This is a genomic window from Lysobacter sp. BMK333-48F3 (genome assembly GCF_019733395.1).
In the GTDB taxonomy this organism is placed as follows: Bacteria; Pseudomonadota; Gammaproteobacteria; order Xanthomonadales; family Xanthomonadaceae; genus Lysobacter.
In genome coordinates, this window is sequence record NZ_JAIHOO010000001.1 from 3619215 (window position 1) to 3673209 (window position 53995).

Consider the following 53995-nt stretch of genomic DNA (forward strand, 5'->3'; position numbering starts at 1 on the left):
CGACCACAAGGGAGCGGATATGGACAAGGCGATGCGGTGGGGACGATCGACGGTGCTGGCGTTGGGTTTGTTGTGCGCCGCGGCGGCGCAGGCCGGCGACAGCCAGGTGCAGCGCGACGGCTATAGCCTGCAGGCGCAGCAGCAAGGGCAGGGACCGGTGACGGTGGTGTTCGAATCCGGTTTCGGCCAGGGCGCGGGCGTGTGGAAGCAGACCATCGCCGAACTCGGCGCCGACTGCAGCTGCATCGCCTATGCCCGCGCCGCCCGGCCGCAAAGCATCGAGCAACACCTGCAGGACTTGCAGGCGGTGATCGACACGCTGGCGCCGCAGCGCAAGCTGATACTGGTCGGGCACTCCTACGGCGGCCTGCTCGCCAGCGAGTTCGCCCGCCGCCATCCGCAGCGCCTGCTCGGCGTGGTGCTGGTCGACCCGGCCACGATGAGCCAGCGCCATGCGTTCAAGCAGGCCGCCCCGGAGCGGGTGGCGGCCGACGATCGCGCCTTGCTCGGCATGCTGCCGCCGCCGATGGCCGCCGACTACCGCCTGCTGGTCGAACAGCTCGACCGCGCCGATGCGGCGGTGCCGCGCGCGCCGGCCGACGTGCCGGTGGCGTTGATGACCTCGACCCAGGTCGCCGCCGAGCCCTTGGTGCTGGAGGAAACCGCGCAGGGCAAGGCGATCTGGAAGCGCCAGCACGCCGAGTTGTTCGCCGGTTTCTCCCGCGGCAGCCATCGCTACTACGCCACCGGCCACAACATCCACCGCGAAGATCCCAAGGCGGTGGCCGAGGCGGTGCGTTCGGTCGCGGCGCTGGCCGCGGCGCCCTGAGCCTCAGCGCCGGGTCGCCAGCACGCCGTCGAGGGCCAGTTCGGCCTTGAAGCCGGCCTTGTCCAGGCGCTTGGCGACTTCGCGCGGCACGTCGCGGCCGCTGGTGAGCTTGTTCGGGCTGCCGGTGTAGTGGAACAGCCGGCCGCCGCGGCGCAGCACGCGCGCCAGTTGCTCGTAGAAGGCCTGCGAATACAGTTCGCCGGCGATGCCGAAACGCGGCGGGTCGTGCAGCAAGGCGTCGACCGAAGCGTCGCCGATTCCGGCGATCGCCTGCGATACGTCGCCGTGGCTCAGTTGCAGGCGACCGCCGCTGGCCGGCGCGTCGGGGTCCGGCGACCAGGGATTGAGCGTACGCAGCCACAGCACGCTTTCGTTCTTTTCGAACGACCGGATCCGCGCCGCGCCCGCGTCCAGGCAGCAGGCGGCGAAATAGCCCAGGCCGCCGCAGGTGTCGAGCACGCTCTTGCCGCGCGGTTCGATCAGCGCGACCTTGCGCCGCGCGTCGTCGAGCGGCGAGGTCTTGGCGGTCGGCAGCATCTTGATGCCGTCGATCTCGAAGGTCGGCGCGCCCCATGGCGTGGGCACCAGCTTGATCAGCGAGCCGGCGTAGCGCGAGACCGCGGCGAAGTCCGCGCCGTCCCAGTAGTAGATGGTGCGGTCCTTGAGTTTGGCCGGGTAGGGATAGGCCTGCCCCTGCCAATGCCAGGCGTCGGCGTGCAGCGCCGCGCTGCCGCTGGAGCGGTCCAGGTCCAGCGAGCCGCTCCATTCGCCGTGGCCGGCGGCGCGCGCGGCGAGCAGTCGGTCGGCCAGCGGCGCGGTCAGCAGGGGGCCTGAGTAATGCGGCACGGCGGGTGTTCCTGGTCGGGCGAATGCGGCGCCCAGGATAAGGCGCGCGCCCGGTTTTCTCGACCGGCGCGGCGGGCCGCGCGTCGCGGACCGGTCATGCCGATGCGGGCGGACACTGGGGATAGCCCGGATGCGGCCGGGGCAGCGGGTGGGGGTATAAAGAACGGCCACCGCACAGGGAGCCGCGCCATGACCGCGAAGCCGTCCCGCTCTCCGGTACCTTCCCCGGTCCGTTCCGTCGCCGGCAAACGGCCGGCGAAACCGGTCGCCAAGCAAGCCGCAGGCAAGAAAACCGCAGGCAAGCAGGCGGCGGCGACGCAAGCCGCGGTGAAGTCAGTCGAGGCCCGCAAGAGCGCGGCCAAGCAGCCCGCGACCAGGAAGGCCGCAACCAAGCAGGCCGCGGCCAAGCAGGCCGTCGCCAAGAAGCGTTCGAGCGCCAAGGCAGCTGCCGGGAAGGCCGCGATCGGAACGCTTGCGAAGCCGGCCCGAGCGAATTCCGCCGCCGGCAAGGCGCCGGTGCTGCTGTCGGGCGGCAATCCGCAGATCGCCAAGGGCGAGGGCGATGCGCCGGTGCAGGCCTATATCGCCGCGATGCCGGGCTGGAAGCGCGCGGTCGGACAGCGCCTGGATGCCTTGATCGTCGAAGCGGTGCCGAACGCGCACAAGGCGGTCAAGTGGAACTCGCCGTTTTACGGCATCCGCGGCGAGGGTTGGTTCCTGAGCTTTCATTGCTTCGACCGTTACATCAAGCTGGCGTTTTTCCGCGGCACCTCGCTGCGGCCGATGCCGCCGGAGCCGTCGAAGACCGCGCATACGCGCTATCTGCACGTGTACGAAAACCAGCCGTTCGACCAGGCGCAGTTCCTGGCCTGGGCCGAACAGGCCAGCCGTTTGCCCGGGGAACGGATGTAGCGTTGCGGCGATAGCCCACTTTTTGGAGGCGACCAGGCATGAAGAGCAAGCACGGCGGTACCGGCGGCGCGGACGACCAGGCGGCGTCGGCGAAGATCGACGAGCACATCGCGGGACTGCCCGACTGGCGCGGCAAGACCCTGGCCCAGGCGCGCAAGCTGATCCTGCAGGCCGAGCCGGGGATCGTCGAAGAGTGGAAGTGGGGCGTGCCGGTGTGGTCGAGCGGCGGCATCGTATGCACCGGCGAGGTCTACAAGAGCGCGGTCAAGCTGACCTTCGCCAAGGGCGCCGCGCTGGACGACCCGAGCGGCCTGTTCAATTCCAGCCTCGACGGCAATACCCGCCGGGCGATCGACTTCCGCGAGGGCGTGGCGATCGACGGCAAGGCCTTGCAGGCGCTGATCCGCGCCGGCGCGGCGCACAACGCCTCGGCCAAGGCCGGCGCGGCGGTTAAGAAGGCGGTCAAGAAGGCGGCGACCCAGTCGGCCGCGCCGGTGGGCGCGGCCGCGAACGCTGCCAAGAAGGCGATCAAGAAGACGGTCAAGAAGGCAGCCGAGAAACCGACCAAGAAACCGGCCAAGAAAGCGGTCAAAAAAGCGGTCAAAAAAGCGGTCAAAAAAGCGGACAAGAAGACGGCCGCGGCCCCGGCCGCCGGCAAGGCGCCCGCCAAGGTGGTCGGGAAGACGGCGGCCAAGAAGGTCGCCAAGAAGCCGGCCGGCAAGGCCTGAACGCCCGTCCCGGCGCGCCGCAGCGCGGCCGCCGGGACGCGCTGCGGTTTTGCCGAATCCGGCCGCCGGCGCCCATACCATCGGCCCAGGACAGGTCCCCGGCGCTGCGCTAGGCTGCGCCTTTTCCACCGGGGACCGCACCACCATGAAGCTTTCACGTTTGAGCCTGGGCCTGGCGCTCGCCGCCGCATTGGCCGTCCCCTCCGTCCAGGCCGCCGGGGCCGGCGCCCAGGGTCAGCCGCGACTGGGAAGCTTCGGCGTCGATCTGAGCGCGCGCGATACCCAGGTCAAGCCGGGCGACGACTTCAACCGCTACGTCAACGGCCACTGGCTGGACAGCTATCAGCTCAAGGACTACGAGACCTCCTACGGCTCGTTCAACGCGCTGCGCGACCAGTCCGAGGCGCAGGTGCACGCGATCATCGAAGAACTGCGCCAGCGCCAGGACCTGGCCCCCGGCAGCGACGCGCGCAAGCTGCGCGATTACTACGCCAGCTACATGGACCGCGCCGCGCGCGACGCCGCCGGCATCCGTCCGCTGCAGCCGGTGCTGGACAAGATCGCCAAGATCGATTCGCAGTCGGCGCTGATCGCCGCGTTCGGCCGCGCCGACCTCGACGGCAGCGCCGCGCCGGTGCGCCTGGGCGTGGACCTCGACCGCAAGGACCCGGACCAGTACCTGGTCGGCCTGCGCGTCGGCGGCCTCGGCCTGCCGGACCGCGACTACTACCTCAACCAGGACGCGCGCTTCGTCGGCATCCGCACCGCTTATCTGGCCCACATCGAACGCATGCTCGGCTTCGCCGGGGCGAGCGACGCCAAGGCGCGCGCGCAGGCGGTGCTGGCGCTGGAGACCGAACTGGCCAAGCCGCAATGGGAACGCGCCAAGCTGCGCGACCGCGACAAGACCTACAACGTCTCCAGCTTCGCCGAGCTCGGCAAGCAGTACACCGGCTACGACTGGGCGGCGCAGCTGAAGGCGCAGGGCATGCCGGCGATCGACCGGGTCAACGTGGCCACCCCGAGCGCGGTGCAGCCGGTGCTGGACGTGATCGGCAAGACCCCGCTGCCGGTGTGGCGCGACTACCTGACCTTCCACGCGGTGCGCAATAACGCCGGCCTGCTGAGCCGCGAGATCGACGACGCCGCGTTCGCCTTCAACGGCACCGTGCTGAGCGGCCAGAAAGCGCAGCGCGACGACTGGAAGCGCGCGGTGGCCGCGGTCACCGGCATGGACGGCCTCGGCGATGCGATGGGCAAGCTCTACGTCGAGCGCAATTTCTCGCCGCAGGCCAAGGCGGCGATGCAGGCGCTGGTCGAGAACCTGCGCAAAGCCCTGCGCAGCAACATCGAGAAGATCGACTGGATGGGCGATGCGACCAAGGCCGAAGCCTATCGCAAGCTGTCGACCTTCCGGCCCAAGGTCGGCTATCCGGACAAGTGGCGCGATTACTCCAGCGTCGCCATCGTGCCGAACGACCTGATGGCCAACGTGATGCAGCTGCGCGCCTACGGCCGCAACGACCAGGTGCGCCGGATCGGCACCCGTCCGGACCGCGACGAGTGGTTCATGACCCCGCAGACGGTCAACGCCTACTACAACTCGACCTTCAACGAGATCGTGTTCCCGGCCGGCATCCTGCAGGCGCCGTTCTTCGACCTCAACGCCGATCCGGCGGTGAACTACGGCGGCATCGGCGCGGTGATCGGCCACGAGATGGGCCACGGCTTCGACGACCAGGGCAGCAAGTCCGACTTCGCCGGCATCCAGCGCAACTGGTGGACCGACGCCGACCGCGCCGGTTTCGAGCAGCGCACCAAGGCGCTGGGCGCCCAGTACGACGCCTACTGCCCGCTGCCGGGCCAGTGCGTCAACGGCGCCCTGACCATGGGCGAGAACATCGGCGACCTGGGCGGCATCTCGATGGCCTACACCGCCTATCAGCTGAGCCTGGGCGGCAAGCCGGCGCCGGTGATCGACGGCCTCAGCGGCGATCAGCGCTTCTTCCTGTCCTGGGGCCAGATCTGGAAGGGCAAGTACCGCGACGAGGCGCTGCTGAACCAGATCAAGACCAACCCGCATTCGCCGTCGCAGTACCGCGCCAACGGTCCGCTGCGCAACTTCGACCCGTGGTACCGCGCGTTCGAGGTCAAGCCGGGCGATGCGATGTACCTGGCGCCGGAACAGCGCGTGCGGATCTGGTGATGCGTCGGGGACGACGGGGTCGAGCGAGGCTCGACTCGGTCGATCCCTGCGATGTTCGCGGACATGGTTTACCTGGGCCTGTTCGTGGCGGCCTTCGTCGCCGCCACCTTGCTGCCGGCGCAATCGGAAGGAGTGTTGGCCGGCCTGGTCGTCGCCGGCCACACGCCGCTATGGCTGGTGCTGACGGCCAGCGTCGGCAACGTGCTCGGCTCGCTGCTCAACTGGTGGTTGGGCCGCGAGGCGATGCGTTTCAGCGATCGGCGCTGGTTTCCGGTCAAGCCGGCGGCGCTGGCCCGTGCCCACGCCTGGTACGGCCGCTACGGTCGCTGGAGCCTGTTGCTGAGCTGGATGCCGGTGATCGGCGACCCGCTGACCCTCGCCGCCGGGATGATGCGCGAACCGCTGCGCGTGTTCCTGCCGCTGGTCGCCGTGGCCAAGATCGCGCGGTATGCGCTGGTCGCCGCCGTGGCGGCGCGGTACGTCTAGAGCGCAGTACGCAGCGGACGAACGCGTCAGGGACGGAGGGGGTTAAGCGCGCTTAACCCCCTCCGTCCCTGTGCGGTTACATTCCCGGAATCGGCAAACACTCCATCACTTCGACCCCGTCGCCGGGAAAGATGGTGAAGTGCGGATGGTTCTCGAACAGCTTGGCCGCGGCCGCGTGCGACTCGGCCTGGACCACGGTGTAGCCGGCCAGCGCGTTGCGGATGTCGGCGATGCCGTCCTTGGAGATGCGCTTGGTTTTGCCGAGCGGGCCGCCGTGGTCGACGATGATGTCGGCATGGGTCTGTACCCATTGCTCCCAGGCCTGCATGCCGGCCTGGTCGCGCTCGGCGCGGGTCTGCGGGTCGAGTTTCTGCCAGGCGTCCATCGAGCCGGGCGTGCCGGTGAAGATGGCGACGAACTTCTTCATGGGGAATTCCTTGAGGATGAGGCGGGCGCGGCCCGCGGGGGAGGAGCGACTCAGCGGTCGCCTTCTTTCTTCATGCCCTTGAGCAAGGCGACGATGGCCATGCCGTGGCCCTGGCCGAGCTCGAAGTCCTGTTTCAGCCAGGCCAGCACCTGGCCGGCCTTGACCCCGGGCCGCAGGCCCTTGGCGTCGCTATAGCCCTTCTTCGCCGCCAGGGCGCGGAAGTCGGCCGGGCTCTTGCCGGTCTTGGTCTGGATGTTGTCGAGATAGGCCTGGAAGGACATGGATGACTCCTGATCGAAAGGGCCGGCGGGGCCGGAAGGGCGCTGTCATCTCAGGCGACGAACGGGCGGGGCCCGGATCGACACGGTTCCGAAAAAAAATCGCTCCGGAGCGGGGTGCTAAAATGCCGGCCTTTCGGACCCTGCCAGAGCGAGCGCCACGATGACCGCCCCAGCCTTCTATCCGATCGGTACGCCCGGCCGCCCCTGGGGCGCGGAGGAGGTCGCGCAATGGCGCGCGCGCCAGGTCCGCCATCGCAGCTACGCCGACGATGTGCTGAGCGTGATCGAAGGCCTGCGCGAGCGCTTCGAGGTGGTCGAATACGGCCGCCTGGACTACGCCCCCGACGCCTACCCGCTGTTCGCGGTCAAGAGCCGCGACTGGGACGCAAGCCTGCCGGTGGCGCTGGTGACCGGCGGCGTGCACGGCTACGAGACCAGCGGCGTGCACGGCGCGCTGCGGTTCCTCGACCGGCATGCCGCCGATTACGCCGGCCGCGCCAACCTGTTGGTCGCGCCCTGCATCAGCCCCTGGGCCTACGAACGCATCCACCGCTGGAACGTCGATGCGATCGATCCCAACCGCTCGTTCCGCGAGAACAGCCCGGCGCAGGAATCGGCGGCGCTGTTGCGCCTGGTCGCGCCGGTGCGGGCGCAGGTGCTGCTGCACATCGACCTGCACGAGACCACCGACAGCGACGAATCCGAGTTCCGTCCGGCGCTGTCCGCGCGCGACGGCAAGCCGTTCGAACCCGGCGAGATCCCCGACGGCTTCTATCTGGTCGGCGACACCGACAATCCGCAGCCGGAGTTCCAGCAGGCGGTGATCGCCGCGGTCGAGCAGGTGACCCATATCGCGCCGCCGGACGCCCAGGGCGAGATCATCGGCTCGCCGGTGGTCGCGCACGGCGTGATCAACTACCCGGTCAAGCAACTCGGCCTGTGCGCCGGCATCACCGACGCGCACTACACCACCACTACCGAGGTCTATCCCGACAGCCCGCGCGCCACGCCGGAACAGTGCAACGCCGCGCAGGCGGCGGCGGTGTGCGCGGCGATCGACTTCGCCCTGGCGCGGCAGTGATGCCGGTGCGCTGGGGCCGCTGCGCCTTGGCGCTGGCCCTGGCCGTCTCGGCGCTGGGCTGCGCCCATCGCACGACGACCGACGCGTCTTCGCCCGAGGCCGCGGCCGTGGGCCGGCCAGTGCAGGGCGATGTCGCGTTCTATCTCGAGGCCGAATCGGGCCGGGCCGACGCATTGAAGCTGGCGATGCTCCACCCGGTCGACGGCGCGCCGGTCGAAGTGAGCCTGCAGCCGCAGCCGGTGGTCGCGCGCGGCGAGGTCGCCACGGTGGCGATGGCGATCGAGGACAACGGGTTCGCCGCGCTGGATCTGCGGCTCGACCCGACCGGCGCGCAGCATCTGCGCCAGGTCACCGCCGACAATGTCGGCAAGCGCATGGCCGTGGTCGCCGCCGGCCGCGTGCTGACCGTCGCCACGGTGATGGGCGAGATCGGCGACGGCAAGGTCCGCGTCGCCGGCCTGAACTTCGTCGATGCGCAGACGGTGTACCGCCGGCTCACCGAGGCGGCGCCGGCGCGCTGAGCCTCGAGCCGGCACGCAGGCGGCCCGCGTTCAACGTCCCATGACCACTCGCAGGCCGCGTACCTCGCTGTCATCCGGCCGACGCGGCGCGTCGCCGGCGCGGGTCACGCGCAGGCGCACGCGCACCCGGCCGTCGCGCACCGCGTAGGCGGGGAGGGGCACGGCGTAGGTGCCCGCGTCGCGCCCGGGGCCGATGCCGTGCGGCGAAATCACCCCCAGCGGCCGTCCGGACTCGGTGCTCAGTTCGATCTCATGGCCCGAGCCGAGGCGGCCGACCTGCACCTCCAGGAACACCGATTCGCCGATGTCGCGCGGGCGCGGCAGGGTCAGAGTGGCGACGTCTCCCGGCGCCGCACAGCCGCCTTGCCCGACCAGCAAGAGCAAGACCAAGGCTGCGCCGGCACGGGACACGTCCGGCTCCGCTCAGTCGCCCGGGACGATCGACAAGGCCTTCACCGCGACCGGCTCGGCGCGCTGCGAGGTCGAGGTCACCAGGCGGATGTTCAGTTGCGCGCTGTCTCCTTCGAGCTGGGTGAAGGCGCGCAGCGTCTTGGGCAGCGGCACGGCGAAGGTCGAGGCATGCGACATGCCGGCCATGGTCGGGCCGAAGAAGGCGATGGTGCCGGCGTAGTACGGGCTGTCGGCATCGACCTGCTGCACGTCCGCCGGGGCGTTGACCAGCACATCGAATTCGCGCGCCGCGCTGTCCGGGCGGTCCAGGCTGATCTCGGCGAACAAGGCAGCCGGCCGCGCCTGCTCCAGATGGCGCCGGACCAGCGCGGCCGGCACCGTCGCGGTCGAAACCCCGGCCTGCACGCTGCCCCTGATCGGCGCTGCCGGCGCCGAGGCCGTCGACCGGACGCTGGCTAGGGACTGCTCGGCGCTGCCGTAGCCCGGGCCGTAGTCGTAGTCGAACACGGCCGTGCTGACGTAGTCGCCGGCCTTGCGCGGGCCGACGTAGTTGCCGTCGCCGTCGACGTAGAACAGGAACGGCTCCTGCAGGAACGGTTGCAGATCGTCGCCGGTCGGCAGGATCGGCCCGCCGGCGGCGAGTTGCCGGCGCGTCCACACGTCCCACAAGCGGTCCATGTTGGAGTGGTGGAGGTAGAAGATCGGGTCCACCGGCGACAGGAAATTGGTCATGTTGCCGTAGGGGCCCGGGTCGACCGCGGCGACGCCGCCGATGCAGTTGTGCACCTTGTTGTGCGGGTAGTGCTCCAGGGTCGAGAACTGGGTCGCGCCGTCCGGCATGACCAGGTGCGATTCGGTCTTGGTGCTGGTGAAGCTGCGGCTGATCACCGGATCGTAGTAGACCGTCGGGCTGAGCCCGGAGTTGATCACGAACGGCGAGACGTCGTACGAGGTCTTGGCGTCGAGGTGGGGATTGGCGCGCGACAGATAGCGCGCGCCGCAGGTGATGGCGAAGGCCATGTTGCCGGAAATGCCGTATTTCTGCTCCGCGTCGTAACCGGTGACGCCGGCCCACATCGTGTCGAAGGAGGTGTAGCCGCGCCCGGCCAACTGCTTGAGCTGGGCCGACGACAGCGAGTTCCAGTACTTCCGCATCGCCTGCTCGCAGAAGTCGGTGAACTTCTTCAGATTGCCGGTGTAGGGCGCATAGGCGCCGTCGGTGGGGCTGAGCACGCCGTCGAACATGCCGGCGGGGATTTCCCGGTGCCGGGTCCAGTCCCAGAACGGCATGGCGAAGTTCGGGTCGCCGCTGTACTTGCGGATGGTGCGCTCGAAATAGCCGACATAGCCGCGGTGCCAGACATAGAACCACCAGTTGCCGTGCGGGCAGTCGAGGAAGTGGACGAACGCGTTGCGGAACCAGTTGTGCGGGTGATCGGCCGGAAGCTTGAGCATCGCTTCGACGCCGCGGGCGTAGCTGGCCAGCATCTTCTGACCTTCGGCGGTGTTGACGTCGACGCGGCGATAGCGGGCGCTCGCCGGCGGCGCGCCGAGATCGCTGGACGACGCCAGCGCGGAACCGAACGGCAACATCGTTCCGCCCAGCGCGGTCGCGGCGGTGGTCAGAAAATCGCGGCGTGAATAGCGCATCCTGCTGTTCTCCCGGGTCGATGGAATGTCCGGCCCGCGATGCCGGCCCCGCAGCGGGCGCCGCGAGCATCGGCCGCTTTCGCGAGCAGCGTTCTCAGCGGATAACGCGGGCACCCGCCGGCGACGGACAAGAAACAGCGGCCGCGATCGCAACTGTCGGCGCAGTCACAGATGCGGCGCGATGCAATGCATCGAATCGGCGGTGAGGAAAGGAGAAGGTCGAGCGGTTTCGCGTCGTGCAGCCGGCCGTCGGCGATCGCGATGGCGCCGGTTTCGTCGTCTTGCAAGGAACGAACCGACGCGACGGCTCGATCGGAACTCGCCTGGGCGCAGCAGCGGATTGCCGTCGGCGACCGCGCCTTGCCGCCTGCGATCAGTAGAACGCGACGCCCGGCCGCAGCAGCAGTTGGAACACCGCCAGCAAGGCCGCCACGGCCAGCGCCAGGCGCAGGGTCGAAGCCGGCGGAACCGCATCGCCGCGGGCCTGCGCATCGGCGACGCGCCAGGCGCCGGCCTGGATCCAGACCAGGCCGAACAGCGCCACCCAGGCCGGCAGCAAGGCGACCTCGATCCATTCGCGCGGCACCCGGAAGGGCAGGGTCAGGAGGGTGCCGAGCAGGGCCGGCAGGGTCGCGCACAGGAATACGAAGCGGGTGCGCGCACCCGGCCCGGCGATGCGCTCGGGCGCGTCGGCCAGCGCCAGCAGCGGACCCAGCAAGGACAGCGCGGCCACCGGAATCGCCGCCAAGGCCAGCGCGGCGGCGACCAGCCGGGTCGCAGGGCTCCATTGCAGATAGCCCATCGCCATGCCGAGATCGCTGCCGGCGCTGAGCGCGCCGATCGCGACCTGCGGCAAGGCCATCAGCCAGCCGCAATACGCCATCCAGATCAGGAACAGGCGCAGGTGGGTCCCACCGCGCGCATGCCGCAGGCGCCAGGCGCAGAAGCAGGCGACGATCGCGGTGGCGACCGCGCCGCCGCCCTGGAACAGCGCGGCCAGCGGGTGCTCGCCCTGCCAGGCGTGGTTGTTGTGGAACAGGGTCGGGCGCAGCCCGGGCGTCAGCGCCTTGGGCAGGACCAGGAACAACTCCTGGATGAAGAAGGTCAGGTTGAAGGCCAGGGTGTAGAGCAGGGCCGAGTTCAGGCTCAGCCGCCAGTTCCAGGGCAACGCCGCCGCCGAGCGGGCGGCGCCGCGCGAACGCAGTGCCCCGGCCAGGGCCAACAGGGCCGGTCCGACCACCAACACGCCGCCGGCCATTGCGGCGATCGCAGATCCGAGCATGCGCCAACGTCCCTTGCCGCGTCATCGCGTCGGCGCACTATAGCGGGGTCCGCGTAGCGGCGATTTGGCCGTCGCAAAATAATCGCGACCGAATGTCGATTCGGGCGCGGCCGGTTCGTCGTGGTTGCAAGCGCGCGGTTCAGCGCCGGAACCGTTCCGGCGCCCGCGCCCGCCACGAGGAGTCGGCAGATGCGTTTTCTATCCATGATCCGGATCGACGAGACCCTGAACCAGGCGCCCAGCGAGCGTCTGCTGAACGATATGCAGCAGTTGATGGAGGAAATGACCCGCAACGGCACCCTGATCGCCACCGCCGGCCTGACCCCCAGCGCCGACGGCGTGCGCCTGCGTCTGCGCGGCGGCAGGATCACCGCGACCGACGGCCCGTTCACCGAAGCCAAGGAAGTGATCGGCGGCTACGCCCTGTTCGAGGCGGCGTCGAAGCAGGAGGCGATTGCGATCGGCCGCCGCTTTCTGGAAGTGCACGGCGACGGCTGGGACATCGAATGCGAGGTGCGCGCGCTGCAGGACGAGGGCGCGGGCTGCGGGCAGGCGCTGTGCGCGGAGTGAGCGAACGCCGCTCGCCGCCGCCTGCGCCCGCGGCGACGGCGAGCGCGGCGTCGCCGGTTCAGGGGTGATAGGCGGGGTTGGGCGGCTCGGCCGGGACCAGGGCGACCACGGCGGCGGTAGTCGGCGTACTCCAGCCGGCCAGGCCGCTGACCCAGGCATTGCCGGCGATCTGGGTCCAGATCTGCTGGCCCGCGTCCCAGGCATAGTGCACGTGAGCGCGGACGGTAATCGCGGGCAGGCCCGGTACCGCGACGTTCGACCACTGCACCGTCAGGGTGTACTGGTAGCCGGCGGCGGCCCAGCCCTGCTGCGGAACCGCAGCGAAGATCGGGTTGGGGTCGTAAGGAGGTGGATTGTTCAGCAGCGCGATCGCTGCGTCCCTTTTGCGCATTGGGGGCGGCACGTAGGCCATGGGGTTCTCCGGTAACGGCGGCAGTGGCGGTTGGCCGCATGGCCCCGCCATCCGGAGGAACGAACGCAAGCGCGCGCAGTGAAACGGCGGCGCTTGCGCGCAGCGTCGGCCTTCAGCGATTCACCGCCGGTCCGTTGACCCCCGCGTAGCCGTTCGCGCAACCGCTGGTGCAGGTGGTCGCGAGCATGTTGTAGACGATCCGGCCGGCGTTGGACTTGGAGCGGAAATGCCCCACGCCCTGGCTGGTGTCGCCGCCGCCGGCGTTGTACGGGCTGCCGTCGCTCCAGTCCCAATCGTAGGCGTAGGCGCTGTTGCCGACGCCGATATCGACCTGGGCCTTGACGTTGCCGCCGGCGTTGAACAACGCGCCGCCGCTGCAGCCGGCGGCGTAGCTGGTGGTGAAGCAGTGGACCTGATCGTACAGGCCGGCGGTGATGGTGTAGAAGGCGATCGAAGCGTAGGTCTGCGGCATCGCCCGCAGGCTGTTGCTGCCGTCGCCGGTCCAGCGGTTGTAGCCGTAATAGGGCACGCCGCTGCTGGGGTAGAGGCCGAAGGTGTAGTAGTCGTACGGGTAGACGTAGGCCTCGGCGTTGCAGGTCGGCGCGTATGGCGACTGGTAGCCGGTGCTCAGGCAGGTGCGCAGCCCGCGCAGGCCGCCGGCGATGTTGACGAAGCGGCGCACGCTGGCCTGATAGCCGTAGTACTTCAGCATCGCCAGGCTCATCGACGAGCCCAGCGAGTGCGAGACGATGTCGACCTGGCTGCGGCCGGTGTAGGCCTTCACCTTGTCGATGAAGGTCTTGAGGATCTGGTACTTGGCCGGCTCGTGGTAGTTGTATTGCGGCGCGCCGCGCTCCTCGGCGTCGAGGTAGCTGACGCCGAACAGCTCGCAGTCGTTGTAGCCGCGCGCCTTGAGCTCGTCGTAGACCGAATGCGCCGGCGTTGCGTAGCCCGACACCGCCGAAGGCGGCATGTCGAAGCTCAGCGCGCTGTCGCCGTTGCCGTGCACGAACACCACCGGGGTGCGGGTGGCGATGCAGTCGCCGCCGCCGAATCCGCCGCTGCCGACGCCGGGCGCGAAGCCGCCGGCGTATTGGCTGGCCGTGCCCTGGCAGGTGTAGCCGTTGTGGCTGCCGCAATCCAGGGCCGCGGCGGCCGGCGATACCGACAGGCCGAGCAGGGCCAAGGCGAGGGCGGCCGCGCTCAGCGGCGCCGGGATGAGGTTGGCGAAGCGCCAGCGGCGCGAACTGGCCGATGCAGGCGCGGATGCAGGCGTGGATGCGGTGCGGAACATGAGCCCTCCCCAGGGTGGTCGGTACGACGACGGAACCGCGGATCCGGCGATGGTGGCCCCGCGCTTCGCCGCGGCGGTATTGCACTTATGGGCGATGCGACGGGGTTCGGCGCCGGTCGTCGCAGCGGCGCATGGTCGCGACTGTGACCCAGCCGGCAATTCGGCCTGGCCGGCTCGCATAAGGTGCGCACGGTGCGCCGCCGTCCCGGCGCCTGCGACGGCCCCGTCGCAGGGGTCGGTGCGCGGCGTCGCCGAGATCGCCGCGCGCCGCGCCTGCCGGCCGCACTTCCCCCAGCCACGAGAGTCCACATGCGCATCAAACGATCACCAGCCCGCCTGGCGGGCGCCTTGTTCGCCGCTGTGCTGTTGCCCGCATCCGTCGCTCAGGCCGCCAACCAGTATTGCGACAACGACCGCGACCCGGGGCAGTACCCCGATTGCGGCAACGTCGCGGGAGCCGGCTTCTACTACCGCAGCGGCCAGCCCGGCGACTACCACGGCGACGACCGCCTCTCGACCACCCAGTCCAGCAGCTACGGCTGGGTGTTCCTGGGATCGGTCGCCGCCGGCCATCACTACGCTTATCTGGCCAATTACGCCTTCACCGACCCGCGCGCCGAGTACCAGGCCTGGGACCTGGGCAACGGCTTCTACTCCATCGGCTACGTCAACCAGAACACCGCGCCCAGCGGCTGGAACTACGTCGGCTACGGCACCAGCGGCGCGTTGTACGTGCGCCGCAGCAGCGGCAGCGGCGCCACCGGCGCCGACGCCGTGCAGCGTCAGTACCCAGGCCTGAGCGCCAAGGCGGTGTCGCCGCTGACCCCGGCGCTGGCCGGCTTGTGCCCGAGCCTGAGCCTACGCGATCCGGCCCTGGCCGAATTGCAGAACACGATGCTCGACGCCGCGCGCCGCTACCGCGATGCCGCCGGCTCGTTCGCGATCGCGTTCAAGAACAACGGCCAGCGCGAGCGGATCGATTTCGAAGTCTCGCCGGCGCGGCGCAGCAGCTTCGTGCGCATCGCCGCGGCGAACGGACGGGTCAGCGAACACTATGCCGACGCGCAGTCGCAAACGACGCTGTGGCCGGGGCAGTCGGCGTATCGCTCGAGTCGGCGCGCGGTCGCGCCGGACGCGCAAACGACGGCTGTCGCCCATGCCTATCGCAACAGCGCCTGCCAGGCGGTGTACGCGCAGCAGCCCGACGCCAGCGGCGCGACCGGCACCGCCGATGTGCTGGCGCCGGCCAACTACGCTTTCTGGCTGTCGGATACGGACAGCCGCATCCTCGGCCGGCCGCAGTTGCTGGGCCGCGAGACCGTGCTGGTCGAAGGCCGTCACGACGAGGCGATGGCGCGCAAGCTCGGCGCGCGACGCTACCGCATGTGGGTCGACGCGGCGACCGGGATCCTGCTCAAGCTCGAAGGCCGCAACGCACGCGGCGGCCGCGCCTACCTGATCGAAGTCGATCGCCTGCGCCTGGACAGCGGCCTGTCGCCGCGGGCCCGAACGGCCGTGCCGAAGGGCTGGACCGAGCTGGCCGCGCAGCCCTGAGGCCTCGCGCCCCGGCGCGGCATCGCCGCCGCGCCGGGTCGCGAGGTTCAGTACACCCGCGTGATGGCGCCGGCGCCGGCCGTGCGGGAGGTCAGGGGCGCGCGTTCGTTCGCGCTATGCCCGCGACCCGGCGAAAGGGACCGGGCCACCGGTCGCTGTCGCCACATCGCCCGATCCGCCTTGCGCGATGTGCGGCCGCAGGAGTACTAGTGAGCCTGGGACTGCCGCGACAGGAGAGGGTTATGGACTACGCGATACGGGCGATTCTGATCGCCGGTTTGTGCTGCACGGGAGCGGCTTGGGCGAGCGAAAAGCCGGCGGCTCAGCAGGCGCCCGCGCCCGCCTACGACGCCGAACTGGCCCAACGCCTGGGCGCCGACGAGCGCGGCATGCGCCGCTACGTGCTGGTGATCCTCAAGACCGGGCCGAAACGCGTAGCCGATGGCGAGGAACGCAAGGCCATGTTCGCCGGCCACTTCGCCAATATCGAGCGCCTGGCCAAGGCCGGCAAGCTGGCTTTGGCGGGGCCCTTCGCCGAAGACCCGGACGGCTGGCGCGGGCTGTTCCTGCTCGCGGTGGACGATATCGAAGAGGCGCGCCGATTGACCGCGACCGATCCGGTCATCGAGCGCGGCGAAATGATCGCCGAGTACCATCGCTGGTACGGTTCGGCGGCGGCGATGGCGATTCCCGAACTGCACGACCGCTTGCTGCCGAAGCGGCCGTGAACCGCGCCGCAGCGGATGGAGCCGGTGGGCCCGGCTTGGACCGCGGCAGGCGCTCTGCTACCGTGCCCGGCCAGGATGGCAGCGCCGACGGCGCCGCCGCGCAACTTCATCCAAGGCAGGAATCCGCATGCATGCTTTCCGTCGTCGTATCGCCCTCGGCCTCGGCCTGATCCTCGCCGCCCACGGCGCCGTCGCCACCGAAATCGCGCCCGAAGCGATGCGACTGGAAGCCGGATTGATCGCGGCCTTGCGCCACGACGCCAAGACCGGCGAGCGCGCCGCGCCGTCCGGTCCGGCGATCCAGGCCTATATCCACGCCGGTTACCTCACCGCCAAGCCGACCGTGCGCGCCGACTACACCGACTACCGGTTGCTGAACAAGCCGGCGACCCTGCTCGGGCTGCCGCTGGTGGCGATCGAAGAGGAATACATGACCCAGTACCTGGGCTGCTGCGTCAGCGAAGGCGCCGGCGCGACGGTACGGATCACCGGAGATATCGAGCCGCTGGTCGAGTTCGCCAAGCGCAATGCCTGCCGCCTCGAACGCGACTACGACGCGCGCGCCGAGTTCAAGAACTACGGCATCGCCGCCAACCTGCCGGCCGGCCGCTACGCCAACCTGAGCTGCCGGGTGCGCGACGCGGATCGGGCGGAGCGCTGAGTTTCGGGGGATTCGCGACTAGGGCGGAGTGGCCCAAGCCGCTTCTGCATAGGCGGCGACAGCGGCGAGACGGTTGTTCCGTCCCGCCGCACGCAGTGCGATGCCGCCGCCGGCCTCAGAACCCTTGCAGCCGATTCAGCGGAATGCGCTGGATATGGTCGTGTTCCGGGCCCGGCCGGCTCTTGTATTCGTCGGCGGCGCTCTCGTAGGTCACCCAGACTTCGCCGTCGATGATGTTCAGGCCTTCGGCGTAATCGTCGATGTCGCCGACCTTGCGCGCCTGTTCGGGCGCGGCCAGGTCGAAACGCTGCGGGTCGGTGCCGTAGGCCTGGAACAACAGGTCGCTGTCCTGCTTGGTGCCGTACGAGGTGGTGAACAACAGCCCGCGATCGGTGACCGCCACGCCCTGGGTGAAATCCGGAATTTCGACTTTTTCGCTGGGATTGACGAAAGCGCCCTTGGGGTCGATGTCGAAGCGGGTCAGGTAGCCCTGATCGGGGAAGCTATCGTTCTGCGGGGTCGAGAACTGGCCGACGTAGGCCTGGCCGTCCTTGACCGCGATATAGCTGGCGTTCTGGCCTTCCGGCATGCGGTTGATCCAGGCCGGTTGCACCGCGGCGCCGTCGCCGGCGCGATCGATGTCTTCGCGGCGGTAGACGTAGACCGCTTCGGTGTCGGCCAGGTACACGTACTTGCCGTCGGTGGCGACGCCGCCGCCCTTGTCGGGCGAGATCGCGCACATATTCTCGGCGCTGCCGCCGACCAGGCGCACGTTCTTGACCTCTTCGCGGCCCTGGCTGTTCTTGTCCTGGATCGACAGCAGCACGCCGTCGTTGTTCGGGTCCTTGTCCTGGTTGACCTCGGATTTGTAGTAGCTGGTGAGGATCTGCCCGCGGCCGGCGTCGTAGCCCTGGCCTTGCGGGATGTAGCCGTCCTTCAGATGAACCAGCTGCGGGCCGTTCTGCGCGGCGGCGCGGGATTCGGGCAGGGAGATCGGGGCCAGTGCGGCGCCGGCGATGGGGGGAACGTGCATGGTCGGTCCTCCTCGTGGGATGCGCGGACTCTGCGGCTTGCGCGCGGTCTGCGACAGCTGGGGGAAACCCGATCATGCGCGCCCTCGGGCCTGGTGTTTCGTGACCGCGGTCGACGGTGCGGATGCGCCTGCGCGACGGCGGTTTTCCGCAGCGGAAAACTGCGCGAGTCCGAACGCAAATGCCCCGGCGCCGACGCGACGAAGCCCGCCGGAGCGGGCTTCGTGCGTACGCGACCTGCTGTCGGGGTTATTTGTCGCGTTCGCGATCGTCTCGGTCGCTGCGGGTTTCGGCGCGCGCCTTGGCCGCGGTCGATTGTTCGGCGCCGAAGCGCTTGCGCGCATCGGCCTCGGCCTCGCCCTGGGTACGCGCGCGGATCGAGGTGTCCTGGCCGAACTCGGATTGGGTTTGGCCGGTGGTGCTGGCCCGGCTGTCCACGCGCGCGTCGACCTTGGCATCGATTTTGGTATCGACTTCGGTGCGCGGAGTGTCGTCGCTGTCTTGGTCCTGGCGCGCGTCGTTGCGCGCGCGCGCCGCGGTGGACTGCTCGGCGCCGAATTCGGTGCGGGTATCGCGATCGGCGCTGCGCAGTTCCTGTGCGCGCTGACTGGTGTCGCGGCCGAAGCGGCCCGGATCGGCGGTCGGCAACTGCATCGGCCGGCTGGGCATGTGCTGGCTGGGGATGTGACCGCCCGTCGGCGGACCGCCGCCACCGCCGCCGCGGCCTTGGGCGAAGGCGGTCGGCACGGCGAGGCTGGCGGCGATCGCGAGGATGAGCAGAGTCTGGTGACGCATGGGATCCTCCTGAACGAACCGTCGCGGGGGCGACGGTCCGAACCTAGACCCTGCGGTCTGCATCGCTACTGAACCCGTCGGATTCAGCGAAGTCGCGATACGGTTAAGCACCGCGTGCGTCGCCGCATCCGGCGGCGCCGCTCAGCGCGCGGCGCTGGTCTTGTCGACCGCCAGCGGCCGCACGTGCTGCAACAGGCTGGTCAGGGTCTTGCCGGGTTCTTCCCAGGGCATCATGTGCGAGGAGTTCTCGAACCAAACGCCTTGCTTGAACGGGGCTTTGACCTGGGCCAGCCACTGCTCCGCCGGTTCGGCCGGGGTGGTGTAGTCGTGGCGGCCGAGGAAGAACACCACCGGGATCGGGAACTCGCGCACCGGCTTGTAATCCACCGCGACGAACTCGGGCAGGATCTTGCCGAGGGTGAACACGTTGCCCTCGTTGACGTTGCGGCGATCGCAATCGCCGTACTCCGGCGACAGGCGCGGGCCGCGGTAGAAGTACATCGAATCGTTGCGGTAGGCGGTCAGGCCGCCGTAGTACTGCGACCATTTGCGCGCGGCGATGATGCGTTCGCGGGTGATCGGCTGGTCGCCGGGGTAGGGCATGATCGCTTCCATCTCCTTCACCGCTTCGGCGTTGCCCAGCGCCTTGGCCTGCTTCAGGCCGAAGTCGAAGCTGATCCGCTCGTTGTCGCGCACGTTGATCGCCTGGCCGATGCCGACATAGGCGTAGAACAGGTCCGGCTGCTTCAGCGCCGCCTTCATGCTGATGATGGTGCCCCAGCTGTGCGCCATCAGCACGATCTTGCGCTTGCCGTAGCGCTGGCGCAGGTACTGGGCGACTTCGACCACGTCGTCGGCGTAGCGATCGATGTGGATGGTGCCGGCGTAGCTTTCCGGATCCTGCAGCGCGAAGGTCTTGCCGGCGCCGCGCTGGTCCCAGTTGACCACGGTGAAGTACTCCTCGATCGGGCGCTGGAACTGCCACGAGGTCGGGATCACCGGCGAGGCGGGGCCGCCGTGCACGAACAGCAGGATCGGGTTGTTCTTGTCCTGGCCGCGCACGCTCAGCCACTGGTCGATGCCGCCGATGCGAGCCGCATACGCCTCCTGGATGCCGTTGGGCGCGACGATCCGGCCGAGGTCCTCGATGATGGCGCGCGCGTCGGCGTAGCCGGAGGTGTCCTTGCATTCGGGCGCGGCCAGCGCCAGGGGGCTCAGGGCCAGCAGCAGGGAGGCGAACAGGGCTTGGGTCTTCATGGGCGGTTTCCGGCCTGGGGCTTGAAGGTTGCGGGAACGGGGAACGCGGCGGCGTGCGCCGTACCACGGCTCGGTGTCGGTGCTCGGCCGGTGTCGTTCCCCATGTGCACACAGATACGGGAAGAGGCTGCGGGGTTTACGGCGGTGGTGTTTTTATTTGTGCCGGTCCCATGGCGGACGCTGATCGTGGCCGGTCGATTCGCGCCCGTTCATGCGCAGCGGCCATCCGAACCGCGAACCGCGCCGATGCGTCGGCGGCCGCGGCGGAGTAGGGTGGAACCCCCTTCTGCCAGGAGCACGGCATGGAAACGCAGGAACTGCATCGCGGCCGCCTGATCGACCATATCCAACTGGTGGTGCGCGACCTCGAGGCGAGCCGGCGCTTTTACACCGCGGTGTTCGAAACCTTGCAGGTGCCGATGGCCGGCAGCGGCAAGGACTATTTCTGGGCCGACGAGCTGTTCGTGTCGACCGCGTCCAGCGAGGCCGCGAACGGCGAACTGACCGGCCGCCATCACCTGGCCTTCCAGGCCCGCGACCGCGCCATGGTCGAGGCCTTCCATCGCGCCGCGCTGGCGCATGGCGGGCGCGACAACGGCGCGCCGGGCAAGCGCGACTATCATCCCGGCTACTACGCCGCGTTCGCGCTCGACCCGGACGGCAACAACATCGAGGCGGTCTATCACGGCGAGGCCGAGCGCAGCGCGGCTTCGGTCAAGATCGTGTTCTGATCCGCTCGCCCGGCTGTTCCGGTTCCGATCTTCCGGTCTGATCTTCGTGCTCTGGCCGGAACCGCCGCCACGTCGGCGCTCCCGGCCCGGCGCAGGCGGCCATCGGCTGGGCGCATGCGGCGTTCCGCCGTCCGGCCGCCGCCGTTACCATGGGGCACCACACGGAGGGGGTGTTCGATGAAGGCAGTCGTCGCGCTGTTGGCCGGCGTGTTGGGTCTTTGCGCCCTGGCGCCGGCCGGTTCGGCCCGGGCCTCGAGTTGCGAGGCCAATTTCAATTCCAGCGGCAGCAAGGCCGACGGCCTGCTGTTCGGGACCTGGCGCAATTTCGAAGCCCTGGACGCCGCCGATGCGATCGCGCAGATGCGCGCCATCGCCACCGCCGAGGACTTCCAGGTCGGCCCGGAGCAACGCAAGGACGGGGCCATCGAGCTGACCCTGATCCAGAAGCCGACCGCGCAGGCGCGCGGCTTCCCGGTGCTGGTCTCGGCCAACCCGGGCAACGGCACCCTGACCCTGATCGCGCACCTGATGCCGCAGATGGACGCCGACCCGCAGGCGGTGCGCAGCTACATGTGCGGCCTGCTGGCCAAGGTCCAGGTGCGCCGCAGCGCCGAGCGGATCGCCGCCGAGGACGAAGCGACCCGCACCGCCGCGCCGCGCAAGGCGCCGAACCTGCTGCGGCCCAAGGCGGTGTTCGACCTGGGCCAGGCCAAGGCGGCGCTGGAACCGGGCACCGCGACCATCGCCGGCACCGCCTGCGTCAAACGCTTCGTCAACAACGGCGGCGGCCTGTACCTGGCCAGCAACCAGAGCGTGCTGCTGTATCCGGCCACGCCCTATCTGCAGGAGATGGTCCAGCTGATGCGCAAGCTCAAGCCGGGCCGCGACGAGATCGATTTCTCGCCGGCCTTCCTGGCCACGCGCATGGTCGGCCGGACCAACGCCGAGGGCGAATTCCAGTTCTCGAAGATGAAGCCGGGCAAGTACTACCTGATCACCACCCTGGCCACCCGCGCCTACGGCAGCCGCAACGTCGACCTGGGCTCGGAGGTGACCAACGGCGGCCACACCATCGTCAACTACTACACCACCGAGAATTTCTCGCGCGACTTCGACGACGTGCTGGAGCGCTTCGTCGAGATCAAGCGGCCCGGCGACACGGTCAAGATCAGCCTGAGCCCGCCGCTGAAGTGGACGGCGATTTTCGGCGACAACAACGGCTCGGCGGGGCTGCTCGGGTGCCGCTGAGCGCAGCTGTCGCGTCGACCGGTTGAACCCGCCCCCCTTTTGTTGCAACCTCCCGAACGGTCACGGGCCAAACCCGCCTCCTGGCATGGCCCGATCCAGCCACGGCCATGAGGATGCGGGTCGCGCCCGGGCCCAAGGACCGAAAGAACGCGTCAGACCCAACGTGCTCCGTCGCCGATCCAGTGGACGGCACCGACACCGCACTCAACGGGGGGGCAGTCTGTGCGACGTATCCTGAAGTACCTGGGCATCACCTTGCTCGCCGCCTTGGCGGTATCGCTGGTGCTGGGCCTTCGCCCCTTCATCGACCGGGACGCGCCCGCCACCCGTCCGCTTCCCCTCGCGCAAGCCCCGCTGCCTCCAGAACAGGCGAAGAAGCTCACCGACTACATAAGGACCGAGGCGGACGCCATCGATGCCTTCGTTGTGCTGCGCGGCGAAACGGTGCTGATGGAGTACGGGGAGGTCGGCACGCCGATGAACCTGGCGTCCGCGCGCAAGAGCATCCTCAGCCTGCTGTTCGGCGTGGCGGTCGACCGCGGGTTGATCGACGTGAACGAGAAGCTCGGAGCGCTAGGCATCGACGAGAGCCGGACGCCCCTCACCCAGGCGGAGCAGCAAGCGACCATCGAGCACCTCCTTCAAGCCAGGTCGGGCATCTACCTGCCCTCCGGCGCGGAGACGGTGGAAAACAAGGACGGCCGCCCGCGCCGCGGCCAGTTCGCGCCGGGCGCGAACTACTTCTACAACAACTGGGACTTCAACGTCCTGGGCGCCATCTTCGAACGCAAGACAGGGCTGTCCATCGGCGAGGCCATCGATACCTGGCTGGCCGCCCCCCTGGGCATGCAGGACTTCAACCGCGAGCACGTGATCTACGACAATCGCGGCTCCGACTCCGATTACAGAACCTATCGCATCCACATGAGCGCGCGCGACCTTGCGCGGATTGGGGCGCTGGTCGCGCAAGAGGGCCTGTGGAACGGCAAGCGGGTCGTCTCAGCGCAGTGGATAGCCCGGAGCACCACGTCGTATTCCGCCACGAAGAACCCGTTCTACGACGGCTTCGGCTACTCGTGGTGGTTGAACTCCGAGCTCGCCGCCGTGCAGGCCGACGGCTGGGGCGGCCAGTACCTGCTGGTGGATCCGGCGCGGGACCTGACGCTGGTGGCGCGGCGGGATACGGGGAACTCGATTCTGGGCTACCTGATCTTCAGCGGGTTCCAGAAGCAGGGGCATCCTTCGGACCTACAGAAGTTGTACAAGCTCGTGCGCGATATGCCGGCGATGAGCGGCGTGCGCTAGTTCGAGCCTGCGGACGCGAAGGCCGCCAATACGCGTTCTAGACCCATCGGCATTTCTACGCGGCCGCGGCCTGCAGGGCGCTCGGCGTTCGACCGAGCGCCCCGGGCCGTCGGTGTCGCAGCCGACGCGGCGCAATCACGCTGCGTTGCGCAGCTTCACCGCCGGGAAATCCACCGGCACGTCCAGGGCCAGGTTGACGTAGTTGGTGAACAGGTTGAGCGCGACATGGGCGACGATCTCGACGACGGCGCCGTCGTCGTAGCCGGCGGCGCGCAGCGCGGCGATGTCCTGCTCGGCGACGCGGCCGCGGCGGTCGACCAGTTTCAAGGCGAAGGCCAGCGCGGCGGCGGTGCGCGGGTCGTCGCTGTCGCCGCTCTGGGCGCGGGCCATGGCGTCGGCGCTGACGCCGGCCTTGCGTCCGAGCGCGGTGTGCGCGGCCAGGCAGTAGTCGCAGCCATTGCGGTCGGCGACCGCGACCGCGATCTGTTCGGTCAGCGAGGCGGGCAGGGTGCCGGCGCCGAGGGCGCCGAAGCTGCCCCACAGGCTGGTCAGCGCGGCCGGCGAATGGGCGACGGCGCGGAACATCGCCGGGGTGGCGCCGAAGGCGGCGTGGATCGAGGCCAGCAGCGGGCGGCTGGCGGCGGGGGCGGTGTCGGCGGTGGTCAGGGGCAGGCGGGACATGAGCTTCTCCTTGAGGGTGGGTGCTTGGTGCACGCACACAGTCTTCCGCGAACCCTGGGCGCCTGGATCACTTATAGTCCGCAATAGTTGATTCATCGTCCCGGTGCCGCATGTACGTCGACCGCCTGCAAGCCCTGCTGCACCGCTTCTCGGTACGCACCCGGCTGTTCCATAGCGGGCCGCTGTGCGGCATCCACGACTTCGACGACGCGCTCGGCCGCGGCCAGCTGCACCTGGTCCGCCGCGGCCCGGTCGAGGCCCGGCACGGTGGCGGCGCGCCGCTGCGGATCGAGCAACCGAGCCTGATCTTCTATCCGCGCGGCTTGCCGCATCGCTTCGTCACCGACCCCGAGCGCGGCGCCGACATGGCCTGCGCCCATGTCGACTTCGGCGGCGGTCATCACCCGCTGGCGCAGGCGCTGCCGCCGGTGCTGGCGATGCCGCTGGCCGAGGTGGGCGGGGCGGAGGCGGTGCTGGAATTGCTGTTCGACGAAGCCTTCGCCCAGCGCTGCGGGCGCCAGGATTTGCTCGACCGTTTGTTCGAGGTGGTGCTGATCCTGATCCTGCGCAGCCTGATGGACCAGGGCCGGGTCGGTCACGGCCTGCTCGCCGGGCTCGCCCATCCGCAACTGGCGCGCGCGCTCAACGCGATCCACCAAGCGCCTGCGCAGGCCTGGACCCTGGAGCGCATGGCCGAGCAGGCCGGCATGTCGCGCAGCCGCTTCGCCGCGGCGTTCGCGCAGACCCTGGGCCTGACCGCCGGCGATTATCTGGCCGACTACCGCATCGCCCTGGCCCAGGACCTGCTGCGGCGCGGACGCCCGCTCAAGCTGATCGCCGACGAGGTCGGCTACGGCAGCACCGCGGCCTTGTCGCGCGCCTTCAGCGCGCGCTGCGGGCGTTCGCCGCGCGAATGGAAGGCGGCGCAACGCGACGCGGCCGAAGCCGGCGTCTAGCCGCGGGCAGCAGCGCGCGCCCGCGGCCTGGCCGCGGACGCTGCCCGATGCCGGCGTTCAACGCGACTTGCGCGCGCGCGGCGGCGCGGCGGCGGCCTGCACCGGTTCGCGCTTGCGGCATTGCCAGGTGATGCGGCCGACTTCCTCGCCCTGGTACAACTGGCGGACGGTCACGCTGGCGCCTTCCAGGCGCACCGACTTGGGCGCGCGCAGCAACAGCCGCGCCGGCAATCGCGCGCCGCGCGGCAAGGCCAGGCCGCACAGCGGCAGGCGCGGCAGGGCCGGCAGGTTCAATACGGCGTGGCGGCCCTTGCGCGGCGTTTCCAGCTTCCACGGCGCGGCGCCGGCGATGCGGTAGGCCAGATCGCGCGGCAGTTCCAGGCGCAGTTCGGCGCCCTTGGGCAAGCGCCTCACGATCTCGAAATCGAACGCGCGCGCGCGGTCCGGGGTGCCGGTGATCAGGAACGGCAGGGCCAATCCGAGCTGCGGATCGGCCGGCGGATCGACCACGTTGAAGTTGCGCCAGGTGACGTTGTTGTGCGCGCGGATGTAGGCGCGGAACGCGTCCCAGTCGAAGTTCGGCGGGCCCGGCGGCGGAGGCGGCGCGGCATCGCGCGGATGGCTGACGCTGGCGACGAAGCAGTAATGGCCCGGGCCGGGGATCTCGGCCTCGGGCCAGACGATCGGCGCGGCCACGGTCAGGCTGTCGCCCATCGGCACGTCGACCGGCGCCGAGGTGCCGATGAAATTCCACAGGTCGGGGGTCAGCAGGGTCGCGACCGGGCTCCAGTACACGTCGGCGCGCACGTCGTCGGCGTCGGCGCCGCCGCGGTTGCGCATGCGCACGTAGAGGTAGTTGTCGTGACCGGTCTCGGCTTCGTGGCCGAGCGCGTTGCTGTTCTCGGTGCCGCTGCCTTCGCCGAACGCCGCGTTCGGGTCGGGCACGGTCGCCGGCAGCAGGATCACGTCGGGGCTGGCGCTGATCGCGCCGGCCGACGGCACCGCGCCGGTGTCGCCGACGTGGTCGCGCAGGTACACGTCCGGGGTCAGGCCGAGCGTGTTCTCGACGATCGCGCGCAAGTCCGGCATGACCCCGATCGCGCCGGCGAGACCGCCGCCCTGCGGCGTGTTGACCGCCGGGTCGGACAGCAGGCTGCGCATCTGCGCCGGCGACAGCCGGGTGCCGGTGGCGGCGGCGTGCATGCCCTGCACGACCAGCGCCGCGCCGGTCACGATCGGCGAGGCCGAACTGGTGCCGTTGAAGCCGGCGGTGTAGGTGCGGTCGTCGTCGCCGCCGCCGTCGTCCAGGCCGCCGTAGCCGCAGGTGGTGACGTTTTCGCCCCAGGCGTAGCAGTCGACCCGCGAGCCGTAGCTGGAGAAGCCAGCGCGGTCGTGCGGAAGCGCCGACTCGGCGGCGCCGACCACGATCGCGCCGGAGTCGCGGAAGTCCGGGCTGGCGCGGTTGAAGGCCTGCAGGCCGCTGCCGTCGAGGTAGCTGTCGAGGTCGTTGTTGCCGTTGCCGGCGGCCTCGACCACGATCACGCCGAGCGCGCTGGCCAGGCGGATCGCATCGAAGTCGGCGTCGTCGACCTCGGTCATGATCGCGCCGGCCCGCTGCACTTCCAGCAGCAGCACGTCGCCGACCGCCATGGTCGGCAGCGCGGCGACGATGGCGTCGGCCACGTGCAGGGCGGTGTCGGTGCCGGCGTCGTAATGCGAGGTCACCCGCACCGAGCCCACGTCCGGGGCGATGCCGACCACGCCCAGGGTGTTGTCGACCGCGGCGATTTCGCCGAGCACGGCGGTGCCGTGGTTGCCCTTGTAGGCGCCGACGCCGTCGCGGTTGTCGCCGTAGATCAGGCTGGGCGCATGCGCGGCCAGGTCCTCGTGGCCGAGGAACCAGCCCTGTTCCAGGTCGACCACGCCGATTCCGGCGCCGGTGCCGTTGGCCTGGGTCCAGGCCCAGCGCGCGTCGATGCCTTCCGGCGCCGGATCCAGATAGCCCTGGCCTGCGGCATACGGGTCGTCGCTGTCGTCGACCGGATCGCTCACGTCCAATTCGCGATAGGCATCGGCGACTTCGCTCAGCGCGCGCAGGCGCGCGACCAGCGCTTCGGCCTGTTCGGGGCGCTGGCGCAGGTCCAGGCGCCAGTAGCCGGTCAGGCTGCGCAACGGCGGGAACGGCGAGTTCGCGGCGCGCTTCTCCAGTTCCAGCAAGCGCTTGGGATCCAGGCAGCGGATCAGCGGACGGGTCGATTCGACCCCGGCCTCGTCGAGCAGTTTGACCAGCGCGGTCAGCTTGCGCTTGCGCGCCAGGGCGCGCAGGTCCTTGTCCGCGGCCGGCGCGAAGCGCTCGCTCAGGCGGACGATGACGAAGCCGCTGTAACGCGGGCCGGTCGCGCCGGCGGGCGGCTGGCGCGGCGGCCGGGTCGGTCCGCCGGCACAGGCCAGCGGCTGGGTGCAATGCCTGGATTTCATCGTCGACCTCCTGGTGTTCGACCGCGCTCGGACGCGGGTCCGAAGCTTGCGGTCGGCCACATCCTTGTCGCCCGTGCCGGCGCTGCCGGACGGTGGGAAACGCCGCTCCGGTTGGATGGCGTCGTTACCGTCAGCGAACGCGCGCGCCGGCGCGGGTCGGCCACGCTTGGGCGGTTCGCCGTGCGTCGGCGCGTGGCCGCCGCCGCGGCTTTTTTCCGTCGCCGCGACCGGGATACGAGCGCGGGACGCGCGTCGGGCGTACCGCAATCGCGCCTTGCCGCAGCGGAAATTTTTCCGGATCGTCAAGCGCGCCGGCGCCGCTCGACGCCGCCGCTCGACGCTGCCGATTCTCTTCCCGGGCTGCGCGCTGTGAAGCGCGACGAACTCAACTGTGATTGATGCGGGCAGAACCGGCATCGGCCTGGCCGACGCCGACCGGCTGCGGCGTAGCCAGACAGGCGCATCGCCGGATCTAGCCGCGATGTCTAGCCGCGATGCCCGCGCGCCGGAGCCGTTTGCGGCGCGCGCAACCCTCGCGCCGCGGTCGCCGCTTGCGCGATCGGCGCCATCAACCGTCCGTATCCATCGAGGAGTTCGCCATGAAGCATGCAATGTTCGAACGGCTTTCGGCCAGGTTCGCGGTAGCGCTCGTGTCCGCCGGTTTCGCCGCATCGGCCGGCGCGGCGCCGCTGGTCTGCACGGATGCCGTTTCGGCCAACATCGCCGTTCCCCAGAACACCTGGGTCAATATCGATGCCAATTGCCCCGTCGGTTACAGCGCCACCGGCGGCGGCTACGTGTTCAACGAAGGCAGCGGCGGAGTGATCGGGATCTGGGCGATGTCGATCCCCAACGGCAACGGCTGGCGCACCTGGGTGGTCCAGCATAACCCCGGGGTGCGTCACGTGCAGACCTACGTGCGCTGCTGCCGCACCCCGTAACTTGCGCGTTCCGCGCCGGCGCCGCTGGACGCGGCGACGGCGCTGTCGCATCCGCCGATCAGGGCAGCTTGGTGCCCTGGTCGGCGATCGCCACCCAGCCGCGGCCGTTGTGGCTGTAGGTCACGCCGGTGAGGGCGCGCTGGCGATAGCCGATGCGCGGGATCTCGTACACGGTTTCGTACAGGATGTAGGCCGAGCGACAGCCGTCGACGACGCGGTAGCGTTCGGTCCAGCTCCACTTCGCTTCGCGGTTGGCGAAATGACCGGCCAGCGCGGCCATCACCGCGTCCAGGCCGATGCGCACGCCGCCGCTGTCGAACACGGTCACGCTGCGTTCGTCGTGGATGGCGCGGAAGGTCTCGGCGTCGTAGTCGCGGAACGATTCCATGTCGGTGCGCTGGGCGATCTCGAACTGGCGCGCGCAGATGCGCGCCAGGCCTTCGCCGAGGCCGGCGCCCTGGGCGGCGTCGGGCTCGGCGGCGGCAGCGGCCGGAGCGAGGCCGATCAGGCCGGCGGCGAGCGCGGACAGGGCGGTGCGGCGGAGCGGGGTGGGTAGCGTGATCATCGGTGGATCTCCTGGTTGGGCGAGGCGACCTTAGGGCCGCTTTCGCCGCGGTTGGAGGGCCAATTCGGAGGCCTCGGCAAGGGCCAATCGGCGCTGCGCGGCGAGTGCGCAGGGCCTGTTCCGGAGCCTGTTTTCGGCTATGCCGGCGTTGCGCTTCCGCCGCGTCGCGGATGTGCGTGTTTCGGATGCGCGACGCGCAGCCGATTCAGCCGTTCGCCGCCGGCAGGCGACGCGGGCCGATCCGCCGGCGCGTTCGCGTCCCGGCGACGTCGGCGGCTTGCGCGCGGGCGTGGCAGGCCTTGCTGCACCAGAAGCAGCCGCGGCTGTGCGGGTAATGGCGCTGCGCGGTTTCCACCGCAGTGGCGCAGTGCCGGTGCAGGCCGAGTTCCTGGCGCACGAAGGGCACGAAGGGGCAGTCGGCGCGATGCACTTCGTGCACGCCGTCGGGGCTGGGGTTGCGGTTGACGTAATAGCGATGCATGAGCGATTCCGTTCCGGCGCCGGGCGCCTGGACGATAGGAATACGCCATCGGCATCGCAGCGCCTGCGACGCGCAGACGCAGGCCCGCATCGACCGGACGGCGACCGACCTCGCCATCCGGACCGATGCGGGCCGGCTACTCGAACGCTGCTTGTCGCCGAGCGGTTGCAGGCCCCGGGTTCGGGCCTCGCGCTTACGGCTGGGCGATCTGGGTGGTGGTGTCGGCGGCCAGCTGCCAACGGCCGCGGCTGCGCACCCAGTTGGCGACGTCGATGCCGTGCAGGACGATGCCGGCCTCGGGCAATGCGAACTCGATCCGATCGGCGACGATCGCGCTGGAACAGCCGTTGACCTGCTGCGAGAGCAGGGTGCGCTTGAAGGTGTAGTTGCCGGCCATCACCGCGCGATAGAACGCGGTGATCGCCGGCTTGCCCTGGAACAACTGGCCGCGGGTGTTGACCTGGATCGCGTCGTCGGCGAACGAGGCCATGAAGGCGTCCAGATCGCGCTGCTCGAAGGCGCGGCCGGTGGCTTCGGAAACGCGCTCGAGTTCGCGCAGGCAGTGGCGGTGCTGGGCGGTTTCCAACGCGGGCTGGGCGAGGCCGGTCAGCGGCGCCAGGGCCAGCGACAGGCCGAACAGACGCAGTGCGGTACGGGATTTCATCGTTGCTTTCCTCGTGCTGGGCGGGTGGTGCGAGCACGGTATCGGCTGGGTCGCGGCGACGATGTGCGCCGGGCGACCGGGAAACTTGCCGGCGATCTTCGGCTGCGTGTGCGGCCCCGGACCAGTTCCGCAAAGACGTCGGGGACGGCGACGAAACCGGCCGCGGGCAGGCCTCCGGTGCAACCCCATAAGCCGCTCTGTGTCACGGTTGAGATTTGACCGGCCGCATGGAATGATCGCCGGCGCCGCCCATTGCGCGGCCCGCCGAGGGGAAAGGAACGGCGGCACAGGGACGCAACACACCAACAGGGGGACAACATGTTCAAGCGTGTAATCGCGCTGGCCGCTTTCGCGTGCCTGCCGCTGCAGGCCGTGGCCGCGAAGCCGGAAACGCTGCCGATGCCGATCGCCCAGCAACTGCCGGTCGAGTTGGTGCTGAACCAGGAAGAGATGGCGGTGGTGGTGCCGGATACCTCGGCGGCCACGGCGCAGTTCGGCCTGATCGGCGCGCTGATCGGTTCGGCGATCGAGAACGCCGCGGTCAAGGCCGGCGAGAAGCGCGTCGCGGAGATCCGCAACCTGTTGCTGGACTATCGCTTCAATCAGCGCATCGAGGACGAACTGCGCGAGAAGCTGGCCTCCGACGGCATTTCGCCGAACCCGGCGGTGGAAGTGCGCAAGACCGCATGGGACGCCGCCAGCGCGGTCGACAACGCGACCCTGCCGGCCGACGTGCTGGTGCTGGTGCCGACCTATGCGATGGCGAACAATTTCGAATCGATGACGGTCAAGCTGCACGCGACCATGGCCCACCGCGAGCGCAAGCCCAACGGCAAGGTCAAGGTGCGCAACCGCTACGCGCGGACTTACGCCTTCAACTATCCGCTGATCAAGGTGTCCGGCAACAACGCCGACCAGGACGCGCAGCGCTGGGTGGCGATGGGCAGCGCCGGGCTGGCCGGCTTGCTCGACCGCGGCGTGGAGCAGGTCACCGACATGCTGGCCTACGATTTCTCCAGCGAAGGGCGCGCCGAAGGCCTGGCCAAGGTCAAGGCCGAAAAGCTCAGCATCAACGGCACCGCCGTGGCCGGACGCAAGCTGCGTTCGGACAAGGACTGGCTGTGGGTGCGCAGCGGCAACGGCTGGATGCAGGCCATCAACGGCTACCAGCCGCTGAGCGCTGCGCCGATCGCCGCGGCCGAGGCGCCGGCTCCGGCCGCCGCTCCGGCGCTGCCGGCCGCGCCGGCCGACACCGCGCCCGCGCCGCAGGCCGGCGCGCAGGGCCGGCCGTGATGCGGGCGGCGTATCGCTGGATCGCGGTCGCCGCTGCGCTGTCCTGCGCCGCCTGCAATACCAAGGTCAACCAGATCAAGGTCGATCCGCAGCGCCTGCACACGCCGGCGTCGCGGCAGGCGCCGGCGGCGTTGCGCCTGCCGGCGTTGGCCTGCGCCTATCGGCTCAAGGACGTGGTCGATGCGCGTCCGGCCGGCGATCACAGCGGCGGCCTCGGCCGCCATCAGCTGATGATCGGGGACGCGCCGGCGCTGGTGCGCAGCCAGTTGCTCAAGGCCGGGCTGCAGCCGGCCGAAGCAAGCAGCGGAGCCGAGGTCAGCATCGAGATCAAGCAGCTCTACCTGACCCAGAACCAGGTCTCGAAGATTCCGGTCGCGGTGTACCGCGCCCGGATCGGCGACCAGGCGCCGTTCGTGCTGCGCGCGCAGCAGACCAACATGAACTGGAACAGCAGCCAGAACGAGGCGCACGATGCCTTGGCGCGCGCGCTGCAGGACGTCAACGTACGTTTGCTGACCGCCTTGAACGAACGCTGCGCCGGCAAGAAAAGTTGAGCGGCGGCGACGGCGGGCTCCGAAGCGGGGCCCGTCGTTGCGGCGAGGAAGTGCGGTTCGGGTCACGGATCGGGCGTCGGCAGCGGCGCGCGCGCCATCGCGATGGCCGCTGCCGGCGTCCGATCGCGTGTTTGTGCTGGCGAGAGCGCATGCCGCTCGCCCTTCGCCGCAGGACGACCCGATGCCCACCGCGCCCGCTTCGGCCCAGCCGACGCTCGATCCCTCGTTGACGCTCGCCCTGGCCGCCGCCTCGCGCGCGGCCTACCTGGCCTACCAGCAGCAGCCCTACGACTGCCCGGCCGGCTATTCCTATCTCGACGCCTGGACCGGCTGGGATGCGTTCCTGTGCGAAGGCCGCGAAGAAGCCTTCGGCCTGGTGTTCCGCTCCGACAGCGACCCGGGCACGCTGATCCTGGCGTTTCGCGGCACCGACTCGGACATGGACGTGTACGAGGACGTGCATATCCTGACCCGCGACTTCCAGCCCTTCAGCGGATCGCTGTCGCCGCCGCCGCAGGTCGCCTCCGGCTTCTACGGCATCTACGCCGATCGCGGCGAGATGGCCCAGTCGATGCGCGAGCAGTTGTTCGCCCTGCTCAAGAAGTACGCGCCTAGCCACCTGCACGTGACCGGGCACAGCCTTGGCGCGGCGTTGAGCCAGCTGTTCTCGCTCGACCTGGCGTTGAGCCGGCCGATGTCGGCGACCAACCTCAACTTCTCCAGCCCGATGGTCGGCACCGCCAGCTGGCAGGCGATCTACGCCCAGACCATCGCTGACGACGCCAGCATCCGGGTCTACAACTACTGGGACTACGTGCCCTCGGTGCCGCCGGCCGAACTCGGCTATGCCGCGGTCGGCAGCGGTTTCCGCACCGCGTTCTACGTGCTCGGCGAGTGGTTCCCGCACGAGCTCTCGCGCCACTCCCTGGTCAACCTGACCACCGTGCTGGGCAACGCCCTGGCGCGCACGCCGCAGCAATGGGCGGGCAAGTTCGCCGACTTCGTCGAGCCGGACTGGACCATGCTCAGCACCCTGCCGCCGGGCGGCGGCACGGTCGATTGGGCGAGCAAGATCGGCGAGCAGATGCAGTTCGAACGCAGTCTGCGCGAGCCGGGTTGAGCTCAGGCCGGGCGGCGGTCGCCGGACCGGCTGCCGATGAACCGGCGCTCACGCGCCAAGGCTTATAGTGAGCGCCGTTTTCGCCACCGGATCCGCCGCCATGACCGTCTCTTACCGCCTGATCGCCCTATCCCTGCTTTGCCTGGGCGCCGCCGCCTGCGCCAGCCACGAGGCCAAACCCGCCGCCGGCGAAGCCAAGATCGGCATGGCCAACCCGGCGTCCGTCCATTGCACCGAGCAGGGCGGCAAGCTGGAGATCCGCACCGGCAAGGACGGTGGCCAGTACGGCGTGTGCACGCTGCCCGACGGTCGGGTCTGCGAAGAGTGGGCGCTGTTCCGCGACCAGAAGTGCGAGCTGCCGGCGCAGTAAGCCGCAAGACGACGCACTGCGAACGCGCCGGGCGAGGCGAGCCCGCACGGCGCTCGCCGGCGCCGGCCACACGAAGGCCGGATCAGGATTCGTACTGTTTGGCGCAAGCCATGACGTGGTTGTAATCGCTGGACATGCAGCGATAGAAGCCCTGCCGCGAGCCGGTCGCGGCGGCGCAGTCCTGCGCCGTCACCGCGTCCAGGAACGCTTTCAGCTTGACCGCGGTGGCTTCGTACTGGGCGCGCGGCAGATAGCCGTCGCGCGCGTTCTTCTCGCCGACCTCGAGCATGGTCTGCAGGCCCGAACGCGCGTTGTCGACGGCGCGCGCGCAGTCCAGCTCGGCCTCGGAGTCCTGCACCTGCAGTAACTGGCCGGCGACCTGTTCGGCCAGCTCGCGTGCGGGTGCCGGCACCGGGCGCGCGGGCGCGTCGGCGCTGGGCGTGCTGGTGGCGTGGGCGGGCACGATGCCGATAGCCAGGCATGCGCCCATGGCCAACGCGGGCCCGTATCGCAGAAAGCGGCTCTTCTCGCGCATCCGATGCATCCCCTGTGACTACGGTCGGCGGCAAAGCTTTCCGCTGCGGCAACGTGCCACTAATGGCGGCAGTATAGCCGCGCGAAGGACGCGCCCCGGCGTCATGCGCCCCATTGGACGAACGCATGCGGCGGGCTATCGTGCGCGAAGAAGGCCGATGGATCCGGCGCGTCGGGATCAGGAAATGAACGAATCGGATGGTTGCTCTCGAGCTAGCGCCTTGCCTGCGTTGCGCCCGGACGCCGCTCGGCGTTGGATCGTCTTAGGACTGGCGTCGTTGTTGCTCAACCAAGGCTGCACCCGCACGCCCGCGCCGCCGCCCGCGCCGGCCGCGCGGCCGGCCAGCGACGCGGCCGCGGCCTGGATGGCAGCTGCGCGCCGTCACCGCACCGAGCATTACCTGATCGCCACCACCGCCGCGCCGGCGCAGGCGGCGCAGGTCGGCGAGGCGGTGGAGCGCCTGCATCGCGCCTATGGCCGCCATTTCGCCGGCTTGTTCGATGCGGGCCGGCCGCGCGCGCCGTTGAGCCTGGTGCTGTATCGCGACCGCGGCGAGTTCGTCGCCAACAACCGCAGCCATGCCTGGGCCGAGGCCTATTACCGGCCGCCGCACTGTTACGCCTATTTCGCCGGCGAGGGGCCGAACCCGCATCACTGGATGCTGCACGAGGCCACCCACCAGCTCAATCGCGAAGTCGCCGGCTGGACCCGGCTGCCGAAGTGGATCAACGAGGGCGTGGCGAGCTACTTCGGCGCCAGCCGGATCGAGGCCGGGACCTTGCTGCCCGGCAGCGTCGATCCGAACGCGTATCCGATCTGGTGGCTGACCGACACGCCGTTCAGCGGCAGTCTGCAGCGCGATATCGCCGAGCGACGGGTGATCGGGCTGCGCCAGCTGATGACCGACACCGGGCCGGACATCGGCGCGCATCTGAACCTGTACTACATCGAGTACTGGAGCCTCAGCCATTTCCTGTTCCACGGCCAGGACGGACGCTATGCCGACGCCTACCGGTGCCTGATCGCCGGCGGTGGCGGCGACCTGGCCGAGTTCGAGCGCCGGATCGGCCCGCTGGAGCGGATCGAACGCGAGTGGTACAGCTATCTGCAGTGGCTGCAGGCCGAACAGGCGATCGTCGAAAATCCGGCGTTGCTGGCGCCGCCGGCCGCGAACGGTTGAGCGGCGCCGAGCCGACCCATTGCGTAGGCGACCGTTGCGCGCGCAGCGGCTAGGATGCGGGACCGCTTTCGTACGGACCGGCGCATGGCCCACACCCGCATCAACCTCGGCTCGCTCAAGGCCTTCGAGGCCGCCGCGCGCGCGCTCAGCCTGACCCGCGCCGCCGAGGAGCTCAACGTCACCCAGGCGGCGGTCAGCCAGCAGGTGCGGCAACTTGAGTCCCAGCTCGGGGTCGAGTTGTTCCGGCGCCTGCCGCGCGGCCTGGCGCTGACCGACGAAGCGCTGGGACTGCTGCCGGCGATCCAGCAAGCCTTCGACTGCATCGAGGGCGCGCTGGACCGGGTCGGCGGCGGCAGCGCGGGGGAGGTGGTGCATGTCGGCGCGGTCGGCACCTTCGCCTGCGGCTGGCTGCTGCCGCGGCTGGCCGAGTTCGCGCGCCGGCACCCGGGCGTGGACGTGCGCCTGAGCACCCACAACAACCGCGTCGACCCGGCCGGCGAAGGCCTGGACTACGCGATCCGCTACGGCCGCGGCACCTGGCCCGGCATGGAAAGCCGGTTCCTCATGGCGGCGCCGGTGGCGCCGCTGTGCACGCCGGCGATTGCCGCGCAGTTGCGCGCGCCGTCGGATCTGGCGCGTTGCGCCTTGCTGCGCTCGTACTTCGTCGACGACTGGCGGCTGTGGTTCGAGGCCGCGCAGTTGGCGCCGCCTGGGCCGATCAACGGGCCGATGTTCGACTCCTCGCTGACCATGGTGCAGTGCGCGCTGCAAGGACACGGCGTGGCCCTGGCGCCGCCGGCGATGTTCGCGCCCGAACTGGCCGAGGGGCGGCTGGTGCAGCCGTTCGCGATCGAACTCGACGCCGGCGGTTACTGGCTGACCCGGCTGGCGCTGAAGCCGGCCGGTGCCGGCGCGCGCGCGTTCGCCGATTGGCTGGAGCGCGAATGCGGCGCGGATGCGGTGCCGATGCAGAACGACAGCAGCGGTTGAAACTCGCACCGGTGAGCGCGCGCGTAGCTTCGGATGAATCGCCGGCTCAGGCCTTCGTCCTGCGCTTGACCGGCTTCGGCGTGTCCTGCGCTGCCCCAGTCGCCAGCACCTGGCCGATCAACCACAGCATCGCCGCCCGCGCCTGCGCCGGATCGGCGCCGGCGTCGATCTCGAGCGCGGCGCGGTCGAAGGCGGCCGAGAGCAGGGCGGCGAGGGCGTCGATCGGCACCTGGGCAGGGTCTAGCGCGGCGGCCAGGCCGTCGCGCAGGCTGCGCGCGGCGTGGCGGCGGTCGATCGCATCGGTTTCGGCGTGGCCCAGCGCGGCCGGACCTTCGATCAGCAGCAGCCGGGTGCGGCCGGGCAGGCTCATCGCGCGCAGATAGGCCTCGGCGCCGGCGATCAGGGCCTGCTCCGGCGGCAGCCCGGAAGGAGCGGCGGTTTCGATGTCCGCGGCCACCGCCTGCGCTTCGCGCTGCAGCACGTGGCGGAACAGGTCGCGCTTATCGACGAAGTGGTGGTACAGCGCGCCGCGGGTGGTGCCGGTGGCCGCGCAGATGTCCGGGGTGGAGGTTTCGCCGTAGCCGCGTTCGACGAACAGCGCCCGGGCGGCGTCCATCAGGGCCTGGCGGGTGGCTTCGGTGCGCTCGCGGTTGCTGCGCGGGGCGCGGGCGGATTTTTCTTGCATACATACAGCCTGTATGTCATCGTGGATCTACATACAGACTGTATGTCATTCCCCTGAGGACGGACAAGCATGAAAGTGACCAGCTATTACCCCGTGATCATGACCGACGACGTCGCCGGCACCGCCGCCTTCTACCAGACGCATTTCGGCTTCGTCGCCCTGTTCGAGGCCGATTGGTACGTGCATCTGCAATCGGCGCAGGACGCTTCGATCAATCTGGCCGTGCTCGACGGCCGTCACCACACCATTCCCGAATCGGGCCGCGGCCGGGTCGGCGGCCTGCTGTTGAATTTCGAGGTCGAGGACGTCGACGCGGTGCACCAGCGCCTGAGCGAGGCCGGCCTGCCGGTGCTGCTGAGCCTGCGCGACGAAGCCTTCGGCCAACGCCACTTCATCACCGCCGACCCGAACGGCGTGCTGATCGACATCATCAAGCCGATTCCGCCGAGCGGCGAGTTCGTCGAGCAGTACGAAGCGAGCGCATTGCCGACGGGGTGAGGCGGTCCGGTGATGGCGGCGAGCCGCGCGCCGTAGCAGAGGAACACGCTGCTGCGGTTCGCATCGAAGGCGCCTGGTGCGCGGGACTAACGCCGGCGGTCGAGGCTTCGGGCGGCAGCGCTTACGCAGGCCGCTGCGGTTGAGCGAGAATGCGGCGTCCGCTACGGCTGGCGGCCCGTCGCGGCGGTCGGCAACGAGCAAGGATGTCCGTGCCCATTGCCCAGGTATGAATCCATGAAGCTTGCTTTCTCCCTCGCCGCCGCGTTGGCGCTGTCGTGCCAGGCCGCCTTCGCTGCGCCCGCGCCCATTCCGCCGCAATGGGCCGACTACGTGGCCAAGGTGCGCGCTGCCGACGCGATCGCGGACGACGAAGCCCGTTGCAAGGCCTACCCGGACCTGCCCGGAAACCAGTGGCGTCCGGGCGCCGCGCAGGCGCGCTGCGGTCTGTTGCGCAAGCCGGCCTTGTCCTTGACCCAGGTCGAGGCCTTGCTCGGCCGCAAGGACGGCGTCGCCGAACTCGACCGGCGCTATGCGCGGCTGCTCGATGAGCACTACCGCGAGCCCGGCCAGCGCGAGCAGATTTTCCGCTCGCTGGATGCGTTCGACGAGAGCGAGCAAGCCGGCCGGATCGCCCGGCGCTGGCTGGACCTGGCCCCGGACAGCGCGTATGCCCACGCTGCCTGGGCCAACCATCACCAGCAACTCGGCTGGAATGCGCGCGGCGGCGGCACCGCCAGCGAAACCGGCCCGGAGCGCTTCGGGCGCATGCAGGCCGCGTTCGATGTGGCGATTCCCGAGTTCCGGCGCGCGTTGGAGCTGGAGCCGCGGCTCAGCGTCGCCTGCTACGAGCTGGCCGCGATCGGCCGGCAGATCTCGCGCGAACTGCACGACGAGGCCAGCGATCGCTGCCTGAGCATCGACCCGTACTCTTACTACGTGGTCTACGAACGGATCCAGGCCGCGCAGCCGAACTGGGGCGGATCGATCGAGGAAATGCGCGAGGCGGTGGCCTACGCCGAACGCCATGTGACGCAGAATCCGCTGCTGGGCGCCGTGCTCGGCGAGGCCGAGGGCTTCCCGTTGTCGCGGGCCGGAAGCGGACCGAACCGGGCCGAACCGCTGGCGGCGGTGGTGCGCATGGCGCCCAGCGGCACCCTGGCGGCCGATGCCGGCCGCGCTTACGGCGATGCGCAGGATTACTGGACGGCGTTCGCCTACAGCTCGCAGGCCACGCGGTTCTGGCCCAGCCGCGGCAAGTACCGGGCCGAGCGCGGCTGGTGGCTGCGCGAACTGGGCGATTACGAGTGGGCGGCGCGCGATTATGCGATCGCGGTGGCGCAAGACCCCGACAACGAATTCCACGCCAATGCGATGGCCGATCTGATCTATCGCACTCGCGGCGCGCAGGCGGCGCGTCCGTACTACGCGAAATTGATCGACGGCGAAATGCGTTTCGGTTCGCTGCCGCGTTACTGCGAGAGCTTCGTGGTCGAGCAGCCGATGCCGGTCGAGGCCATGCGCTGCGTAGACCAGTTGCTGAGCGAGCGACCGGATGCGATCGAGGGCATGGGGCTGCGGGCCAAGGCCTTGTTCCGGGCCAATGATCCGGCGGCGACGGAGGCGATCGACCGATATCTGGCCGAGGCGCCGCGGATCCGGGCGCGCGAGTGGAACCATCTGACCGACGAGATCGAGGGCTACAAGCGCGAAATCGACACCAAGCGCGGGGCGAAATGACCTCAGCTGCGCTCCTGCAGGGCTACACGATCAGGCCGGAGCGCTCGGCCGCGGCCGGGTCGGCGAAGATCGCCATCGCGGTGCGCATCGGGCGGAAGCCGAGCTTGCGGTAGAAGCCTTCCTTGCCGGGCTGGGCGTAGAGCAGGATCTTGCGGTGGCCCTGGGCGCGCGCGACCAGGCGTTCGACGATCTGCTGGCCCAGGCCGCGGCCCTGGTAGTCCGGATGCACCACGATGTCGGCCAGATAGGCGCAGTCGCGGCCGTCGGCCAGGGCGCGTCCGGCGCCGATCAGACGGCCCTCGTCGCGCAGCAGCGCCGCGTGCAGGCTGGCGCCGTAGACCGCGCGCAGGTGCTCGGCGGATTTGATCCCCAGGGGGGCGATCCGGTACAGCTCGGACAGTTCCTCCCAGTCCAGGCCGTCGGTGTCGTGGCTCCATCGCATGCTCGCGCTCCGCAGAATCGATGGCCACAGCCTAGGCCGGCGGCGAGGTGCTGTGGGAGCCAGTTGGCGCGGCTTTGCGGGTGCCAGCCGGGCGGCTTCACAGGCCGGCCCCGGCTGCGTTGTGGCGGGTGCGGCGGCGCGATTCCCGTGCCGTGGCGCCAATGCGAGGACACCGCGATGAGCGACACCTTCGAACAAACCTGCGATTACTGCGGAGCCAAGTTCCGGGTCGAAGTACCGCGCCTGGAGGGCCACGAAGAGCAGGAGGAGTACAACTGTCCCAGCTGCAACAAGCAATTCAAGACACGGGCCGCCTACACTCCGACGGTCACCCTGATCAGCGCCCGGACCGACGGCCGGAACGACCAGTACAACAACGGTTGAACCGGCTGGCGCGCCGGCCGGTCGTGGCCGGCGCGGCCGGCGCGCCTACTTCAGCAGCGGCGGATATTTCTCGCCGTACTCCAGCGCGGTGTCCAGGCGCGTGGTGAGCTTGATCGGGCAGTTGTAGTAGTCCGAATGCGCGCACAGGAAGGCGTAGAGCGTGTTCAAGTTGAAACGCATCGCCGCCGGCGGCTGGCCCTTGGCGAAGTGGGCTTCGAGCACGCGGCCGCCGCCGTAGCTGGTCTTGTTCGAGGTCCGGTCGGTCACGAACAACAGCACCGCTTCGATCTTGTTCCAGTCCTTTTCCTTGTTGTAGGCGCGCAGGCGGTAAGTCTTGCCGCGCAGCGGCAGTTCGACGTCGCCGACCCAGTACATCAGCCCGGTATGGTTGCGCGAGTCGAGGTGGCTGACGCCGACCGGCACCGGCTTGCGCTGGAACTTGCCCTCGACCACGCCGCTGGCGTCGTAGGGGAAGAAGCTGAGTTCGCGGAAGCGCCGTTGCGACAGGGTCGGGTTGTACAGCCAGGCCTTGATCGAGTCCTCGTAGGCGGTGGCGCGCACGATCAGGCCGTCGGCCAGCGCGTGTTGCTGCTCCGGCGCGCGCAGCAGGTCGATGCGCTCGCGTCCGGGGACGCGCAGCCAGGCGCGGCCGTCGCGGTATTCGAGCCGGGTCGCGGCGTCGGATTTGCCGCCGTCCTCGGCCCAGCGCGCGTCGGCGGGCTTGGCCCCGGGGCGCAGGCGCGCGCTCTTGCCCGGCGCGATCACGGTCGCGTCCTGGATCGCGTACATGCCGGTCGGGCCGCCGGCGTGCTGGTTCATCGCCGCGCGGAAGGCGTCGTACTCCTGGCGCGGGTCGGCGAAGGCGCTGGCGCCGAGCAGCAGGGCGAGCAGGGGATACAGCCACAAACGCATGGTTCGGTCCTCGATGGGGGCGATCGCGACGGCGCGCCGGCGCGACGGCCAGGTGGGGCAGTGGGGCGGCCGCGGCGAGGCGACCGCGTCGCAGGCGCGCCGGCTCAGCCGGCCGCGCGGCGCAGCTCGGCCAGGTCGATCTTCTTCATCTTCAGCATGGCCTGGGTGGCGCGCTGGGCGCGGCCGGGGTCGGGATCGCTCACCAGCCGGATCAGTTCCTCCGGCACCACCTGCCAGGACACGCCATAGCGGTCCTTGAGCCAGCCGCATTGCTGCGCGCGCGGGTCGCCGCCGGCGCTGAGCCGATCCCAGTAATGGTCGACTTCCTCCTGCGAGCGGCAATTGACCACCAGCGAGACCGCTTCGTTGAACTTGAAATGCGGGCCGCCGTTGAGCGCAGTGAAGTCCTGGCCGTCGAGCTGGAAGGCGATGGTCATGATCGCGCCCTCCGGCTGTCCGGAGACCTCGGCGCTGGCGCGGTCGTAGCGGGTTTCCTGGACGATGCGCGAGCGCTCGAAGGTGTCGAGGTAGTAGTGCACCGCCTGTTCGGCCTGCTGGTCGAACCACAGGAACGGGGTGATGCGCTGGAAGCGTTCGGTCATGGCGATTCTCCGTGCGGTCGGGCGCGGCCGTGCCACGCTAGCGCATCGGCGCGGCCGCGGATTGTCCGGTTGTCGTCGATTCGACGAACGGGCCGGTCGCGGATCGACAAATCGTCGCGTCGCCTCCGGGGACCGCCTCGTGGAGTGAGCGCCCGCGCACGTTTCGCGACATTGGCCGGCGGTCGTTTGTCCTCCGGATTCGGCCCCGGGGCGTTAGCTCAGGGGGAATCCCGCCTGCCGACGAGCCCGCCATGCCCCTGCCGCTGTCTCCCGCCGAACTGGCCTGGTACGTCACCGGCCGCTTCTACCGCCGCCAGGACGGCGCGTTGGCCGACTACGGCTATTTCCTTCACCTGTCCGGGATCGATGCGCCGCTGTTCGCCGGCGCGGTCGGCGAGGGCAACGCCTATTTCACCTTCGCCGCGCAGCCGTTCCAGGCCGGCGGCGCGGCCAACGGCGCGCTGCAGCTCGGGCTGGACCCGGTCGGCGAGTTTTCGGTCTATCTGCAGCGCGAGCCGGCCGGCGATTTCGACGATCCGGCGTCGTTCGCGCGCGGCGAGCGCATCGCCGTGTTCCGCCGTACCGGGCTGGTGGTCGGCACCACGGTCGACGCCAGCCTCGGCGGCGCGCCGGGCGCGGTGTTCGCCGACAACGTGTTCAGCGCGCTGCTGGTCGAAAGCCGGCCGTTCCGCTTCGGCGAGCGCGATTACGACCTGGCCGAGATCCTCGGCCGCGGCGTGACCCAGTTCGGCACCGCCGCCAGCGTGCCGGTGCCGGTGCCGATCACGCCGGCGCCGCCGCATTACGACCTGATCCTGCCGTTCACCGGTTCGGCGATCGCGCTGGCGCGGGGCTGAGGGAGTCACGCCGATGCCGCAACTTTCAATTGCTCTTGTATGCGATTCGCGACCGCGTTCACCATGAGCCCGGTCCGGTCGCGCGCCGCGGTAGCTCACGGCGCCTGCGCGGGCGCGTCTTGCCCTGCAAGGCGCTACGACGCAATGCGGAGGTAGGCGATGGTGCGGCATCCAATCCAGGTCGGCGACACCACCAGCGGCGGCGGCGCGGTCGTCTCCGGCGCGCCGGCGCAAACCCCGGGCGGGCCGAGCTGGGCCCGGGTCGGCGACGCCGTGCATTGCGGCGTGCACGGCGCGACCACCATCGCCACCGGCGATCCGGATCGGCGCATCGACGGCCGCGCGGCCGCGCGCCACGGCGATTTCTGCGCCTGCGGCTGCATCCTGATCTCGCAGCGGCAGATCCGTTCGATCATCGAGCACGGCCGCGGCTTCGTCGTCGAATACGAGACCGGCGCCGCGGATTGAACCGAGTCCGGCTAGACTGCGCGCCTTCGCGGACTCGCAGGCGGCGCACTCGGGCATGGACCTGGCTCTATTCGATTTCGACGGCACCATCACCTTCGACGAAACCTTCCCGGGCTTCGTCCGCGCCAGCGTCGACCGGCGCACCCTGGCCTGGGGGCAGGTGCTGCTGGCGCCGTACGGAATCGGCTACAAGCTCGGCCTGCTGTCCGGGGCGACGGTGCGCCGGCGCATCGTCGCCTTCGGCTACCGCGGCCGCAACGAACAGGAAGTGCGCGAGGCCGGCGCACGCTACCTGCGCGAGGTGGTGGCCAAGCGGCTGCGGCCCGAGGCCCTGCAGCGGATCGACTGGCACCGCGAGCGCGGCGACCGGGTGGTGGTGGTGACCGCGAACCTGGACCTGTTCGTCGCCGCGTGGTGCGAGGAGCAGGGGCTGGAATTGATCAGCTCGCGGCTGGAGTCGGCGCAGGGCCGGTTGACCGGGCGCTACCTCGGCGCCGACTGTTGCGGCGAGGAGAAGCCGCGGCGGGTGCGCGAGCGCATCGACCTGGCCGCTTACGGTACCGTGTACGCCTACGGCGACACGGTCGAAGACCTGGCCTTGCTGGAACTGGCTCAGCGCAAGTACTACCGCTGGCAGGAAGTCGCCTGAGCCGGGCGATGCCGCGATGCACGATCGCGCATGACCGCGGTCGCGGTTCGCGATATTCGCCGGCACCGCCACGCCCGCCGGGGCTTCGCCCGCAGCGGACGCGTTGGCGACGATTTGCGCCCGCCGTTCGGATCGCTCGCCGCGATCCATGATCGGCTGCGCACTCGCGGCTTGATCGCAGGCACGCCGGTTCACCGATGTCGTCGCGCGCATAGCCGGCGGCTATGGCAGCCATCGAATCAAACGATTTCATCCCGCCCGGCGCGCGCACTAGCGTCGATCGGGGCGCCTGCGCGCCCGCAACCGCGTCTTCCACCCAGCAGGCCAGCAAGGGAGAACGACATGAGGCAGCGCAAGTCCCCACGGCTGCGGCCGTTATGGTGGTTGTGCGCGGGCGCGATCGGCGCGTCCGGCATCGCCTGGGCGGCCGACCCGCCGAGCAGCTACATGCCGGTGGTGATCAAGGAAACCTTCGCCGCGATCAAGGCGCGCATGGAGCGCGACAAGCCCGCGGTGGAGCAGCGCCAGCGCAGCCTGCTCGAGCAGCGCTACGACCTGCGCAACCAGCCCGTGCGCGGCCTGACCATGTCCGGCGGCAAGCCGGTGCAGGGCGGAGTGCGGGTGCGCCTGGCGGACGGCGCCAGTTGGGAGCAGTTGGGATCGATGACGCCGGAACAGATCCGCGAACGCGGCCTGTTTCCCGCCGGCTTCCTGCCGTTGCCGCATCCCAATCACCCCGAAGGCGGCATGCTGTTCCCCAAGTTCCACATCGACGCGCTCAAGCGCGCCGAGCAGCGCGACCTGACGCGCTTCGATCTGGATTTCGATCTGCCGGACCACTTCCTGCCGGACTTTCCCGCGCCGATCTTCCTGACCACCCGGCCGGACCTGGGCGACGTGTCCAAGGGCCAACTGGTCACGATCAACAACTACTTCGAACTGTTCAACGGGGTGCTCAATCCCAAGCAACTGGAAGGCCTGCGCCTGCTGGTGACGCCGTTCGCGCAGCAGCAGTTCAACCAGACCGAGGACCGGCGCTCGGCCTTGCCCAGCCGCGGCGTGGCCTGCCTGGACTGCCACAGCAACGGCCATACGGTCGCGGCCACCCACCTGGTCGGCGACATCCGGCCGCAGCCGTTCCGCCATCGCATCGACACCCCGACGTTGCGCGGGGTCAACATCCAGCGCCTGTTCGGTTCCCAGCGCGCGCTCAAGTCGGTCGAGGACTTCACCGAGTTCGAGCAGCGCGCGGCCTATTTCGACGGCGACCCGGTGATCGCGACCAAGAAGGGCATCAATATCCTCGACCGCGGCCACCAGGTGCATGCGATGGGCGAGTTCCAGGCGCTGTTGGATTTCCCGCCGGCGCCGAAACTCGATCTGCTGGGGCGGCTGAAGCCGGATGCGGGCGAAGCCGAGAAACGCGGCGAGGCCTTGTTCTTCGGCAAGGCGCAGTGTTCGGCCTGCCATGCGCCGCCGTATTACACCGACAACAGCATGCACAACCTGCAGGTCGAGCGCTTCTTCAAGCCGCACACCGTCAACGGCCGATTCGCCAGCGCCGACGGCCCGATCAAGACCTTTCCGCTGCGCGGAATCAAGGACTCGCCGCCGTACCTGCACGACGGCCGCCTGCTGACCCTGGAAGACACGGTGGAGTTCTTCAACGTGGTCCTGCAGACCCGGCTGGAGCCGCAGGAGAAGCAGGACCTGGTCGCGTTCCTGCGCGCGCTGTAGGCGCGTGGCGAGCGTCGACAGCCGGGCCGGAGGCGGTCGATAGGGGGTCGCCGGCACCGGCTGCGACGCTCTGACCCTGAAAACGCCGAAGCGCGGCGGATGTGAATCCGCCGCGCTCCGGCGCCGGTCGCATCAGCGCGCGTAACGCTGCGCGCTGCCGTCCGGGCGCTGCAGTTGCAGCGCGGCGACGCGGCCGTCGCGGTCGCGCTCGAACCGCACCCGCACGCTGGGATCGTCGCCGAGGTAGTAAAGATCGGACTGCAGCCGGGTCAGCGGTTGCGGCGGACGCTTGCCGTTGCGCAGCGCCAGGCGCGCCTGATCGCGTTCGATCCGGATCCGGCCGTAGTCGCCCAGGTAGGCCGGGTCGGTCTGTGCCGGCGATGCCGGCGCGCGCAGGGCGTCCAGCGCCCAGCGCGCATCCTCGGCATTGGCGCCGGGCAGGCCGCGCGCGAGCACCGCTTCCAGCGCCAGGGCCTGGGCGGTGCGCAGGGCCTCGTGTTGCGGCACGCGCACGTCCGGCGCGACGCCGCTGCCTTCCCAGTTGCGGCCGGTGACCGGGCTGACCGGCGAGCCGTCGGCGACGAACACGCTGAAACCGCCGCCGGCATCGCGCTCGCCGCCGGGATTGGCGGCGCCGGCGCTGGTTTCGCCGACCACGGTGGCGCGATCGACGTTGCGCAAGGTGTAGGCGAAGGCCTCGGCCGCCGAGGCGGTGCGCGAACTGGTCAGCACGTACAGGGGCAGGTCGGTGCGCGGCGCGGGGTAGGCGATCTTCGGCGCTTCGCTGCTGCTGCGCACGGTGTCGCCGTCGCGCCAGCGGAAACGGTTGTAGATGTCGCCTCCGGGAGCGACGAAGGCGCTGGCCAGATAGCCGACCGAGGAGGGCGCGCCGCCGCCGTTGTCGCGCAGGTCGACGATCAGCGCATCGCAGTCGGCGAGGAAGGCCAGCGCCGCATCCAGCGCGCGCCGCGCCGGCGCTTGCGGGTCGTCGAAATCGATCTGGGCGAATTCGCGCAGGTCCAGGTAGCCCAGGTTGCCCGGCAGCAGTTCGACCCGGCGCAGGCCGTGGTTGCGCCGGCGCGCGTAGTCGATCGCGGCCGCGTCCGGCGCCGGCCGCAGGCGCGGCCCGGCCAGCGGCGCCGCCGCGCCGGGCGCGCGCCAGTTGACCCGGAAGTGGCCGTCGTGCGGCTTGATCCGCTCGCTCAGCGCGCTGGCCAGATCGCGCGGGTCGCGGTAGCGGTCGAAGGCGCCGCGCTCGCTCTCGCTGCGCAGCGCGTCCGCCAGTTCGCGTCCGCGTTGGAGGTCGTAGTAGTGGTCCTGGATGCGCTGCGCCACCGCAGCGACCGCTTTGCGCAGCGCGTCTTGCGACAGAGCGGCTGGGGCCGCGTCGGCGGCGGCGCTGGCCGCAGGCGACGGCTCGGCCGCGGATTGCGCGCGGACGGGCGGGGCCGCGAAGACGGGCGGGGCCGCGAAGACGGGGACGGCAGCGAGCAGCAGGACGGCGCCGAGGCGCGAGCAGGACGGCATGGTGGTCTCCGGGATTGGCGCCGCCGTGGCCGGAAGCGCGAGAGGGTCCATGCCGTAGATGCCAGGCGGCGACGATCGGTCGCAGCCAAGCGACGGCGGCGCCTGGGTTGCGTGCGCTATCGTGCCCGCGCTTGGCCGAAGCGGACGCATTCGCCGCCCGATCGACGCGACCGTTGCTTTCGGCACACGCGCAAACGGTCACGTTTTTCGACCCTGGGCGGCGCGCGGCGCCATACCCGGCTCGCGATCCAGGACCATAGCGTCAGACAGGACCGTCGAATGCCCCTGATCAGTTCGCCCACGACTTCCGGCCCGCAACCCTGGCTGCTGTTCGCCGCCGGCTTGAACGCCGCGGCCGCCTTGTTGCACGTCGCGGTGATTTTCGGCGGCCCCGCCTGGTACCGCTTCTTCGGCGCCGGCGAGGGCATGGCCAGGATGGCAGAAGCCGGGCGCGCCTATCCGGCGGTGCTCACCGCCGGCATCGCCGGCGTGCTGGCGTTATGGGCGGGCTACGCCCTGTCCGGCGCCGGCGTGTTCGGCGCCTGGCCCTTGCTCAAGCCGGCCCTGTGCACCATCACCACGATCTATCTGCTGCGCGGCCTGGCGGTGGTGCCGATGGCGCTGGCGTCGGTGCCGGAGCCGGCGACGCCGTTCTGGTACTGGAGCTCGGCGATCTGCCTGGGCGTCGGCCTGGTCCATCTGTTCGGCCTGCTGGCGGCCTGGCGCGCGCTGTAGGCGCGCGGCGCATTCTTCGTCCTGCGACACACGCGCCGCGACGGCGAACCGCTAGGCTGTGCCCCGGCCAACCACGAGGAACCGCGCATGGACCGGCACGACGGACGTTTTTCGCGGCACGGACGTAGCGCCGGCGCGGCGGCGTTGCGGCGCTGGAGCGCGCGGCTGGCCTTGCTCGCCGCCGGCTTCGCCGGAGGCGGCGCGATCGCGGCGCAGCCGCTGCTGGCAGCGTCGGCGCAGGCCGAGGCGGGCATCGACTACAGCCAGGCCTGGCCGGATTACCGCCAGCGCCAGTCGCGCTTGCCGCTGCGCTACGAAAGCCTCGGCAGCACCGCCCTGGACGGGGTCGAGAAGCGCAGCTACCGGCTGATCTCGCAGCGTTGGCCGGAGAGCGGCGGCGCGGTGCCGGGCGAATGGACCCATCGCGTCGACATCTACCTGCCGACGGTGGCGCGGCCGAAGACCGCGTTGCTGGCGATCAACAACGGTATCAACACCGCGGGCGGCAGCGACCCGGCGCGGCCGCCGGGCGATTTCGACGAGGCCCTGGCCCTGGAAGTCGCGCGCGGCACCCAGACCATCGTGGTGTCGGTGTCCGACCTGCCCAATCAATACCTGACCCTGCCCGGCGACAGCGTCGCGCGCAAGGAAGACGTGCTGGTCGCGGCGACCTGGCGCCGCTTCCTCGATGCGCCGCAGGCCAATGCGACCTTGCCCCTGCACGTGCCGATGGCCGAGGGCGCGGTGCGGGCGATGGACCTGGCCGAGCGCGAACTGCGCGCGTGGAAGGTGCGCTCGTTCGTGGTCACCGGCGCGTCCAAGCGCGCCTGGGCGGCGTGGCTGACCGCGGTCGCCGACCCGCGGGTGGAGGCCTTGGTGTCCTACGTGATCGACCTGCGCGTCGCCGAATTGATGCAGCACATCCAGCGCGTCTACGGCGGCGGCTGGCCGATCGCGCTGCTGCCGTACCACCAGGAAGGCATCACCGCGCGCTACCGCGAGCCGAATTTCGCCAAGCTGATGCAGGTCGAGGACGCGTACCGCTATCTGGCCACGCGCCATCGCCATCGCCTGCGGATTCCCAAGTATCTGGTCAGCGCCAGCGGCGACGACTTCTTTCCGCCCGACGCGCAGCGTCTGTACCTGGACGAACTGCCGGGCGCGACCGCGTTGCGCGCCGCGCCCAACGCCGACCATGGCGGGGTGCGCCGGCACATGCGCGAGACCCTGATTCCGGCCCTGCAGCGCTGGCAGCGCCACGCGGCGCTGCCGCAGGTGCGCGCATCGCTGCGCCGCGACGGCGACGGCTTGCGCCTGAGCGCCCAGGCCAGCGAGCGGCCGGTGTCGGCGACGCTGTGGCAGGCCGACAATCCGGCCGGCCGCGATTTCCGCTACGCCTGCGGCATCCGCTACCGCGACAGCGCGCTGGCGTTGCGCCGCAACCGGGTCGAGCTGCCGTTGGCGACGCCGGCCAGCGGCTGGTCGGCGGCCTTCGTCGAGTTCCGCTTCGCCGACGGCTTCGTCGCCACCACGCCGGTGTATGTGTATCCGCAAGAGCGCTACCCGGACCGGCCGCCGGCGAATGGGGCGGGGGCGTGCCTGATGGTGCCGCAGTAGAGGCCGCAGTGAGTGGAGAGGAGTGAGTCGGACCGGCAGAGGCCGGACTTGGCGTTAACCGCTCCTCGCGCCTCTGCGCTCGTTTCTGGCCGGGATGGATTATTGAGACGTTCGTCGCATTTGCGTCCGCCCCCAGCCTTCGCCGCGGCGCCGCCCGCGGTATAACTCGCCCGGGGGCGGTCCTGGCCCGGCCGACGACGGGTCGTACTCGCTGCATGAGGTGATGCGATGAACGCTGGCGCCGTGCGCGGACGCAACCGCCGCTCCTCCATCCTGCTGCTGCCGGCGCTGCTGGTCCTGTCGGCCTGCGGCGCCGACCGTGCCGAGCGCCAGGCGGCCCAGCCGGCCGCCGCCGGGCAGCCGATCGACCGGGTCGAAACCGCGCAGCGGCTCAACGCGATGCGCGGCCAGGCGATGGCCGGCGATCAGGCCGCCCTGCAGCAAAGCGTGTCCGAACTGGACCGGGACCTGCGCCGGGCGGTGCGGCTGGTCGACCCGGAGCGCAAGATCGATCGCGAAAACGCCCGCATCGCCGCCAAGAGCGTGGCCGGAGTGCGCTCGGCGGTGTGGGTCGACGAGGAGAACCTGTTGGCCATCGTCGATCGCAACGCGCAGCGCAGCTACGGCACCATCGACGCGATCTGCACCCGGCTGGAGCCGATGGGCGACACCCTGGGCGTGGTGGTCAACCTGCAAAGCGGCGCCGCGCGCAACGGCGATGAACTGGAGATCCTCAGCCGCAACTGCGAACTGCCGCCGGGCCAACGCGCCCAGGCCCAGGCCCATCGCCAGATCGACGTATTGCCGCCGCAAGTGCGCGCCCAGCACCGCGCCAACGCCGACGCCGCGCTGGCCGCGCAGGGCCGCGGCGCCGAGCGCGAGGAAAGCGAACGCATCATCCAGGCCAGCACGCCGGAGATGTGAGTCCGCACACAGGCGGGGCGCCGCAACAAGTATTCCTCCGCCCCGTCCCAGCCGTCTCCCCGAATCCCAATGCTTCCCCCCTTTGAAAAAGGGGGGCAGGGGGGATTTGCTTTTCCCGATTCCCGATTCCCGATTCCCGATTCCCGATTCCCGATTCCCGATTCCCGATTCCCGCCCCCAATGTGCTTCCCCTCCAGCACCGCACCTTGCCGCACAATGGCCGCCCCACAACAACGAGGTGCCGCAATGATCCAGCGATTCGACGTCGGTTCGCGCCTGTCGGAAATGGCCGTGTACAACGGCGTGGCCTACCTGGCCGGGCAAGTGCCCGACAGCGAGGACCTGGACATCGCCGGCCAGACCCGCGAGACCCTGGCCTCGGTCGACGCCTTGCTGGCCCGCGCCGGCACCGACAAGAGCCGGATCCTGATGGCGCAGATCTTCCTCGCCGACATGGCCGACTTCGCCGGCATGAACGCGGTCTGGGACGCCTGGGTCGCCGAAGGCCAGGCTCCGCCGCGCGCCACCGTGCAGGCGCCGCTGGCCAATCCGAAGTTCCGGGTCGAGATCGTGGTGACCGCGGCCGTTTGAAGCAGAAAAAATAGCGGGTAGGAGTGAGGAGTGAGCGGGCCCCGACCTCCACTCACTCCTCGCTTCCCGCTCCTGGCTTCCCGCTCCCCGCTGCATTGCGCGCCGCCTCGATGAAGGCCATCAACAACGGCCGCCCCGGCAACAGATCGGGGAAGCGGCGGTCGTGGAATTCGGGGTGCCATTGCACGCCGACCACGAAGCCGTCTTCGCGGCCGCGGATGCATTCGGGGATGCCGTCCTGCGACCAGGCTTCGACCTCCAGCCCGGCGCCGAGCTCCTTGATGCCCTGGTGGTGGATCGAATTGACCCGCGCCTGGTCGTGTTGCGGGTACAGCGCCTGCAGCCAACCGCCGGGGCGCAGATCCAGGGCGTGGGCGTGCTCGTCGTAGCGCGCCGGGATGTAGTGCTGGTCGCCGGTCGCGCCGCCGCCGATCAGGTCCTGGTACAGGCTGCCGCCGTGGGCGACGTTGATCAGCTGCATGCCGCGGCAGATGCCCAGCACCGGCTTGTCCGCCTCGACGAACGCGCGCAGCAGGCTCAGCTCGAAGCGATCGCGATCCGGGTCGGTGGTCATCAGCAGCTCGCTGGGCTGCTCGCCGTAGGCCTGCGGATCGATGTCGGCGCCGCCTTGCAGGATCAGCCCGTCCAGCGAGCGCGCGTAATCGCTCACCGACAGGTCGCTGGCCTGGACCTCGCCCAGCGCATCGACGGTGGGGATCATCGCCACCAGGGCGCCGCTGGACATCACCCAGTGCGCCATCGACTGCTCCAGGTACTGCAAGGTCTTGTTGCGGAAGCCGTATTCCGGCGGCAGGTTGCGCATCAGCCGCGGGGAGAGGCCGATCAGCAGTTTGCGTGCGGGCGAGTTCATGGCGATGTCGGCGCAGTGGAATCGTTCGGGATCGGGGCGAGTCGGAGCTAGGGGCTTGCGAGCGGGCTGGCTTGGGTGGGGACGCTGTGGGTGGGGATGCTGTGGGGCGGGATGCTGTGGATGGGCACGGGGCGGTTCAAAGCCCGGAAACCGTAGTCTGCAGCAACCAGTCGACCACGCCGCGCAGCGCGGCGCTGCGGCTGGCGCCGCGTTCGCGCTGTTCGCGATAGCAGGCCAACTGGGCTTGGGCGCTGTTGCCGCGTTCGACGATCGCGTCCAGCGCCTGCAGCGCCTCGACGCAGTCCAGCGCGCGCGCGTCCTCGGCGCACAGTTCGCGCAGGCGCCGCAATTGCTCCAGCGCCGGCTCGGTGCGGCCTTGCTGATCGAGGAACTGCGCCTGCAGGCCGAAGCGCTTGGCCCGCCAACGGTTCTCGTCGATCACCCGGCGCAGCGCGGCGTCGTAGGGCGGGGCCTGCGTGGGATGCATCGCCAGATGCCGCATCAGGCAGCGGTACAGGGCGGCGATGGCCAGGCTGTCGTCGAGCCGGGTGCAGGCGTCGGCGATGCGCAGCTCGACGGTGGGGTAGTTCGGCGAAGGCCGGATCGCCCACCACAGCGAACTGGCGTCGGCGATCGCGCCGGCGCGCACCAACACCGCGGCGAACGCGTCGTAGGCGGCCTCGTCGGCGAAGAAGTCGGGGATCCCGGTGCGCGGCCACTCGTCGTACATGGCCTGGCGATAGCTCATCAGCCCGGTGCGCAGCCGGTCCCAGAACGGCGAGGAGGCCGACAGCGCCAGGAACAGCGGCAGCCAGGGCATGGCGCGGTTCATCGCCTGCACCCGGTCGACGTCGTCGGGCAGTTGCACGTGCACGTGCAGGCCGCAGACCAGGCTGCGCCGGGCGACGATCTGGAAATCCTCGACCAGGCGGCGATAGCGCGGCTTGTCGGTTTCGATCTGCTCGCGCCACAGGCCCAAGGGATGGGTGCCGGCGGCGAGCAGGGCCAGGCCGTGCTCGCCGGCCAGTTCGGACAGCCCGCGGCGCAACTGGCCGAGCTGGCGCCGGGCCTGGGCCATGTCGCATTGCACCGGCGAAGCGATTTCGATCTGCGCCTGCAGCAGCTCGCTCTCGATCGACTCGCCCAGTTCGGCGCGCGCGCGCTTGAGCAGGCGCGCCGGCACCTGGGCGGCGAGTTGGCGGGTCTCGGGCCGGACCAGGAAGAATTCTTCCTCGATGCCGAAGCTGTAATCGCACTGCGCGCTCATCGCGGGAATTCCCGCGACTGCGACCGGGTGGACATCCTCATGCGCCCCACGGTAGCCGGGCGGATGTAAGTTCCAGTTGAAGACGATGCGCCGGGCCGGGCGAGGGCGAGCGACGCAAGCGCCCTGGCGCGCAGGCGACGCGGGCGTGCCGGAGCGCGCCCGCGGCGCGGCTCACTTCAACGGCAGGCAGATCGCGGTCTTCCACTCCGACGGCGGCAACTGCGAGGGATCGTTGAGGTATTCCTCGTACACCGGCGCGTCGCCGGCTTCCTCGCCGCTGGCCGGCAGCCATTGGCAGAACAGCCAGTCGTAGGCGCGCTGCAGTTCGGCGTAGGGTCCGGTGTGCACGACCACCGCGTGGCGGCCGCCGGCGATCTCGACCCGGCGCATGCCTTCGCCGGGCACGGCGTCGGTGGCGGCGCTGATGCAGGCCTCCGAGCGCAGTTGCTCGACCGGGGTGTCGGCGGGGCTGTCGTAGTAGATGCCGATGCCGCGCGTGTCCGCGCGCATCAGCCCGCGCGGGCCGGCCCAGGCATACAGGGCGTGGAAGCTTTGGCCGATGGTCTGGTAATCGCCGCGGTGCGGCAGGGCGATCACGCGGATCGGGGCGAGGGTATTGATCTGGGCGGTGTACATCAGCGTCTCCAAGGTCGGGTCGAAGGTCGCGCCGGGCAGCGCGGGCAGGGCGGCACGACGCTTGCGGAACGCCGCCGGCGCATCGCCGTACACCGCGCCGAAGGCGCGGGTGAACGCCGCCACGCTGCCGTAGCCGGCGCGGGCGGCGATCCGGGCGATCGCCTGGCGCTCGCCGATCAGCTCCGCCGCGGCGCGGTGCAGGCGCAAACGCCGCTGGGTGCTGGCGATGGTCTCGCCCATCAGGCCGCGATAGACGCGATGGAAATGGAACGGCGAGAAATGGCCGGCTTCGGCGAGTTGGGCCAGGGTCAGCGGCTGGTCGAGGCGATCGGTGAGGAAGGCCACGACCTTCTCGATCCGGGCGCTGTACTGCTCGAAGGTGTTGCGGCGGCTCAAAGCGGAACTCCGGTGGCGTCGTGCCCGGGCAGTCTGCGCGGGCCGGATTGATCCAGGTTGCGCTTTGCGCGCGCGGCCGCCCAGGGTAGGCGATCGTCGTCGACTTGGGGCGCCGGCGTTGCGACGGCGCTGTAGGACGGGGCGGTGCCGGCGTCCCGTTGTCTGGAAAGGGGAAAGGCGGCGCCGGACGCGCCCAGCGGCAGCCGGTGCCGGCTGCCTGCGAGAGTCGCGGCTTGCGTCGCCCCCGCAGCGGAAGGGGCGCATGCAGGAGCGGCGTAAGCCGCGACGTTTACCCGTATCGATGACGCGGCCGGCACCGAGCGTTCGCCGCCGTTCGCGCCAAGGCCCGCGTCGCTCGACGAAGGCAGGCGCAGTGCGGGTTACAAATCGTCGATCTGCACGCCGC

General features: G+C 70.1%; 59 protein-coding genes and 1 pseudogene (1 of these 60 running past the window's edge). 33 read left to right on the forward strand and 27 right to left on the reverse strand.

The features are described from left to right. The first annotated feature begins 31 nt into the window (after positions 1-31). On the forward strand, positions 32-829 hold the full coding sequence (locus K4L06_RS15580) for an alpha/beta hydrolase (protein WP_221673653.1): 798 nt from the start codon (positions 32-34) through the stop codon (positions 827-829). Positions 830-832: 3 nt separating this feature from the next. On the opposite strand, the gene K4L06_RS15585 is transcribed toward K4L06_RS15580, so the two are convergent. Beyond that, on the reverse strand, positions 833-1675 hold the full coding sequence (locus K4L06_RS15585) for an MnmC family methyltransferase (RefSeq protein WP_221672267.1): 843 nt from the start codon (positions 1673-1675) through the stop codon (positions 833-835). 96 nt (positions 1676-1771) lie between these two features. Between K4L06_RS15585 and K4L06_RS22650 the strand changes: the two genes are divergently transcribed. The 4 genes and pseudogenes from K4L06_RS22650 to K4L06_RS15605 all read left to right on the forward strand — a co-directional run bounded on the left by K4L06_RS22650 (position 1772) and on the right by K4L06_RS15605 (position 6007). Next, positions 1772-2587 carry a DUF1801 domain-containing protein gene (locus tag K4L06_RS22650; RefSeq protein ID WP_255595160.1) on the forward strand — a complete coding sequence of 272 codons (816 nt, stop codon included), beginning with the start codon at positions 1772-1774 and terminating at the stop codon, positions 2585-2587. A 38-nt stretch (positions 2588-2625) separates the two neighbouring features. Next, a pseudogene (locus K4L06_RS22655) lies at positions 2626-3024 on the forward strand (DUF1801 domain-containing protein); the annotation flags it as partial. A gap of 436 nt (positions 3025-3460) precedes the next feature. Then, positions 3461-5521 carry a M13 family metallopeptidase gene (locus tag K4L06_RS15600; protein WP_221672269.1) on the forward strand — a complete coding sequence of 687 codons (2061 nt, stop codon included), beginning with the start codon at positions 3461-3463 and terminating at the stop codon, positions 5519-5521. A gap of 63 nt (positions 5522-5584) precedes the next feature. Beyond that, entirely contained in the window at positions 5585-6007 is a 423-nt protein-coding gene (locus K4L06_RS15605; RefSeq protein WP_221673655.1) for a YqaA family protein, read from the forward strand. Positions 6008-6083: 76 nt separating this feature from the next. Here K4L06_RS15605 and K4L06_RS15610 read toward each other — a convergent pair whose 3' ends face one another. Both K4L06_RS15610 and K4L06_RS15615 read right to left on the reverse strand, forming a co-directional pair. Further along, positions 6084-6434 (reverse strand): hypothetical protein, encoded by a 351-nt coding sequence (locus K4L06_RS15610; RefSeq protein ID WP_221672270.1) that lies wholly within the window; start codon positions 6432-6434, stop codon positions 6084-6086. Positions 6435-6484: 50 nt separating this feature from the next. Beyond that, complete coding sequence (locus K4L06_RS15615; protein ID WP_221672271.1) at positions 6485-6715, reverse strand: DUF4287 domain-containing protein; 231 nt, start codon at positions 6713-6715, stop codon at positions 6485-6487. A gap of 160 nt (positions 6716-6875) precedes the next feature. Here K4L06_RS15615 and K4L06_RS15620 point away from each other — a divergent pair, with 160 nt between their 5' ends. Together K4L06_RS15620 and K4L06_RS15625 are read left to right on the forward strand one after the other, a co-directional pair. Next, positions 6876-7796 carry a M14 family metallocarboxypeptidase gene (locus tag K4L06_RS15620; protein WP_221672272.1) on the forward strand — a complete coding sequence of 307 codons (921 nt, stop codon included), beginning with the start codon at positions 6876-6878 and terminating at the stop codon, positions 7794-7796. Then, a complete protein-coding gene (locus K4L06_RS15625) occupies positions 7796-8317 on the forward strand; it encodes a hypothetical protein (RefSeq protein ID WP_221672273.1) in 522 nt (173 codons plus the stop codon). Before K4L06_RS15620 ends, K4L06_RS15625 begins: the two co-directional genes overlap by 1 nt. Before the next feature lie 30 nt (positions 8318-8347). On the opposite strand, the gene K4L06_RS15630 is transcribed toward K4L06_RS15625, so the two are convergent. From K4L06_RS15630 to K4L06_RS15645, 4 genes are all read right to left on the reverse strand, one after another. Beyond that, positions 8348-8728 carry a hypothetical protein gene (locus K4L06_RS15630; RefSeq protein WP_221672274.1) on the reverse strand — a complete coding sequence of 127 codons (381 nt, stop codon included), beginning with the start codon at positions 8726-8728 and terminating at the stop codon, positions 8348-8350. A 12-nt stretch (positions 8729-8740) separates the two neighbouring features. Then, on the reverse strand, positions 8741-10378 hold the full coding sequence (locus tag K4L06_RS15635; RefSeq protein ID WP_221672275.1) for a tyrosinase family protein: 1638 nt from the start codon (positions 10376-10378) through the stop codon (positions 8741-8743). After that, entirely contained in the window at positions 10351-10665 is a 315-nt protein-coding gene (locus K4L06_RS15640) for a hypothetical protein (RefSeq protein WP_221672276.1), read from the reverse strand. The genes K4L06_RS15635 and K4L06_RS15640 overlap by 28 nt, the downstream gene beginning before the upstream one ends. A gap of 86 nt (positions 10666-10751) precedes the next feature. Then, entirely contained in the window at positions 10752-11660 is a 909-nt protein-coding gene (locus K4L06_RS15645) for a hypothetical protein (protein WP_221672277.1), read from the reverse strand. A gap of 189 nt (positions 11661-11849) precedes the next feature. Between K4L06_RS15645 and K4L06_RS15650 the strand changes: the two genes are divergently transcribed. Then, on the forward strand, positions 11850-12230 hold the full coding sequence (locus tag K4L06_RS15650) for a YciI family protein (RefSeq protein WP_221672278.1): 381 nt from the start codon (positions 11850-11852) through the stop codon (positions 12228-12230). A gap of 58 nt (positions 12231-12288) precedes the next feature. Here K4L06_RS15650 and K4L06_RS15655 read toward each other — a convergent pair whose 3' ends face one another. Both K4L06_RS15655 and K4L06_RS15660 read right to left on the reverse strand, forming a co-directional pair. Continuing rightward, entirely contained in the window at positions 12289-12621 is a 333-nt protein-coding gene (locus K4L06_RS15655) for a hypothetical protein (RefSeq protein ID WP_221672279.1), read from the reverse strand. Positions 12622-12754: 133 nt separating this feature from the next. Beyond that, positions 12755-13936, reverse strand: a complete 1182-nt coding sequence (locus tag K4L06_RS15660) for a hypothetical protein (protein ID WP_221672280.1) — start codon at positions 13934-13936, stop codon at positions 12755-12757. Positions 13937-14245: 309 nt separating this feature from the next. On the opposite strand from K4L06_RS15660, the gene K4L06_RS15665 reads away from it, so the two are divergent. The 3 genes from K4L06_RS15665 to K4L06_RS15675 all read left to right on the forward strand — a co-directional run bounded on the left by K4L06_RS15665 (position 14246) and on the right by K4L06_RS15675 (position 16879). Continuing rightward, on the forward strand, positions 14246-15490 hold the full coding sequence (locus K4L06_RS15665) for a hypothetical protein (protein ID WP_221672281.1): 1245 nt from the start codon (positions 14246-14248) through the stop codon (positions 15488-15490). Between the two features lie 242 nt (positions 15491-15732). Beyond that, complete coding sequence (locus tag K4L06_RS15670; protein ID WP_221672282.1) at positions 15733-16218, forward strand: YciI family protein; 486 nt, start codon at positions 15733-15735, stop codon at positions 16216-16218. 127 nt (positions 16219-16345) lie between these two features. Further along, the gene (locus tag K4L06_RS15675) at positions 16346-16879 is read left to right on the forward strand and encodes a hypothetical protein (protein ID WP_221672283.1); all 534 of its coding nucleotides are present in this window, start codon (positions 16346-16348) and stop codon (positions 16877-16879) included. Positions 16880-16994: 115 nt separating this feature from the next. On the opposite strand, the gene K4L06_RS15680 is transcribed toward K4L06_RS15675, so the two are convergent. The 3 genes from K4L06_RS15680 to K4L06_RS15690 form a co-directional block, all read right to left on the reverse strand. Then, a complete protein-coding gene (locus tag K4L06_RS15680; RefSeq protein ID WP_221672284.1) occupies positions 16995-17912 on the reverse strand; it encodes a hypothetical protein in 918 nt (305 codons plus the stop codon). A 247-nt stretch (positions 17913-18159) separates the two neighbouring features. Then, positions 18160-18705: a hypothetical protein gene (locus K4L06_RS15685; protein ID WP_221672285.1), complete on the reverse strand. Its 546-nt coding sequence runs from the start codon at positions 18703-18705 to the stop codon at positions 18160-18162. 141 nt (positions 18706-18846) lie between these two features. Then, a complete protein-coding gene (locus K4L06_RS15690; RefSeq protein WP_221672286.1) occupies positions 18847-19962 on the reverse strand; it encodes an alpha/beta hydrolase in 1116 nt (371 codons plus the stop codon). 302 nt (positions 19963-20264) lie between these two features. Here K4L06_RS15690 and K4L06_RS15695 point away from each other — a divergent pair, with 302 nt between their 5' ends. From K4L06_RS15695 to K4L06_RS15705, 3 genes are all read left to right on the forward strand, one after another. Further along, entirely contained in the window at positions 20265-20693 is a 429-nt protein-coding gene (locus K4L06_RS15695) for a VOC family protein (protein ID WP_221672287.1), read from the forward strand. A 177-nt stretch (positions 20694-20870) separates the two neighbouring features. After that, a complete protein-coding gene (locus tag K4L06_RS15700; RefSeq protein WP_221672288.1) occupies positions 20871-21941 on the forward strand; it encodes a hypothetical protein in 1071 nt (356 codons plus the stop codon). A 222-nt stretch (positions 21942-22163) separates the two neighbouring features. Beyond that, a complete protein-coding gene (locus K4L06_RS15705; protein ID WP_221672289.1) occupies positions 22164-23246 on the forward strand; it encodes a serine hydrolase in 1083 nt (360 codons plus the stop codon). Positions 23247-23381: 135 nt separating this feature from the next. Here the strand turns inward: K4L06_RS15705 and K4L06_RS15710 are convergent, their stop codons facing one another. After that, complete coding sequence (locus K4L06_RS15710; protein WP_221672290.1) at positions 23382-23927, reverse strand: peroxidase-related enzyme; 546 nt, start codon at positions 23925-23927, stop codon at positions 23382-23384. Positions 23928-24037: 110 nt separating this feature from the next. Between K4L06_RS15710 and K4L06_RS15715 the strand changes: the two genes are divergently transcribed. Further along, complete coding sequence (locus K4L06_RS15715; RefSeq protein ID WP_221672291.1) at positions 24038-24883, forward strand: AraC family transcriptional regulator; 846 nt, start codon at positions 24038-24040, stop codon at positions 24881-24883. A gap of 57 nt (positions 24884-24940) precedes the next feature. Here the strand turns inward: K4L06_RS15715 and K4L06_RS15720 are convergent, their stop codons facing one another. Continuing rightward, on the reverse strand, positions 24941-27361 hold the full coding sequence (locus K4L06_RS15720) for a S8 family peptidase (protein ID WP_221672292.1): 2421 nt from the start codon (positions 27359-27361) through the stop codon (positions 24941-24943). A 599-nt stretch (positions 27362-27960) separates the two neighbouring features. Between K4L06_RS15720 and K4L06_RS15725 the strand changes: the two genes are divergently transcribed. Continuing rightward, a complete protein-coding gene (locus K4L06_RS15725; protein ID WP_221672293.1) occupies positions 27961-28302 on the forward strand; it encodes a hypothetical protein in 342 nt (113 codons plus the stop codon). A gap of 58 nt (positions 28303-28360) precedes the next feature. Here K4L06_RS15725 and K4L06_RS15730 read toward each other — a convergent pair whose 3' ends face one another. From K4L06_RS15730 to K4L06_RS15740, 3 genes are all read right to left on the reverse strand, one after another. Beyond that, complete coding sequence (locus K4L06_RS15730; RefSeq protein ID WP_221672294.1) at positions 28361-28867, reverse strand: hypothetical protein; 507 nt, start codon at positions 28865-28867, stop codon at positions 28361-28363. 205 nt (positions 28868-29072) lie between these two features. Continuing rightward, the gene (locus tag K4L06_RS15735; RefSeq protein ID WP_221672295.1) at positions 29073-29348 is read right to left on the reverse strand and encodes a hypothetical protein; all 276 of its coding nucleotides are present in this window, start codon (positions 29346-29348) and stop codon (positions 29073-29075) included. A gap of 193 nt (positions 29349-29541) precedes the next feature. After that, positions 29542-30012, reverse strand: coding sequence for an SgcJ/EcaC family oxidoreductase (locus K4L06_RS15740; protein WP_221672296.1), 471 nt, complete (start codon positions 30010-30012; stop codon positions 29542-29544). 318 nt (positions 30013-30330) lie between these two features. Between K4L06_RS15740 and K4L06_RS15745 the strand changes: the two genes are divergently transcribed. From K4L06_RS15745 to K4L06_RS15760, 4 genes are all read left to right on the forward strand, one after another. Then, positions 30331-31305 carry a hypothetical protein gene (locus K4L06_RS15745; RefSeq protein WP_221672297.1) on the forward strand — a complete coding sequence of 325 codons (975 nt, stop codon included), beginning with the start codon at positions 30331-30333 and terminating at the stop codon, positions 31303-31305. Further along, positions 31302-31859, forward strand: coding sequence for a hypothetical protein (locus K4L06_RS15750; protein WP_221672298.1), 558 nt, complete (start codon positions 31302-31304; stop codon positions 31857-31859). Before K4L06_RS15745 ends, K4L06_RS15750 begins: the two co-directional genes overlap by 4 nt. Before the next feature lie 181 nt (positions 31860-32040). Continuing rightward, positions 32041-32979, forward strand: coding sequence for a lipase family protein (locus K4L06_RS15755; RefSeq protein ID WP_221672299.1), 939 nt, complete (start codon positions 32041-32043; stop codon positions 32977-32979). 100 nt (positions 32980-33079) lie between these two features. Beyond that, positions 33080-33349: a DUF333 domain-containing protein gene (locus K4L06_RS15760; protein WP_221672300.1), complete on the forward strand. Its 270-nt coding sequence runs from the start codon at positions 33080-33082 to the stop codon at positions 33347-33349. An 82-nt stretch (positions 33350-33431) separates the two neighbouring features. On the opposite strand, the gene K4L06_RS15765 is transcribed toward K4L06_RS15760, so the two are convergent. Continuing rightward, complete coding sequence (locus K4L06_RS15765) at positions 33432-33839, reverse strand: hypothetical protein (RefSeq protein WP_221672301.1); 408 nt, start codon at positions 33837-33839, stop codon at positions 33432-33434. Positions 33840-34161: 322 nt separating this feature from the next. On the opposite strand from K4L06_RS15765, the gene K4L06_RS15770 reads away from it, so the two are divergent. Together K4L06_RS15770 and K4L06_RS15775 are read left to right on the forward strand one after the other, a co-directional pair. Next, a complete protein-coding gene (locus tag K4L06_RS15770; RefSeq protein WP_221672302.1) occupies positions 34162-35064 on the forward strand; it encodes a DUF1570 domain-containing protein in 903 nt (300 codons plus the stop codon). 84 nt (positions 35065-35148) lie between these two features. Next, positions 35149-36054: a LysR family transcriptional regulator gene (locus tag K4L06_RS15775; RefSeq protein WP_221672303.1), complete on the forward strand. Its 906-nt coding sequence runs from the start codon at positions 35149-35151 to the stop codon at positions 36052-36054. Between the two features lie 46 nt (positions 36055-36100). On the opposite strand, the gene K4L06_RS15780 is transcribed toward K4L06_RS15775, so the two are convergent. Next, the gene (locus tag K4L06_RS15780) at positions 36101-36739 is read right to left on the reverse strand and encodes a TetR family transcriptional regulator (protein ID WP_221672304.1); all 639 of its coding nucleotides are present in this window, start codon (positions 36737-36739) and stop codon (positions 36101-36103) included. Positions 36740-36808: 69 nt separating this feature from the next. Between K4L06_RS15780 and K4L06_RS15785 the strand changes: the two genes are divergently transcribed. Both K4L06_RS15785 and K4L06_RS15790 read left to right on the forward strand, forming a co-directional pair. Beyond that, entirely contained in the window at positions 36809-37237 is a 429-nt protein-coding gene (locus tag K4L06_RS15785; protein WP_221672305.1) for a VOC family protein, read from the forward strand. Positions 37238-37471: 234 nt separating this feature from the next. Next, entirely contained in the window at positions 37472-38974 is a 1503-nt protein-coding gene (locus tag K4L06_RS15790) for a DUF4034 domain-containing protein (RefSeq protein WP_221672306.1), read from the forward strand. A gap of 22 nt (positions 38975-38996) precedes the next feature. On the opposite strand, the gene K4L06_RS15795 is transcribed toward K4L06_RS15790, so the two are convergent. After that, positions 38997-39416 (reverse strand): GNAT family N-acetyltransferase, encoded by a 420-nt coding sequence (locus K4L06_RS15795; RefSeq protein WP_221672307.1) that lies wholly within the window; start codon positions 39414-39416, stop codon positions 38997-38999. Positions 39417-39563: 147 nt separating this feature from the next. Between K4L06_RS15795 and K4L06_RS15800 the strand changes: the two genes are divergently transcribed. Beyond that, positions 39564-39800, forward strand: a complete 237-nt coding sequence (locus K4L06_RS15800) for a hypothetical protein (RefSeq protein ID WP_221672308.1) — start codon at positions 39564-39566, stop codon at positions 39798-39800. Positions 39801-39845: 45 nt separating this feature from the next. On the opposite strand, the gene K4L06_RS15805 is transcribed toward K4L06_RS15800, so the two are convergent. Both K4L06_RS15805 and K4L06_RS15810 read right to left on the reverse strand, forming a co-directional pair. After that, positions 39846-40712, reverse strand: coding sequence for a DUF1684 domain-containing protein (locus K4L06_RS15805; RefSeq protein ID WP_221672309.1), 867 nt, complete (start codon positions 40710-40712; stop codon positions 39846-39848). Positions 40713-40816: 104 nt separating this feature from the next. After that, the gene (locus K4L06_RS15810) at positions 40817-41314 is read right to left on the reverse strand and encodes a VOC family protein (RefSeq protein ID WP_221672310.1); all 498 of its coding nucleotides are present in this window, start codon (positions 41312-41314) and stop codon (positions 40817-40819) included. A gap of 251 nt (positions 41315-41565) precedes the next feature. On the opposite strand from K4L06_RS15810, the gene K4L06_RS15815 reads away from it, so the two are divergent. From K4L06_RS15815 to K4L06_RS15830, 4 genes are all read left to right on the forward strand, one after another. After that, positions 41566-42171: a hypothetical protein gene (locus K4L06_RS15815; protein ID WP_221672311.1), complete on the forward strand. Its 606-nt coding sequence runs from the start codon at positions 41566-41568 to the stop codon at positions 42169-42171. Between the two features lie 159 nt (positions 42172-42330). Further along, positions 42331-42639, forward strand: coding sequence for a PAAR domain-containing protein (locus tag K4L06_RS15820; RefSeq protein WP_221672312.1), 309 nt, complete (start codon positions 42331-42333; stop codon positions 42637-42639). 55 nt (positions 42640-42694) lie between these two features. Continuing rightward, positions 42695-43288, forward strand: a complete 594-nt coding sequence (locus tag K4L06_RS15825; protein ID WP_221672313.1) for an HAD family hydrolase — start codon at positions 42695-42697, stop codon at positions 43286-43288. Between the two features lie 342 nt (positions 43289-43630). Beyond that, positions 43631-45025 carry a hypothetical protein gene (locus K4L06_RS15830; protein ID WP_221672314.1) on the forward strand — a complete coding sequence of 465 codons (1395 nt, stop codon included), beginning with the start codon at positions 43631-43633 and terminating at the stop codon, positions 45023-45025. A 132-nt stretch (positions 45026-45157) separates the two neighbouring features. On the opposite strand, the gene K4L06_RS15835 is transcribed toward K4L06_RS15830, so the two are convergent. Further along, on the reverse strand, positions 45158-46360 hold the full coding sequence (locus K4L06_RS15835) for a S41 family peptidase (protein ID WP_221672315.1): 1203 nt from the start codon (positions 46358-46360) through the stop codon (positions 45158-45160). 471 nt (positions 46361-46831) lie between these two features. On the opposite strand from K4L06_RS15835, the gene K4L06_RS15840 reads away from it, so the two are divergent. The 4 genes from K4L06_RS15840 to K4L06_RS15855 all read left to right on the forward strand — a co-directional run bounded on the left by K4L06_RS15840 (position 46832) and on the right by K4L06_RS15855 (position 50419). Then, positions 46832-47287 (forward strand): hypothetical protein, encoded by a 456-nt coding sequence (locus K4L06_RS15840; RefSeq protein WP_221672316.1) that lies wholly within the window; start codon positions 46832-46834, stop codon positions 47285-47287. Positions 47288-47374: 87 nt separating this feature from the next. After that, positions 47375-48904, forward strand: a complete 1530-nt coding sequence (locus K4L06_RS15845; RefSeq protein WP_221672317.1) for a PhoPQ-activated protein PqaA family protein — start codon at positions 47375-47377, stop codon at positions 48902-48904. Positions 48905-49132: 228 nt separating this feature from the next. Next, positions 49133-49828: a hypothetical protein gene (locus tag K4L06_RS15850; protein WP_221672318.1), complete on the forward strand. Its 696-nt coding sequence runs from the start codon at positions 49133-49135 to the stop codon at positions 49826-49828. A 246-nt stretch (positions 49829-50074) separates the two neighbouring features. After that, positions 50075-50419: a RidA family protein gene (locus tag K4L06_RS15855; RefSeq protein ID WP_221672319.1), complete on the forward strand. Its 345-nt coding sequence runs from the start codon at positions 50075-50077 to the stop codon at positions 50417-50419. A 52-nt stretch (positions 50420-50471) separates the two neighbouring features. On the opposite strand, the gene K4L06_RS15860 is transcribed toward K4L06_RS15855, so the two are convergent. From K4L06_RS15860 to K4L06_RS15875, 4 genes are all read right to left on the reverse strand, one after another. Continuing rightward, positions 50472-51290, reverse strand: a complete 819-nt coding sequence (locus tag K4L06_RS15860) for a type 1 glutamine amidotransferase (protein ID WP_221672320.1) — start codon at positions 51288-51290, stop codon at positions 50472-50474. Between the two features lie 136 nt (positions 51291-51426). Next, entirely contained in the window at positions 51427-52557 is a 1131-nt protein-coding gene (locus K4L06_RS15865) for a carboxylate-amine ligase (protein WP_221672321.1), read from the reverse strand. A gap of 171 nt (positions 52558-52728) precedes the next feature. Beyond that, a complete protein-coding gene (locus tag K4L06_RS15870; protein WP_221672322.1) occupies positions 52729-53589 on the reverse strand; it encodes an AraC family transcriptional regulator in 861 nt (286 codons plus the stop codon). Positions 53590-53969: 380 nt separating this feature from the next. Beyond that, positions 53970-53995, reverse strand: partial view of a choice-of-anchor P family protein gene (locus tag K4L06_RS15875; RefSeq protein ID WP_221672323.1) — the final stretch only. It continues 796 nt past the right edge of the window; only the last 26 of its 822 coding nucleotides appear in the window; its start codon lies beyond the right edge, outside the window — the gene reads right to left on this strand; it ends in the stop codon at positions 53970-53972.

Bases quoted from the DNA above. Each gene is read 5' to 3' on its own strand.
- K4L06_RS15775 (WP_221672303.1), top strand. From the start codon at position 35,149: ATGGCCCACACCCGCATCAACCTCGGCTCGCTCAAGGCCTTCGAGGCC.
- K4L06_RS15790 (WP_221672306.1), top strand. From the start codon at position 37,472: ATGAAGCTTGCTTTCTCCCTCGCCGCCGCGTTGGCGCTGTCGTGCCAG.
- K4L06_RS15625 (WP_221672273.1), top strand. From the start codon at position 7,796: ATGCCGGTGCGCTGGGGCCGCTGCGCCTTGGCGCTGGCCCTGGCCGTC.
- K4L06_RS15615 (WP_221672271.1), bottom strand. From the start codon at position 6,715: ATGTCCTTCCAGGCCTATCTCGACAACATCCAGACCAAGACCGGCAAG.
- K4L06_RS15685 (WP_221672285.1), bottom strand. From the start codon at position 18,705: ATGCGTCACCAGACTCTGCTCATCCTCGCGATCGCCGCCAGCCTCGCC.
- K4L06_RS15745 (WP_221672297.1), top strand. From the start codon at position 30,331: ATGTTCAAGCGTGTAATCGCGCTGGCCGCTTTCGCGTGCCTGCCGCTG.
- K4L06_RS15660 (WP_221672280.1), bottom strand. From the start codon at position 13,936: ATGTTCCGCACCGCATCCACGCCTGCATCCGCGCCTGCATCGGCCAGT.
- K4L06_RS15670 (WP_221672282.1), top strand. From the start codon at position 15,733: ATGGACTACGCGATACGGGCGATTCTGATCGCCGGTTTGTGCTGCACG.
- K4L06_RS15820 (WP_221672312.1), top strand. From the start codon at position 42,331: ATGGTGCGGCATCCAATCCAGGTCGGCGACACCACCAGCGGCGGCGGC.
- K4L06_RS15735 (WP_221672295.1), bottom strand. From the start codon at position 29,348: ATGCATCGCTATTACGTCAACCGCAACCCCAGCCCCGACGGCGTGCAC.
- K4L06_RS15755 (WP_221672299.1), top strand. From the start codon at position 32,041: ATGCCCACCGCGCCCGCTTCGGCCCAGCCGACGCTCGATCCCTCGTTG.
- K4L06_RS15765 (WP_221672301.1), bottom strand. From the start codon at position 33,839: ATGGGCGCATGCCTGGCTATCGGCATCGTGCCCGCCCACGCCACCAGC.
- K4L06_RS15645 (WP_221672277.1), bottom strand. From the start codon at position 11,660: ATGCTCGGATCTGCGATCGCCGCAATGGCCGGCGGCGTGTTGGTGGTC.
- K4L06_RS15730 (WP_221672294.1), bottom strand. From the start codon at position 28,867: ATGATCACGCTACCCACCCCGCTCCGCCGCACCGCCCTGTCCGCGCTC.
- K4L06_RS15665 (WP_221672281.1), top strand. From the start codon at position 14,246: ATGCGCATCAAACGATCACCAGCCCGCCTGGCGGGCGCCTTGTTCGCC.
- K4L06_RS15720 (WP_221672292.1), bottom strand. From the start codon at position 27,361: ATGAAATCCAGGCATTGCACCCAGCCGCTGGCCTGTGCCGGCGGACCG.
- K4L06_RS15710 (WP_221672290.1), bottom strand. From the start codon at position 23,927: ATGTCCCGCCTGCCCCTGACCACCGCCGACACCGCCCCCGCCGCCAGC.
- K4L06_RS15785 (WP_221672305.1), top strand. From the start codon at position 36,809: ATGAAAGTGACCAGCTATTACCCCGTGATCATGACCGACGACGTCGCC.
- K4L06_RS15610 (WP_221672270.1), bottom strand. From the start codon at position 6,434: ATGAAGAAGTTCGTCGCCATCTTCACCGGCACGCCCGGCTCGATGGAC.
- K4L06_RS15580 (WP_221673653.1), top strand. From the start codon at position 32: ATGCGGTGGGGACGATCGACGGTGCTGGCGTTGGGTTTGTTGTGCGCC.
- K4L06_RS15675 (WP_221672283.1), top strand. From the start codon at position 16,346: ATGCATGCTTTCCGTCGTCGTATCGCCCTCGGCCTCGGCCTGATCCTC.
- K4L06_RS15780 (WP_221672304.1), bottom strand. From the start codon at position 36,739: ATGCAAGAAAAATCCGCCCGCGCCCCGCGCAGCAACCGCGAGCGCACC.
- K4L06_RS22650 (WP_255595160.1), top strand. From the start codon at position 1,772: ATGCCGATGCGGGCGGACACTGGGGATAGCCCGGATGCGGCCGGGGCA.
- K4L06_RS15650 (WP_221672278.1), top strand. From the start codon at position 11,850: ATGCGTTTTCTATCCATGATCCGGATCGACGAGACCCTGAACCAGGCG.
- K4L06_RS15725 (WP_221672293.1), top strand. From the start codon at position 27,961: ATGAAGCATGCAATGTTCGAACGGCTTTCGGCCAGGTTCGCGGTAGCG.
- K4L06_RS15655 (WP_221672279.1), bottom strand. From the start codon at position 12,621: ATGCGCAAAAGGGACGCAGCGATCGCGCTGCTGAACAATCCACCTCCT.
- K4L06_RS15760 (WP_221672300.1), top strand. From the start codon at position 33,080: ATGACCGTCTCTTACCGCCTGATCGCCCTATCCCTGCTTTGCCTGGGC.
- K4L06_RS15680 (WP_221672284.1), bottom strand. From the start codon at position 17,912: ATGCACGTTCCCCCCATCGCCGGCGCCGCACTGGCCCCGATCTCCCTG.
- K4L06_RS15690 (WP_221672286.1), bottom strand. From the start codon at position 19,962: ATGAAGACCCAAGCCCTGTTCGCCTCCCTGCTGCTGGCCCTGAGCCCC.
- K4L06_RS15830 (WP_221672314.1), top strand. From the start codon at position 43,631: ATGAGGCAGCGCAAGTCCCCACGGCTGCGGCCGTTATGGTGGTTGTGC.
- K4L06_RS15850 (WP_221672318.1), top strand. From the start codon at position 49,133: ATGAACGCTGGCGCCGTGCGCGGACGCAACCGCCGCTCCTCCATCCTG.
- K4L06_RS15860 (WP_221672320.1), bottom strand. From the start codon at position 51,290: ATGAACTCGCCCGCACGCAAACTGCTGATCGGCCTCTCCCCGCGGCTG.
- K4L06_RS15815 (WP_221672311.1), top strand. From the start codon at position 41,566: ATGCCCCTGCCGCTGTCTCCCGCCGAACTGGCCTGGTACGTCACCGGC.
- K4L06_RS15805 (WP_221672309.1), bottom strand. From the start codon at position 40,712: ATGCGTTTGTGGCTGTATCCCCTGCTCGCCCTGCTGCTCGGCGCCAGC.
- K4L06_RS15840 (WP_221672316.1), top strand. From the start codon at position 46,832: ATGCCCCTGATCAGTTCGCCCACGACTTCCGGCCCGCAACCCTGGCTG.
- K4L06_RS15795 (WP_221672307.1), bottom strand. From the start codon at position 39,416: ATGCGATGGAGCCACGACACCGACGGCCTGGACTGGGAGGAACTGTCC.
- K4L06_RS15845 (WP_221672317.1), top strand. From the start codon at position 47,375: ATGGACCGGCACGACGGACGTTTTTCGCGGCACGGACGTAGCGCCGGC.
- K4L06_RS15855 (WP_221672319.1), top strand. From the start codon at position 50,075: ATGATCCAGCGATTCGACGTCGGTTCGCGCCTGTCGGAAATGGCCGTG.
- K4L06_RS15740 (WP_221672296.1), bottom strand. From the start codon at position 30,012: ATGAAATCCCGTACCGCACTGCGTCTGTTCGGCCTGTCGCTGGCCCTG.
- K4L06_RS15715 (WP_221672291.1), top strand. From the start codon at position 24,038: ATGTACGTCGACCGCCTGCAAGCCCTGCTGCACCGCTTCTCGGTACGC.
- K4L06_RS15865 (WP_221672321.1), bottom strand. From the start codon at position 52,557: ATGAGCGCGCAGTGCGATTACAGCTTCGGCATCGAGGAAGAATTCTTC.
- K4L06_RS15695 (WP_221672287.1), top strand. From the start codon at position 20,265: ATGGAAACGCAGGAACTGCATCGCGGCCGCCTGATCGACCATATCCAA.
- K4L06_RS15810 (WP_221672310.1), bottom strand. From the start codon at position 41,314: ATGACCGAACGCTTCCAGCGCATCACCCCGTTCCTGTGGTTCGACCAG.
- K4L06_RS15605 (WP_221673655.1), top strand. From the start codon at position 5,585: ATGGTTTACCTGGGCCTGTTCGTGGCGGCCTTCGTCGCCGCCACCTTG.
- K4L06_RS15635 (WP_221672275.1), bottom strand. From the start codon at position 10,378: ATGCGCTATTCACGCCGCGATTTTCTGACCACCGCCGCGACCGCGCTG.
- K4L06_RS15825 (WP_221672313.1), top strand. From the start codon at position 42,695: ATGGACCTGGCTCTATTCGATTTCGACGGCACCATCACCTTCGACGAA.
- K4L06_RS15700 (WP_221672288.1), top strand. From the start codon at position 20,871: ATGAAGGCAGTCGTCGCGCTGTTGGCCGGCGTGTTGGGTCTTTGCGCC.
- K4L06_RS15600 (WP_221672269.1), top strand. From the start codon at position 3,461: ATGAAGCTTTCACGTTTGAGCCTGGGCCTGGCGCTCGCCGCCGCATTG.
- K4L06_RS15620 (WP_221672272.1), top strand. From the start codon at position 6,876: ATGACCGCCCCAGCCTTCTATCCGATCGGTACGCCCGGCCGCCCCTGG.